This is a genomic window from Microcoleus sp. Pol10D4 (genome assembly GCF_036701555.1).
GTDB lineage: Bacteria > Cyanobacteriota > Cyanobacteriia > Cyanobacteriales > Microcoleaceae > Microcoleus.
Map to the genome: position 1 here is coordinate 119,400 of NZ_JAUBRA010000003.1, position 57,671 is coordinate 177,070.

Sequence of the window (57,671 nt, forward strand, 5' to 3'; positions counted from 1 at the left end):
AGCCCTGTCCTGAAATAGAAAATGATTTATAAAATTGACAGCAATCAGCAATACCTAATTACCCAATGATAATTTTTGTCAACCGCTATGGCGCTGAGATAATTCAGCGTGCCAGTGAACACTTATATTTAGTAACTGTGGCAATTTTTATCGCTATTATTGTGGGGATGCCCCTGGGGATTTTAGCCACGAGAAAGCCAAAATTGAAAAAGCCAATTTTGGGGTTTGCTAATATTATGCAAACAATTCCCAGTTTGGCTTTGTTTGGCTTGCTAATCCCGGTGCCTGTATTGGGTGGAATAGGCGATCGCACGGCAATTATCGCCCTCACTCTGTATTCTTTACTGCCAATTATCCGCAATACTTATACTGGTATTGTCGGTGTCGATCCAGCGATTACGGAAGCCGGAAGAGGCATGGGAATGACGGATATGCAACTGTTATGGCAAGTGGAAATTCCCCTGGCGCTGGGCGTGATTCTGGCGGGCGTGCGAGTTGCCGCAGTAATTGCGATCGGACTTGCTACAATCGCCGCTGCAATTGGTGCAGGGGGCTTGGGGGTGTTTATTTTTCGGGGCGTTGCTACCGTCAACAATCAGTTACTTTTGGCTGGGGCAATTCCGTCAGCTTTAATGGCCTTAGCTGCGGATTTTGGGCTGGGTTTGGTAGAAGCGCGCCTCTCGAAAAGTACCTTAAAAACTATTAATGAGGAGTAAAATCCTGACTACCTTCCGTCAGCGTTGTCACTCTCTACGAACCAGAAGCATTCGCAGGATTTGCTATCAGATTGCGGATTTCATTTGAGCGTTCAATGTACTCGCGATCGCTCAAAACAGCTTGGCTTCCCTCCAGCGAAATAGCATCGGCCAAATCGATCCAAGAACGACAACCGCCGTATTCAGGAATGTAGGGAATTTCGCGGCTTTCTGCAAGGCGATAAGCCCGCAGCAATAAAATATAAATTGGCTGAGTTTGTTTCCATTTCAGGCGATCGCTGACAAAAGTTTCATTCCAAATATGGTAAGGAAATAGCGCAGTAATTGCAGGTTCCCAAGCTACCAAAAAAACATCAGTAATCTCCGCCCAACTGCCAATTCTAATAACTTCAGGATGCCAACCAGATTCAACATTATTGACTTGATGTGCAAACTCCGGCTTTAATAAATCCGGTTGTTGGTGTTCAAACGTTGGATACAGCAAAACCTGTTTGTCAGTGACATTAAACTGTCCTGCTTGCTCGCGAATTCCCCCCTTCCGCAACAACACAATCGTTTGACCTTGTTCTAAAGCATTAACTGCTACATTCCATTCTTTCAGCGCCCTAGTAGTTGATTTCATAAGAATTGAGTTGGGTTTTAACCAAAATAACAAAAATCGGTAATTTCAAGCAAGTACAGCCACTTTTTCCTGTTAAAATTGGCGTAGTCCTGACTATGCAGGACTACCCTTTATTGCTAAATTCTCACTGCAAAAGATGCTGCTAATTCCCGTTCTGGTTCCATACCAACTGTAGGCGGCATGGAACGATTTGCTACTTGCTCGATCAGTTGTAGATGTTGCGGCAGCATTTTAGCTAAACTGTAGCGTTCTAGGGCGGTCTGACGGGCTTTGATGCGAATGTCTGCCATGCGGGTAGGATGGTCTAAAACTTCATCAATACGATCGGCTACTTGTTTCGGTGAGAAGTAATCGACCAGCAAACCGTTTTCTCCGTCGCGGATAACTTCTCTGACTGGCCCTGTGTCGGAACCGATTACTAAACATCCGGTTGATAGAGATTCAATCATGGACCAAGATAGCACAAAAGGTCTGGTCAAATAAACGTGTACGTCGGATGCTTGAATTACTTTTAAATACAGTCCGTAAGGTAGGGGCCCGACAAAGTGAACTCGCGACAAATCTAGGGGGACTTTTTTGAGCATATAGTCTTTGTAAGACTCGCCGTTGGGTAAAGAACGCCCATAACAAACTCTTTCGGAACCAACGATTACGACGTGACAATTGGGGCGACGTTCTTGCACATAGGCGATCGACTCAATGAATTCAGGAAAACCCCGGTAAGGTTCCATTCCCCGCGATACGTAGGTGACAATTTCATCAACGCCCGACAAGTCTAAGTTAGGTAAAACCAGTTTAGCACCGGGGTCTGGTTTGAAGTAATCGGTATCTACGCCGTCGTGGAGTGTGGATAATTTTTGTTGTAATTCTGGCGGAAATTGCGATCGCTGCCAATAAGTTGGTGATAAACCCCAATCGCAAGAATATAAATCGATCAAAATAGGCGCATTTTTGATTCTAATTCTGGCCATATCGTCAACTGTTAAAGGTTCCGCTGGGTCAAAATCGGCGTCGGAACCAATAGCATGATAAAACCACTCGAAATAACACAAAAGTGGCGTATTTGGAAAAGCTTCTTTGACAAATAATGTCGGCCCCCAACCGGAATGTCCGCAGATAATATCGGGTACGAAACCGTCTGCTTTGAGTTGTTCTGCCATTCTAAATACGGCTTGTCCGTAGATGACGGCACTTTCTAAAGGGCGGACGTATTGGTGAGTCTGCGCGTGGGGTTCCCGGCTGGGGGTAAATGCTGCTTTGCGAACGCCGGGAATGTTCCACTCTGGGCGCTCGTTTTTAGTACCGAAAACAATTTGATTTTTGGGATCTGCGCCTAAAGCCGTGATAATGTGGCGGTATTGGGCGGGGAAGTTGGGATGGAGAAATAATGCTTTCATTGTCAGTTGTCTGTTGACTGTTGACTGTTGACTGTTGTCTGTTGAGTGTTGTCTGTTGACTGTTGACTGTTGACTGTTGACTGTTGGAATAAAATATTTTGATTCTGCTAAAAAGCTTTGGTTTTATTCATTGGGGGTTGGTGCTTTGCAGATCCAGACGCAATCTCGCGGTACTGAAGATGTATTTTTCAGGATGATTTGATAGTTTAAATGATGGAGAAATTTTTCCATAATTGTATCAGTCATAACTGAAAATGCTGTGCCGTCTCGGTGCCCTAGCAAGTTTTTGTCCCACTCGCTGGCGAATTTTTGCCACCCTAATTCGGTGAAAATATTTGTGTGGTGAAACACGCAAATTCGATCGCCCCGCAGCAGTTTGGGAATTCGAGTCAGATAGTTGAATATATCTACCGGCTCTACGTGTACCATTGTATCGTAACAAAAGCAGACATCGGCTGAACCTGGGGCGATGCCGTCCAATGTTAAACCGTCGAGTTTGACGTAAGAAACACGATCGTCTCCCAAGCGCGATCGCGCCGCTTGCAGCATTTGACTGGAAATGTCGGCACAAATTAGTCGATCGCAATATTTCAGCAGCAGTGAACCGGTTTTTCCGCCTCCGATACCAATTTCTAAAACCGTATGTTCTTTTTTGATGTACGGTGCAATAAATTGCTGTTCTATTAGCGCTTCGTATTCGGCTAAGGAGTTGGCGGCACCGGCAGCTTTACCTATCCATTCGTCGCCAATATGGGCAAGTTCGGCATTAGTTTTTTGCCACTGTTGGGCGTAGCTGTCCCAAGCTTCTTCGTAGTCTATTTTAGGCCGTATTATTTCCATTGTTTTTGGTTTTTTTTGTCTCAGAACACATAAACAAAAATCGCTTGATAGTCCTCCGGGCACAGCCATTAAGATTTGTTCAATCTCAAGCAATAACTTGACGATCGTTTCACTCTTGGGTTCACCGTCGGAAAGTTGATAGTGATCTAACAAAGGGTAAAGTTCGTGAAGCAACCCCCCACCGGCTGGATTCAAGACTTCCACATCAAAGTAGAATTCTAAAAACGGAAGTATCAGCTTTGACCGAACTGCTTCTGAAGGGTCTTTCGCCAATACTCTCTCAATACTTGGACTAGCAAATATTTCAGTTGTTCCCGATCTTAGCGTGTAATGAAAACATTTGTAAATGCCATTAATCAAATTCACTTGATTTTGATTGTATATATTGTAGCAATCTCCTATGTATTCATTTACAATAAAATATCCATCGGGTTTTAAACATTTCCGAACACTTGATAAACATCGTTCTAGTTCTCTGACGTGATGCAGCGAACCTGAGCAAAAAACTAGATCGTATTTTTTATTATCATCAATCCTAAACAAATTAAAGTCATCTTGATAAAAATTTATCTCTACTCCCGCTGCTGCGGCATCTTTTCTAGCAATTTCTAAAGAACTTTCAGAAAAGTCAAAGGCATCAATTTGATTGACTAATCCTAATTTAGCCATCGCAATCTCGTGATTACCCACACCGCAACCAATTGACAACAGACGCTCGAACCGTCGATTTTTGAAATAATTTTTGACTAACCACTGTAGCCAGTAATCATTAGTCTGACCGCCTGACAACCGATGGTTTATAGCTTTTTCAATAATTGGATTAGACAACCAGTAACCTTGCTTCCCAATGGCGGCTGTTGGGTTAGCCTCCCAGTAATTTTTAGCTGTTAATTCATTGGATCTGTTCTCTTCCCTACGCTCAGAATTTGACTCCATACTTTTCCCCATTGAATCTTGAACGGTTACTTTTTAGTAAAATAAGCTTCTCGAAAAATTTGACCGTAAGTGTGAGTCATTTCTGCAAAAGTATTCAACGACTCTAACACATATTTAGCATTTTCTGCTAACCGCTGGCGCAAAGATTTATCGTCCAATAAAGTATGCAGTGATGCAGCTAGTTCTTCGGGACGATCGGGGGTATAAAACAAACCATTAATTCCCGGCCGCACTTGTTCTCTAATCCCAAAAACTGGCGATGTAACAATTGGCAAATCGCAGGCCATCGCCTCCAAAATCACTCTTGGAAAACTTTCGACGCGAGAAGTGCAAACAAAAATATCAGCCGCCTTGTAATATTTTCCCGTCTCCCCAGTTTCCGGGACTACTGTCACCCTTTGCCGCAAATCTGCTGGCAATTCCCCCACCAACTCGGCTAATTTATTGCTGTAAATACTAGGGCGATCGCCCACAATAAAACACCTAATTTTATTGTGCCATTTGTCAGGCAAAAGTGAAAGTGCCTTAACTAAATCCTGCTGGCCTTTGCGTTCGCATACCGTTCCCAGCAGCAAAAGTACCACATCTTCTGCTGCAACACCTAAAGTTTTTCTAGCCAATTCAGAGTTTTCCGAACTTTCCAGTTTGCTCAAATCTAAGCCGTTGTGAATCACGGTAAAATTGTGGTGGCTGTTGAGAGGTAAATACCTGTCCCGCGTTGCATCCGCCACAAAAATCACTTTGTAAGGAAATCGAAAACACTCTAAAGCTCTCGCCGCAATCTCCGAACCAAACCTGTTAAAATAAGTTTGCCAAGGTTCGCTTTCGTGCACGTTCCACACTGTAGGAATTCCGATTTGCCGCGCGGCATCAACTACAAAAAAGTTTTCTAAAGTATTGGCATAAATTGCATCTACTTTTAAACTTGCAATTTCTGTGCTAAAACTGCGGATAGCTTCATCGTAAGCATCGTGCTGGTAGATGTGTTCGAGAGGATTGTCGCGCACAATTACTTCAATTCCCTGCTGTTCGTAAGCTTGACGCAGGGGCCCGTCTGTTACGCAAAGTACGATCGGCTTAACCACACCCTCAGCCGCCAATTTCACTGCAATTTCGTACTGATGCAGCGGTGCACCCGTAAAATCTAGCGAATTGCTGCACATCAAAACTCTGATAGGATGAATCAAATTCTCTGCTTCTGCTACCAACAAACCCGAATTATTAAATTTTACTTCTTCATTATTGGTTACATCCGTTACATCCGTTACATCCGTTACAAAATCCGTTGCCGAACCTTCTTCTTTCATAAAAACCCGTCGAGGTTGAATATGAAAATACTCATCTTCTAAAGACAAATGAGGACTGTAAAAACTGTCATTTTTGCCCGCATACTTACGTCTAAAAGCCGCCACTTCTTGAGGATTGTCGGTAAAACCCCTAGAAGTTCCCTCTTTGTGCAACAACTCCGCATCAGGACAATATACGCACCGATAACCCCGTTCTAACAGTCGGTATCCATAATCTGCATCATTGTAAGCAACAGCAAAATTCTCCTCATCAAAACCGCCCAATTCTAAGAACAATTGACGCGGAGTAATCGTGCAAGCGGCTGTTACCGCAGAGTAATTTCGCGTTACCATCGCTTGAGACAGATAGCCTCGATTGTCGCTGTTCATCAGCTTAAAAGCATGACCAGCCAAGCCGTGATGCAGCCCGTGAATTATACCCGCGTGCTGAATTCTGCCGTCTGGATATAAAAGCCGCGCGCCGACTGCACCCACGCCTGCGATTTGAGCGTATCCCACCATTTGACTCAGCCAGCGCGGGTTAATTACTTCAGTATCGTTGTTCAAAAACAACACATATTCGCTGTCAACTTGTTCGGCAGCGCGGTTGTTAATTGCTGCAAAACTAAACTTGCCCCCAGGATTTTTTATCCGCAAAACTTGGCAATTTAATTCCTTTAAGTATTCCAGAGTTTTAGGGTCGTCGCTTTCGTTGTCGATAACGGCAACTTGATAATTTTTGTAGGTTGTAGTTTCTAGAGAATCCAAACAAGCTTTCAGCAACTTTAGCTGATTTTTAGTAGGAATAATCACCGTTACTGATGGGCCGTTATCAGGGAAATCCTGGGCAAATATGCCCAAATTTTCTTTAATCGCCCATGCGTGCTGAGCGACATTACCGTTAATTTGGCGGCGGTTTAGTGCGTCTTGAATGGCTTTTTGACCTGCGGAAAAACTGGCGGGTTTCGCGGCCCCAGATATGGCTGTAGAACCGGGTGCGGTTCGCCAGTGATACAGCACTAGCGGCAGGTGGGCGACGTGACGAGAAATTTCGGTGGCTCTCAAGGCAAAATCGTAATCTTGCGAGCCTTCAAAACCTATCCGTAAACCGCCTATTTGTTCAAAAATGTGTTTTCTCACGGCGCACAAATGACCGAGATACATATAGGAAAGCAGCAGTTCCGGCGACCATTGCGGTTTGAATTGCGGGGCGAATCGGCGACCTTTAGTGTCGATTTTGTCGTCGTCGGAGTAGAGAAAATCGGTGGCTGGATGCGCGGCAAAATATAGGGCAACTTCGCCTAATGCGTCGGGAGTGAGTTCGTCGTCGTTGTCTAAAAATAGGATGATGTCGCCTGTTGCGAGGGCGGCGGCGCTGTTGGTTGCTGCGCTGATGTTGCCGTTTTCTGTGCGAAATGTGATGCGGATACGATCGTCCTTTTGAACCCAGCTTTTCAAAGTGTCAGCGACAGTGAAATCGGTGCTGCAATCATCGGCAATGCAGAGTTCCCAGTTTGGATAAACTTGATTGATTACGCTGTCGATCGCACTTTCTAAAAAATCTATCTGTGGGTTGTAAACTGGCATTACTACCGAAATTTTTGGCAGCGGTTCCCGACAGGATTTTAACCGAGAAATTAAGTAATCGCGCGCGCGATAGTTCCACTGATTCACCTCCAGCCAAGCGTCATATCTATCAATTGGTTTAGGCACCACAAAACCCGCAGGTGGTAGTAAATCTCCCGGCGCAGTAAACTGTTTTTGCTGCCGATAAATCTTCCCCAACTGGCGGAGCACTTTCACAATTTCCCAGGGCAAGGGCACAATTCTACCAAGACGCTGTTTTCTTTCCCTCGCCCGCTGCTGAATTGCGGCTGTAAACCTTGATAACTCCTCAAACTTATCTGCACTTCGCTGCCAGATATGGTAGCGCCGCACTGTCAATATTTTAGGCGCTTGAAAAGACAAAATCTCCCCGGTTTCTAACTCAGCTTGCAGAGAAACGTGCCATTCCCCTGGCGGCAAATCCACAAGTACCTCAAAACCGCTTTCCGAACTGTTAACCCAGTCGGGAAAAACTTCGCCGACATCTTTTCGCCGTAAACCGTAGGCGCATTCTACAGAATAATCGCCGCACAATAAGCTTAATTTAGCAATTTTGTGATCGTGGTGGCAGCACCAACCTGCAAACAAAATTTGACCCTGACGCTGTTCCCACACCACCGGTACATCTAACGATGCTTGAATCGTTGAAACTAACAACGGATAAGCTGCCAACAAATGCCATTTACCTCGATCGTCTTGCGCTTCCAGTAGCACTTCGTGCCGTCCGGCAGGCGCTTCCAATTGAATTGTAAAACCTGATTTCTTCGCATTCGGAATATTAGAGTGTGCTAGCGCTATATCACTTCTATCTATGCCGTAAACGCCTGCGAAACTCTGGTCTTTAATTCTGGCGCGGACTGCTGTAGTCTCTCTTTTTTGGTTAAAAACCCAGCCGACAATTAGCAGGTTGGAATCACAAACTTGCCAAGTAGTGGGTTGATCTAACGAAAAAATAAATTTAGGGAACCAGTCGCGGATTTTGCGCTGAACTTCCCACAACTTTTCTCTCGCTTGCCACCATATTGAAGACTTGATTATAGCAAGTTCTGCACGAAAATTTTCATTTTCTTGGCGGGAGTGTTCTAATTTTTCCTGAGTTTGACTTTGTGATCTTTCTAACTGAATTAAATCAGCTAACTTTTGCTGCAATATAAATTCAGCTTCTTCAAATTGTACCTGAGTTTGCCCTAATTCTGCTTCTAATTCTAATACTTTTGCTAAAGCTATTTGAAATTGCGATTGTTTGCCTGCAAGCTGTACCTGAGTTTGTCCTAATTCTGTTTCTAATCCGAGGAGTTTCGCTAAAGCTTCTTGAAATTGCGATTCTTTGCCTGCAAGCTGTACCTGAGTTTGCCCTAATTCTGCTTCTAATTCTAAGACTTTTGTTAAAGCTTCTTGAAATTGCGATTCTTTGCCTGCAAGCTGTACCTGAGTTTGTCCTAATTCTGTTTCTAATCCGAGGAGTTTTGCTAAAGCTTCTTGAAAATTTGATTCTTTGCCTGCAAGCTGTACTTGAGTTGCTCCTAATTCTGTCTCTAAGCCCAACACTTTCGCCTGGGCCTGGTGAAATTGTTCTTGCCACTGTTTGAGTTCGGAAGAGCTAGTTTTTTGCTGTTTTTCCAGCAAGCGGATTTTTAGCCAATCTTCAAATGGCCAGACTGGAGATGCTGGGAAATGAATAACTTGATCGATCGCACCTTTCGATTCGCTGCTGAGATTCCCAGCTTGGGTTTCCAAAAGTTCATAGAGTTCTAATGCTTCGGGAAAATATTTTTCTATTAAACTTGGTCTGTGACTTTTGACAATATCGTTGACTAATAAAGATTCTTCAAAATTGTCGCCCGGTATCGCACCTAAGTTAACATTAAATTTTTCGTTGACTCGATCTAGGAAAAGTTCAGGAGTGTTGCCGATGGGGTAAACGTTGGCTAGGAGACAGCGATGGGGGAAACGTTCGTAAAGTTCTAAAACTTTTTGATTGTAGTGAATCCACATTTTTACTGCCATTTCGGGATTTTGCAGCAAGCTAACATCGGTTCCGCGGCGGTAAAGAGAATCGACTACTTCCCAGGGCGACCGATAAACACAGATAAAATTAGCTTCAGGGAGCAAATTCAGCCAAAAATCCCAAAAAAGGGCTGTTCGGGGGTCTTTCCAACCCCAATGTTTGTGAGGAAGTTGATTTTGGTCGATCGCCCTTTTGGCGATTTCGACGTATTCTGGTGCTACCGGAATCGTTTTTTCAAACGTACAGCCGAGTTCATCAATACCGTGCGATCGTAAAACACTTTTGTGGAACTCCACAAAATCAACATTCTCGAAATGACCTTTCACATTTCCGTCGGCCGGGCCCACTAACTTTTTGCCAATATCAACCCCGACTTTCTGAAACAAAGAAGCTGTTAAAGAGGTACCGGAACGGTGCATTCCGGTAACAATAAAAACCGACGGTTTGCTGTCATTTGTACTCACAATTTATCTCCCTCGCCCTAACTCCCACACCAAATTTACTCACTACTCTCCTGCTAAGCCCAAGGACCGCCTGACTTGAAACCACGCGCTTCTAATCTTCCAGAACTTGCTGCTTTCCATTGCCAAAACCCGAGACTTCGCTTGCTCTAGTTCTTGCTTGACATTAATTAGTTGATTTTCAGTTCTCTCCAACTGGATTTGCACAGATACTAACTGATTTTGAGCTTGCTCCAATTCCATTTGAGCTGCAACTAATTGAGTTTGAGATTCTTGCAAATTTGTTTGAGATTCTTCCAACTTTGTTTGAGTAATCATTAACTTACTTTGATTTTGCTCCCATTCCATCCTAGCCGACTCTAACTGAGTCTCGATTAATTTGAGTTTTGTCTGAGTAGAACCCAATAAAGACTGCGATTGTCTTTGGTTAACCAGCGATTTAACAGTGCAAGTTTCCAGAATCCATTCCAAACCATAGTTATTGATTGCTTTGACTATTAACACATCCTGCACCGCCACCGTTTTTTTTTGTAAATAACACCTCCAACCCGACTGCAAAGCCCCATCAGTTTCAAAATATCCAGCCACATCCGGGCGATCGTAAAAAGGCTCGCACCTCTGTACAACCTCGCCGTTTACCAGCACTTGCAGCTCCTCAATTCGACCGTTGAGATTCACATCAGCTACCCATCCTTCTAGATACAAATTCTCCTTATTAGTAAAAGCAGCAACATCAATATATCCTTCCGGGTGATGATTGAATTTCAACTCCGAAAAATCTCTAACTCGCTCATTTGTGACAACATACAAATCCTGAAATCTGCAGATGCCTTTTTTGATGCGGTGAACAAAAGCTTTCCCCCCGCTAACTTTCTCGACACATTCTCTCACAAACTTTTCAGTTACATAAGTTGTGCCGTATTCCTCCTTATCTAAAGACTGGCTTTCGCTTTGAGGACTAAACAAAATACCCTTGGTCGGCATTTCTGTATTAGCTGCACGCAAACACTCATCGTGAACGCTGAACATCAAAATGCCGTTAGGAGTCAACAAATCGTACAAATTTTGCAACCAACTTGTAAAAGTCCTTTCCGGCATATGGCTGAAAAAAGAATTAGCCAGAATGCAGTCAAACTTGCGGTCAATTAAATAATTTTCTGGTTTTCCAGTTGAGACAATACCGTTGACGCCCAAGTATTCAGTTTGAAACTTAACCGCGTTAGCATAAATATCAGAAACCCAAATTCGTTCCGGCGGCATTTCCTGAATCAAAAACCGGGTAAATCTACCGTAACCGCAGGCAAAATCTAGAAAAGAGGGAACATTTTCAAAACTGCCAAAATGCCATTCCACAACTTGTTTAACCGTATCCAAGATGCGATGCCCGATCGAATAATAGCGCACCAAAGCCCGATCGCGATCGTCTTTGACATTGCTCAAGCTGAACAAATACATTTCATCGTCTTCGCAGATATTCAGTTTAAAATTTTCAGGAAACTTAGTTTGATCTTGAATAAATGCTTTGATTACGGGATTTTCGACTAAATCTAAATTGATATCGTTCATTGTTTTTACAGAATTTTAGATAACCTCTGTTGACTGCTCTTTCACTAGAGTATCAGCATTAACAACAGTTAAACACGGTTCGATCAGCAAGTCAACGATGCCGTTACCGCAAGACTCTGTACAAGACTGAACTCTAAACATCGCCACATCAACGCAACGATCCAGATAAGTTAAATCTCCATCTACCGTTCCCACAACCCCAGCATTCAGAAAATAAACCCCGGGATTCAGCAAACATTTAAACTGAAACTTCACTACAATTGTCGTTCCCGCTTCCACATACCTAACTGACTGAGTAGAACCCTTCAAAGAAGCACCCGCCAATTCAAAGCCGCTAATTGTTTTAATCAACATTCCAAACCTAACTTTGGAAGTTGACCGGGAGAAAGTGACAGAGTAAGTATAAATATAATCTTGACGGCCGATCAAGTGATTTACCAGATTTCCCTTCAGCGTCTCGATGTGGGGGTTGATAATTTCCGCTCCACGAGACGGATACCTTACCGTATTCGACGGTATCATCCCCGGATCGTAAAATTCCTCGTAATATTCCTGGGGTTTGGAGAGATGTTGCTCCGGTTTAACTTCCCTCTTTGTGCTTTCTAAATTAGCATCCTGAAGGTGGTCTTGACTTTCCTGTTTTGTCAGTTGGTTCAGAGCTCGAATATCTGACTTCAACCCCAGAACCTGATCTGGATCGGCATAAATCAGCTTTTGATACTTAGAAATTACCACCTTCGGCGTGTGAGCGAGCAGCAATTCACCGCTATCCATTAAAATCGCCGACGTACAAAGTTGCACCACAGAAGTAGCAGCGTGAGAAACAAATAAAATTGTTCCGCCACCTTCCTGAATGCTTTGCAAGCGGGCAAAACACTTGCGTTGAAAAGCTTCGTCGCCCACCGAAAGCGCCTCGTCAACCACCAAAATATCTGGTTCGACGCTAGTCGCCACGGCAAAAGCTAGCCTGACAAACATACCGCTAGAATAAGTTTTGACTGGCTGTTCGATGAAATCGCCAATATCAGCAAAAGCAGCTATATCGTCAAATTTTTCTTCAGTTTCTTTTTGATTGAATCCCAGTAACTGAGCGTTAAAAAATACATTTTGCCGCCCGGTAAATTCCGGGTTAAACCCGCTTCCGAGTTCCAACAAAGCGGAGACTCTGCCTCTAACATCGACGCTTCCTGTGGTAGGAGTCAGCGTCCCTACAATTATTTGCAGGAGAGTGCTTTTCCCCGAACCGTTGCGGCCGACGATTCCCAGAGTTTGTCCTTGAGGGATTTCCAGATTGATGTCGTGTAGGGCCCAAAATTCGTCAGCAAGTTTTTTGCTGGGGTAAATAATTTCCTTTAAGCGGTCTCCTGGACGATCGTACCGCTTAAAGCATTTGGAAACATTTTTTAGTGAAATTACATTTTCTATCATCCGATTTTAGATTTTAGATTTTAGATTTTAGATTGATATTATGTTCGCTCGAACTAAAAATAGGTTTGTAGTGAGTACGACCGTCCTCTGATTTTTATGAGGACTTGCATTCCGCTGCTGCAAACACCTTTATGGGGATTTTAGATTGAAGAATTGACTTTATATCTCAAACATATTTACAGCACGTCAGCAAAAGCGGGACGCAAACGCCGATAAACCGCCAAACCTCCACAAAATATAGCAGCAGAAATTAGCGTGGCTACACCCCATTCGCCCCAATGCTTAACTTCTCCAACCAGTATGAGGTCTCGATAAACCTCCGAGATGGCGGCCATTGGATTTAGCCAAAATATCCACGCTCGCCACTCTTGGGGGATGATTGAGGCTGGATAGACGATCGGCGTCAAATAAAACCAAAAATTTAGAATAACACCTAATGTCTGAGGAATGTCTCGCAAAAATACAGTCAAGCCTGCTGTCAAATATCCCAAACCAGCAGTTATCAGCAACTGAGACACCCACACCAGCGGCAGCAAGCATAAAGTAGCGTTGAGCTTTTGCGACGACACTGCTACTATCACAATCAAAGCTGCTAAACCCAGAGAACTTTCAAGAAAAGCTGTAAAAATCGGCACCAATGGCAGCAAACCGAGAGGAAATACCACTTTTTTGACTAAATTAGGCTGCCCCACCACGGATACTCCCGACTTGATCAAACCGCTGGTGAAGGCAGTCCAAGGCAGCAAACCTGCAAACAACCAGACTCCAAATGTAATGTCGCTGTTTTCTGGGAATCCTGCAAGGCTGAGCTTTACCTTGAGGACGATCGAAAATACGTATGTGTAAATCACCAATTGCGATAGCTGATTTAGCAGCGGCCACAAATTGCCCAGAATCGAGCCTTTGTATTGAGCTTCCAAGTCCCGGCGCACCAATGTTGCCAGCAGATTCAGCTTCGCCCACCGCCGGGGCGTACTTGCCGGCCGCCGGCCGCGCACCCTTCGGGCCTTTTGGGCAACTCCTTTCACCGTTCTCAGCAATTTTTTCGCCCTCGTTCACTACCTTCACACCTAAATCAACTCAAGCTACAATTGTGCAGCTTTTGTTAAACCGCAATTATTCCACAGCCCCGCCGTTTTGATCAAGCATCTGCCACCCTGGCTTAGGCTTCTTCTTTCTTTCTTCTTTCCCCTTCCTTCGGAGGTTATTTTAGCCGATCGCCGATCGAACTGCCGAACCGATCGCCCGTTTTTGCTCGTCGTCGTAGCCCCACCGCCGGAAAAATTTTTCATACTCGCCGTTGGCACTGTGCAAACTTTCTAGCATTTGCGACGCTATAGTTTGACACGCTGCCATTTGCAGCATTTGAATTAAATTGAGCGATCGCTCCTGCACTCTAGCAGAATCGGTCGCCATTTCCTGCTTTTGCTGGCGCGAATGATGCACAACCATTGCCGCCGACATCGCCAAATTTTTCACCAGCAGTTCTGCTACGATCTCAGGAGCCGATCGCAGCGCCTCGACTACTCCGGGTGACGGGTGATCTGCCTCCTGTCCATCGTCCGTTAGATAGGTGACAAAAAACCCCCTAGCACCGTTCTGTGTTTTCACCAGAGATGTAACAGCTTGCTGGATGTCGGCTTGTAAAAGTCGATCGGCCTCCATGAACGACAGTAAAGATTGAGTCAGCTCGATCGCCCCCTCAAAAGTTATGCTTTCGGATGCTAATAAAGAAGATGGAATACTCATAACGAACTCAATAATTTTAAAGATTCTGCTAACAAGTGTAAACAATTCCCGCTGCCCGAACGCAGATAAATATGGCTATTATATCCTCCAAACAACAGCCCCCCGACCCAAATCTACCCGAAGACATAGCCCCGGCTCGTCGCAAAAAAGCCGCCAAACCCCAGGCGGAATCTTTGCTAGAATCGCAAGAACTACCCGACGAAATCAACAGCAAACAAGACGACAAAATCCGACCCCAACGCTTAGCTGAATACATCGGGCAAAAAGACTTGAGAGAAGTTTTGGCGATCGCAATTGCAGCAGCCAAATCTCGCGGCGAACCTATGGATCACCTGTTACTCTACGGGCCTCCAGGGTTGGGAAAAACCACAATGTCGCTAATTTTAGCAGCAGAAATGGAAGTTGAATGCAAAATCACCACCGCCCCTGCTTTAGAAAAACCGCGAGATATTGTCGGATTGCTGATCAACCTCAAAGCAGGCGACGTGCTGTTTATCGACGAAATTCACCGTTTATCTAAAGTTACAGAAGAAATCCTCTATCCGGCGATGGAAGACTGTCGGTTAGATATTACGATCGGTCAAGGAAAAAGCGCCAAAATCCGCAGCATTCCCCTGAAACCATTTACCTTAGTAGGAGCAACTACAAAAGTCGGATCGCTGACATCTCCATTGCGCGATCGTTTCGGCTTGATCCAAAGATTGCGGTACTACGAAATAGACGAACTTAGTCTAATTGTCCAAAGAACCGCCCAAGTTCTCGACACTCAAATCACCCCAGAAGGAGCCACAGAAATTGCCCGCCGAGCTCGCGGAACTCCCCGCATCGCTAACCGCTTGCTGCGACGAGTTAGAGACTACAGCGAAGTCAAAAATTTAAAGCCAATTGATGCCGAAGTTGCCTCACTAGCCCTGGAATTATTCAACGTCGATCCGCTAGGTTTAGATTGGACAGATCGGCGGATTTTGACAGCAATGATTGAGAACTTTAACGGTGGGCCAGTGGGATTAGAAACTCTCGCGGCTTCTACAGGAGAAGATACTCAAACCATTGAGGATGTATACGAACCTTATTTAATGCAAATCGGATTTTTGCAGCGGACAAATCGCGGGAGAATGGTAACGGTTGCTGCTAGAAAACACTTGGGTTTTATCGAAGATAAGGAGTAGAAAATGGTACAGATACCAACAAAAACACTAACTTTGTCAGAGTTTCTCAAACTGCCAGAAACAGAACCGGCTAGCGAATATATCAACGGTCAAATCATCCAAAAGCCTATGCCACAAGGAAAACATAGCCGGATTCAAGGTGAATTACTCCCCGCCATCAATGTCGTAGTTAAAAAGCCGAAAATTGCCTTAGCTTTTCCCGAATTGCGGTGTACTTTTGACGGTAGATCGATCGTGCCAGATGTCACAGTATTTACTTGGGACAGAATACCTGTTGATGAAAATGGGGATGTTGCTAATGTATTTGAAACTTACCCAGATTGGACAATTGAAATTCTCTCTCCCGGCCAGAGTCAAACTAAAGTAACAGGGAATATTTTACACTGTCTGAAAAACGGCACTAAAATGGGTTGGCTGATCGATCCGATGGTGCGATCTATATTAATTTATCCCCCTGGAAAGCAACCGGAAATTTTAGCAAAACCAGAAGAATTGTTGCCGGTTCCAGATTGGGCAGCAGAATTGCGGGTGACGGTAGGAGATTTGTTTGGATGGTTGAAACTATAGCAGAAGTCAGTTGACAGTTGACAGTTGACAGTTGTTATTGGAGACCAATAATTTTCCGGGCTGTGCCTCCAATTAAAAAGTAAAAATTAAAAAGTAAAAATTCCAATTACCAATTACCAATTAACAATTCCCTATTCCCCATTCCCCATGTTAATATCCCTCAGAATAGAAAACTTTGCCTTAATTGACTGCCTGGATCTAGAATTTGGCCCGAGTTTGAACGTATTTACAGGGGAAACCGGCGCTGGTAAATCGATTATCCTAGATGCGATCGATGCAGTGTTGGGCGGGAAAGTCGATCGCCGATCGATTCGCACCGGAGCAGCGCGGGCAATATTGGAAGCTACCTTTGAACTGGACAAAGCTGCAGCTTTGTGGCTGGGCGAGCAAGAAATCGAACCCATAGACGGAAATTTAGCCGTTTGCAGCCGGGAAATTAACGCATCGAGCGGTGCTCTACGCACCAGATCCCGCTTGAACGGAATTCTCGTCAACCGCCAGTTAATGGACCAACTGCGCGATCGGCTTGTCGAAATTACCGCCCAAGGCCAAACCGTCCACCTCGGACAAGAAACCCTCCAGCGAGAATGGCTCGATTTATACGGCGGCAAAAAGCTCACTGAAGCGCGATCGATCATCGCCTCCGCGTGGCTGGGAGCCAACAGCGCCAAAACAGCCCTCAAACGTAGGCGTCAGTCGGAACAGCAGCGACTGCAAAGACTTGATTTGTTAGAATACCAAGTCCGAGAACTCGGCGAAGCCCATATCGAAGACGCCGACGAACTTGAACACCTAGAACACGAATCAATCCGGCTAGGCCACGTCGTCGAATTGCAGCAGCAGAGTTACCAAGTCCACCAAGCCCTGTACCAAAACGATGGCGACAGCGCATCAGCCGCCGACTTGTTGAGCAAAGCCGAAGTAATTTTAAGCGACATGGCGGTTTACGATGTGCAGTTGCAACCAATCTTAGAAATGGTCAGCGATGCTTTAGCTCAAGCCACAGAAGCCAGCCGGCAAATTAGCAGCTACGGCGAACAATTAGAAGCAGATCCCGAAAGACTCGAAGAAGTAGAAGATCGGATTCGCGAACTCAAACAAATTTGTCGCAAATACGGGCCGCTCAAAGAAGCGATCGCCTACTACCAAAGCATTCAAAACGAACTAAATGAACTTTTAGAAGGAGGCGACTCAATGGAAGCCTTAGAACTCGCATATCAGAACGCTTTAGAGCAATTAAAAGACGCTTGCAGCCACCTCACTACCCTGCGACGCGAAGCAGCCCTCAAACTAGAAACGCACCTCGTAGGAGAACTTAAGCCGTTAGCAATGGAAAAAGTGCAATTTCAAGTCGAGATCTCGCCTTGTACCCCAACCGCTACCGGTGCCGACCAAATTGCCTTTTGTTTCAGCCCCAATCCGGGCGAACCTTTGCAACCCCTGGGGGCGATCGCCTCCGGGGGAGAAATGAGCCGCTTTCTACTCGCCATCAAAGCCTGTTTTTCCCAAATAGAAAGTGCCGGTACGCTGATTTTTGACGAAATCGACGCCGGAGTCTCCGGGAGAGTCGCCGGGGCGATCGCCAAAAAACTCTACCAACTTTCCGACAAACACCAAGTTCTCTGCGTCACCCACCAGCCGCTGATCGCCGCGATGGCTGATTTTCATTTTCGCGTCAACAAACAGACGATCGAAGCAGAACCAAGTATCGAGGAACCCGCAGCCAACTCCGAACCTGTCGAACGTACAGTAGTCAGAGTTGCCGCCCTCAACAGTGAGCAGCGGCGGGAAGAACTCGCCCAACTCGCCAGTGGCCGCTCAGCAACAGAAGCAATCGCCTTCGCCGAATCCCTGCTTGTCGAAGCCGCCGGATTGCGCCAAACTCAGTCGGCCCAACCCTGATCGCACCCTCAAGCCGATCGGGGGGCCAAAAGGCGGAGTTTTTTCCGAGTCGGAGGTTACACTAAAAATGTCAACCGCAAATTTTACAAAAAAAAGCTGAAAACCCCGTGAATTTAGTGGGATGAAAGCTAACAGCAGCAAAATAGAGAGAAATTCTAGTTAAAAACCACAATTGTGTAGAGAAGGGCACACATCACTAGCAACTGGTAGTGTCACAATTGCGGCTAGTCCCACAAGGCCACCCCTCTTTCAGCAGTCTTCCCGCCAGTACCCATTCTTCTGCGGGCGATCGGATCTTAGATCGGTAGAACCTACTTAAACCAGGCACGCACAATGTCAAAATCACTTAATAAACCCTTTAAACAGGATTCGCATTCTCTAAAAAGAGTGCAGCAATGCTACAGCAGCGTTATCGTCGCACCCACAGTTCACCAGCCATGCAAACTGAATTTACCTTCCCCTGTGGCCGGAGTTCTGTAAACTGGGAAATACTTTCACACATAATTGAGTTTTGTGCGACAAGTGACTAACTAATGAACTTGCCCGCTATCCTAGCTTAGAGACTAACCCTTACGCTTAAGATTCTGTAAAGGTCTATGAAATCTGCATCTCCCAATCGGCCAGCTATGGAAAACAACATGACAATGACAGTAGAGGCCACTGTTGTCAGTGAAAAGGATGATTTTACTGTTGTTACTGAAAAACATCAGGAAGAATATTCTCAGCATTCCTCTAGCAGTAGTCAAATCGTCACAACCCAAGGAAACTTCTCCAGTTACCTCGCACCCTTAAATAAGGACAGTTTTACAGGAGTAGTTAAGGAAGTAGAAGAGAAACTTAAGGTTGTCAATCAAACCCTGGGAATGCTCGACAATATTCTTGAGAGTGAGGGATTTGACGCCATTCTCAACGAGATGTTGGAATCTATTACCCTCAAAACAGGGGAATTGCTGAATGCAGATCGCAGCACGATATTTTTATTAGATGACGAAAAAAATGAACTCTGGGCGATCGTCGCTAAAGACGAAAATGGCAGAAACCTAGAGCTCCGAGTTCCCGCCCATGTGGGCATTGCCGGAGAAGTAGCCACGGAAAAAAAAGTGGTGAACATTCCTTATGATTTTTATAACGACCCCCGCTCGGCTAACGCCAAAAAATTTGACGAGAAAAATGGATATCGCACCTATACAATGTTGGCGATGCCTCTGGTTAATGACGAAACCGACGAATTAGTAGCGGTCGTTCAACTGATTAATAAACTAAGACCCAACCCCGAAAATTACCATACTTTAGACGAAAAAATCGACAGACACGGTTTTACTCAAGAAGACGAACAAGTTTTTCGAGAATTCGCCCCTTCGATTCGTCTAATTCTAGAATCGTCCAAATCTTTCTACGCAGCAACTCAGAGACAGCGAGCCGCCACGGCGCTGATCAATGCCATCACCGCTCTTTCTAAGAGCAGTCTAGACTTAGAAGATACCCTAAAAAGGGTAATGGATCAGGCCCAACAACTCATGAACGCCGATCGCAGCACCCTGTGGCTAATCGATGAAGATAAAAACGAACTCTGGACGAAAATCCTGATCGCAACAGGTCAACTTCAAGAAATTCGCATGCCCAGAACAGCAGGTTTTGCAGGCATCGTCGCCCAATCCGGCGAACCGCTGTTGATTCCCTTTGATGTATACGACGACCCCCGCGCAGAAAATGCAAAAAAAATAGACCAACAAACTGGCTACCGCACTTGCAGTATGCTTTGTATGCCAGTGTTTAACTCAGACCAAAAATTGATAGGCGTCACCCAATTAGTTAATAAAAAACGACAACAAGGAGAATACCCCCCCTACAACCCGGAAGAGTGGCCTCACGCCCCCGAGCAGTGGAAAGCCAGTTTCAATCGCAACGACCTGGAATTTATGGAGGCGTTTAACATCCAAGCAGGAGTGGCGCTGCAAAACGCCAAACTGTTTGCCGAAGTCAAACAGCAAGAACAAAGACAAAAAGATATGCTGCACGCCTTGACTAACGGCGTGATTTCTACAGATAAAAAAGGCAATATAGTAGCGACAAATCCCAGTGCCAAAAACTTACTGGGTGTCAGCGATGCAGAATTAGCCGAAGGTCAATCTTTGCGAGAGTTAATTAAGTTAGAAAAAGGCGATTTTGCCAAGTGGTTTGATGCGTCTTTGTCTCCCGAAGACGAGAAGGACCGCCAGCAGTATTACCCCGATCAAGTTTTGCTTACCTTGGAAGGAGAAGGGCAGAGTATCAATCTCTCGATTAATTCAATGACGGACGCTACCGACCCCAACAAGGTCAACGGGGCGTTAGTCGTCATGGAAGATATTAGCAGCGCCAAGCAAATCAAAAACTTGATGTACCGTTACATGACGCCAGAAGTAGCCGAAGCTTTGTTAGCTTCAGGGGATACTGGATTGGGCGGTAAGCGCAAAAACGTTTCGGTGCTGTTCTCAGACATTCGCAGCTATACCACACTTACGGAAAAATTGCAAGCCGAAGAAGTGGTAGTGATGCTGAATAAATATTTTGAAGTGATGGTAGATGTCGTATTCGAGTACGGAGGGACTCTCGACAAATACATCGGCGACGCTCTGATGGCAGTTTTTGGCTCTCCCGCGCCCCTAGAGGATCATGCCTGGTGCGCCATGCAAACGGCGGTGAAAATGCGGGAAAAACTGGCCCAGTTCAATCAAGAGCGTAAGGCAAATGGGGAATTGGAGATCGGCATTGGTATGGGCGTGCATTCCGATGAAGTTGTCAGCGGCAATATCGGTAGTAGCAAACGCATGGAATTGACTTCGATCGGAGACGGCGTAAACCTCGCCTCTCGCTTAGAAGGCGCTAGCAAGCAGTACGGCACCGACTTGATCATCAGCGACAATACTTACAGAGATTATGCCGATCGGCTGTACGTGCGAGAACTCGACTTTATTACTGTCAAAGGCAAAAGCGAACCCGTAATCGTTTACGAACTCGTCGGCATCCGCGAGGGATACTCGCCAGTTGGCAAGTCACTAACCGAAACACAGCAAAAAATTATAGAACATTACACGAAGGGGCGCGAACATTACAAAGCTCCAGTCCACCAAAGACTTTCTGAGAGTGAGGTGAAAAATATCTTAAAGGATGTCGCCGAAATGCCGGAGGCAGAGACTAAGAAACTGCTCTACAATGTAGATCAACAGTTGGAACACGAACTCAAGAACCTGTTATATCAACTGAAAAAGCTGTCAGAGTACGACCCGAAAACCCTGTCCGAAGCAGACCAACTCATCGTACTGTTGCAGACAGAAATCCAACTGCTGAAATTGGAAGGCATCAAAAACCTCTCGGAAGACGAAGCCAAAATGCTGCTGCAAGCAAAAATCAAGCCCCTATCAGCAGACGATATTAAATACTTGCAAGAAGGCGAAGTCAAAAAGCTGTTAGAAGCAGACATCTTAGAACCATCAAATCCCCAAATCAAGCGGCTGAAACCTGCAGAGATCAGGCAGCTATTGCAGGCGAAAATTAAAAGTCGGGCCTCCGAGACAGTTGCAGAAATGTTAGATGAGGAATTTGAAAACCTGGGACTTGATCGGGTGAAAAAACTGCTGAGCGAGTTTAAGAAAGCCTTAGAACCAAAAGCCAAGCAAGCTTTCACAGACGCCAAACGCGAATTTAACGCCGTTCTGGAAGTTGACCCGAAAAACAAGGCAGCTAAATTGCACGTCGATCGCTGTATGTTATTTCAGCATAGTTTTTCAGATGTACTCAACTGGGATGGTGTGTGGAATCTCACAGAAAAATAGCAGTAGCCCACAGCAAATCCTCGCGGTGGTGCCAGGGTTCCGGGTGGGGGCGATCGCGATCGGGGGTGCGCCTCCCATCCCACCAGCAATTAACCTGAATATCCTATTGAGGTAATTGTAAATAAGCTCCAACAGGTATTATGGTTATATAACCGGATTTGAATTTGCAAGCGAGATGCCACGGGTTTCGCCCTACGTGTTTCGTTAGCACTACCTACCGCAACAAACTTAGCACTTCTATTATTTGAAGCGCTTAAAAATAGTTAGGACGGGCGGCAGCGTTACCCGGTTTCTGAGAAAAATCTTGGAGAAAGGCGGCAAAACATCCGCTCAAAAACCGGGTTGATCACCCCGCCCGCGTAAGTCTTAATAGCGTTAGCGGCTCATAAAAAGAGCTGACTTCGCAGATAGTCAATGTTCTAGTCTTAGATATAGAAAACCACTAGCGTCAGTTATGAATAATTGGAATTCGCAATCGGGAGATGTTGAGTGGGTAGATCAGGTTTACCAACTATTGCTGGAGATTGCTCGGAGCTCCCTGTCAGATATCCCCAGAATCCCGGAAAACATCACTGTTAAGGCTATCCCTCTGATCCAGAAGGTACAAAGCATTCAGCAAAGACCTGACGGGCAAGTGTTCAAATCCGGTTCCTTTTCAGTAAACGATCACGAATGGGTCGATCGAGTCTGCCAACTATTGGTAGAACTAACCAGCGCGTCTTTGTCCGAACAGCCCAAAATGCCGGAAAACCTTGCAGGCAGATCTTTAGCCCTCGCCGATCGAGCACAAAAAATTAAAGAAGACATCGAAGAAAATGCAGCCCAAACCCCGGCAGATGAAGATGACAATTCTTTAGAGTCTCCAGACGCGCTGCTTTCCCTTTTGCACCACAGTTTGAAAGCTCAGCGCGCCAAAAGCTACAACCCCGATGCCCCCGAATGGCAGCAAGTCTTGAGCCTGCTCGACGTAGTGCAGTCAATTTACAAGCAAATCCAAAATTAAATTCCAGCTTTATTCAGGGGCGTCTTTAGGGTGCTTGATCGCTGGCTCTTAAAGGCAGTTGCTCTTTGACATAAAATTTTTTTTGCCGTATCCCGAACCTTTCCGATTATTGCACTTTTGTCAACTACACTAGGTTTAATCGGTTCTAGGGCAAGAGAACATGAGCGGACAAAAAATCGGCGATTTGTCAAAAGAAATATTAGCCGATCGCTATCAGTGCGATCGGCGGCTCGGCAAGCAAGCAGGAAGGCAAACCTTACTCGCCCGCGACTTAAAAACCCAACAGCAAGTAGTAGTCAAACTCCTCTCATTCAGCAGCGACTTTAACTGGGAAGACTTAAAACTGTTCGAGCGAGAAGTCGAAACCTTAAAATCCCTATCCCATCCCGCAATTCCCCGATATCTAGACTCCTTTGAAATCGACACCCCCAGCCGCAAAGGATTCGCCCTAGTTCAGAGTTACATCGAAGCAAAATCCCTACAAGAACATCTTTCAGACGGCCGCACTTTCAGCGAAAGCGAAGTCAAACAATTAGCAACAGCATTATTAGACATCCTCGCCTACCTGCACCAGCGACAGCCCCCCGTCATTCACCGCGACATTAAACCCAGCAATATTTTACTCAAAAATCGATCGGGTAACAGCGTCGGCGAAGTCTACCTAGTCGATTTCGGTGCAGTTCAAACCCTAGCCACTCAACAAGGAAAAACAGTCACCGTTGTCGGAACTTATGGCTATATGCCGCCCGAACAATTTGGCGGGAGGGCGGTTCCCGCTTCCGACTTGTACGGCTTGGGAGCAACATTAATCGCCTTAATTACCAAGCAGCATCCTGCGGACTTGCCGCAGAAAGATTTGCAGCTAGAATTCGAGCAATTGACCAAACTCAGTCCCGGTTTTACCAATTGGCTGAAGTGGCTGACGCATCCCAGTTTAGAGCGCCGTCCCACCTCAGCCCAGAGTGCAAAAGAAGTTCTAGAAAAACCGCAGCAAATAAATAAATATTCCCAGACATTGAGACTGGGAAAAATGCTAGATACCTCTAGGTTGTTCAAGAATGCGATCGGGCGCAGCACTTGGATGGGAACTCTAGCTGTAGGAGCTTGTGCAGCAATTTACAGCACCTTTATTTTTCCGGGACTGGGGACAATTATCGGAGCATTCATCGGTATTTTTCTTGGCTTGCTGCTGGGTTTGGGGAACGGAATAATCGTAGGAATCGTCACACGCTTGTGGTTTTTTCCCCTAACTAATCCCAAACTTCACCGACAGGTTTTAACTGTAATTAGTATCTTACTCTGTACCTCGATAAGCATCGTCTTCTTTTGGATGACGGGTTGGAATCAGCCAGATGATTTCATTAGTGAGATTCTCTTCGTGCTTGCACCGTCGCTAATTGCAGGACTGTCAATGGGGACAAGTAGCAAGTCTATTGCCCGGTGGTATCAAAAAGAAAGCGGACTGTAATCTAAAATTTAGATAGCGCTGGACTCACTCCGAGCAAATAAACCGGGTTTTTTTGCGAATCTGGGGGTTGCAACGAAGTATTTTCGTAAAAACCCGGTTTTTGGACTCCAATGAGAACCTCAAATTAAAATTAATGTAAAAAAACATGAGCAGCAAAATATTAGCAGAACGCTACGAAGTGCACCGACAACTGGGAAAACAAACTGGCCGGCAAACTTTGCTGGCTCGTGACTTACAAACTCAAGAATTAGTTGTCATCAAACAGCTATTCCTCGGCAGCGATTTTGAATGGCAAGACCTCAAGCTATTTGAACGGGAAGCAGAAACTTTAAAAGCACTCGATCGCCCAGCAATTCCGCGCTACCTCGACTACCTGGAAATTGACGAACCAGACAGCAAAGGATTTGCCCTGGTACAGACTTATGTAGAGGGTAAAAATTTGGAAGACCATGTGCGATCGGGGCGTACTTTTAGCGAAAGCGAGGTGAAAGAATTAGCTAAATCGCTGTTAGAAATTTTGATTTATTTGCACCAGCAAGATCCGCCTGTTATTCACCGCGATATTAAACCCAGCAATATCTTACTGCACAGCAGATCCGGTCACTCGGTGGGACAAGTTTATTTAGTTGATTTCGGTTCGGTGCAGAACCAAGCGGCAAAATTTGGCGGCACAATTACAGTAGTGGGAACTTACGGATATATGGCACCAGAACAATTTGGCGGGCGATCGGTTCCGGCTTCTGACCTCTACGGTTTAGGTGCAACTTTAATTTATTTGGTAACGGGTTTGCATCCCACCGAACTGTCACAGCAGGATTTGAAAATTCAATTTTGCGATCGGGTAACGTATCTCAATTCTAATTTAATTTATTGGCTAGAGTGGATGACAGAACCGAGTTTAGAAAAACGGTTATCTTCGGCTGGAGAAGCATTGCTGTCGCTAAAAAATCCCCGCCCTATCCACAAAAGTCCTATGGTGGTGCAGCCGCCACCAGGCAGCGATATTAAACTAACAAAAAATTCGGAGTTTATAGAAATTGTAATTCCGCCAAAAGGCATCGATTTTGGTTTAATGGCTCAGCTTTCGGCGGCGGTAGCTGCGAGTAATATCTCATTTATAGAGAGAAATTTTTTCACCGCTACGTTAAAGATAGATGACCAATTCTTTATAATAATATCAGCAAGTTTCTTATGTGTGGTAGGAATAAAGTTTATATTTGCAGTATTTCGGGAAAGGCGTCTCAGAATCGATCGCCAGCAAATATCCTATAGCAGCCATCTGCTCGGGTTGAGATGGAATAATTCCAAGGCAGCCCCCAGACCGGACATTTGCCAGTTGGAAATTGAAGAAATTAAATCTCTTATGCCCGATAAGCGACCAGAATTATACAAAGTTTCTCAGATGATTATTCAAACCGGCAACCAAAAATATCGATTAGGAGTGAAGCAGGGACTAAGTGAATCAGAAATCGAGTGGTTAGCGACAGAACTAAGCCAGTGGTTGGGAGTAAAAATTAAAAGAACTTGGACAGAGTAAAAAGAATATATGGTTCTGAAAATATCTCCCTCGCCCAAACAAAGCATTCCCCTCTCAAACTGTGGGATGGGCGTCCCGCCCGTCCGCTCTCTCTTTTGTGGGATGGGCGTCTCGCCCGTCCAGTGTATTCCCCCAGCCGGCGACACACTCCCCCGCTTTCGGTCAATCTCATGCAGCCGAAAGGCCCGATCGCCCGTAAAATGCTATCAAAGGGATTTGGCAAGTAGCACTCATCCCAATCATCTGTTAACTTGGAGATATTGTTGTGGACTTATCGCTAATTCCGGCACAGCCGAAACCAGGACTGCTCAACGTCCTCATCGAAATTACCGCCGGTAGCAAAAACAAGTACGAATTTGATAAAGACTTGCAAGCCTTTGCTCTCGATCGGGTGCTTTCTTCCTCAGTCCAATATCCGTGCGACTACGGCTTCATACCCAATACCTTAGCCGATGATGGCGACCCCCTCGACGGCATGGTGATGATGGATGAGCCCACATTTCCAGGGTGCATAATCGCAGCCCGTCCGATCGGAATGCTGGAAATGATCGACGGAGGCGACAGGGACGAGAAACTTTTGTGCGTTCCCGACAAAGACCCCCGCTATGCTCACTATAAGTCCCTCAAAGACGTAGCCCCCCACCGCTTGGACGAAATAGCCGAATTTTTTAGAACCTACAAAAATTTGGAGAAAAAAGTCACCGAAATTCTGGGTTGGCAAGATGTTGATCAAGTCATGCCCTTAGTGGAAAAGTGCATCGCAGCCGATCGCAAATAAGCCCCTAGCCCGCACTCCTCGACTGCAACCCGACTAAAAACTCAGGAGGCCGAACTTAAGGCAATCGCTGCACGTCTAGGGATGCAGTCGAGGAACGGGTAGGTAGAAGATCAAATCTGTTGTGAATGCCGAGTCACCGGAACGGCATTCCTCAAAACCGCGCCCCGGCCCCAATCTTGAAAAAAATACTACTCATAGAGTAAGATGAAGCGCAAATTCTACCTCTGGAGAATGAGTTATACAGTGGAGGAAGTTTTACCCGAACACTCTTATTCGGCGCTATCTTAATCTCAGAACACATAACACGGCGGGCAGCCCGCATGATGCAAAAAATAATCTCTTAAGCGTGACATCTCCTACACGAATCGGTAAGGTTGAGAATTCTAACAGCCCAAGTATTAGGCACTCGAATAGTTTCCCGATCAAGGGCTTTATTATAGTACAGATTGCTAAAAACTAAAAAGTAAAAACTAAGATTTCCACTCCCAAGTTCCAGCCCCCAAAACTAAAAAAAATGCCAGATTCCGCACCCTCTCTACCCAATCCACAGCCTTCCGATCGCAAAGCCAGTATGGAAAATAGTCCTTTGACCGAGTTTGTCGTTCAGTTTTGGGGCGTGCGGGGCAGCATCGCCACCCCCGGCACCAAAACACTTCGCTACGGAGGTAACACCTCCTGTGTAGAAATGCGCTTGGGCAAAAAACGCCTGATATTTGACGGCGGTACCGGTCTGCGAGTTCTGGGCCTAAACTTGCTGCGGCAAATGCCGGTGGAAGCCCATATGTTTTTCAGTCATACTCACTGGGATCACATTCAAGGCTTTCCGTTCTTTACTCCCGCCTTTATCCCAGGGAACTGCTTTCACATTTATGGTGCGATCGCCCCCAACGGCACTACCATCAAACACCGTCTTGCTGACCAAATGGTGCACCCCAATTTTCCCGTCCCCATCCAAGTCATGCAGTCCGACCTCAAATTCAACGATTTGACGCCTGGGGATATTCTCGAACTCGACGATGTGAAAATAGAAACGGCACTGCTGAACCATCCCAACACCGCGATCGGATATCGAGTCACCTGGGAGGGACACACAGCCGTCTACTGCACCGATACAGAGCACTTTCCCGATCGCCTGGACGACAACGTGGTACACCTAGCTCGCAACGCCGACGTGCTGATTTACGACGCCAACTACACCAACGAAGAGTATTACAACTTCAAAACCCCAAAAGTCGGGTGGGGACACTCGACTTGGCAAGCAGGAGTAGAAATAGCGAAAGCTGCTGGAGTCAAAAAAATCGTGATGTTTCACCACGATCCGGGCCACGACGACAATTTTCTCGATCGTACAGAAGCAGAGGTGCAGGCAGCGTTCGCCAATAGCTGCTTAGCCCGCGAAGGCATGAGCATACCAGTAATTTAACCAAAAATAAATTCAGAATTATGAAACAGGAAAAACCCCGCAAACGTCGCAGAGTAGGCTTGCGGGGGCTTTACTCAACGTTGCTAGTGTTGATAATTATCTGCTGTACCTGCGGCGGATGGGTTGCAGCTCAAACTGCCTACTCTCGCACTCCCGCGCGACTTGCTCAGGTTTCTTCGATCGAGGATACTGGAACTGTCGATCGCATTCCCGAACGCTACCAACTCGGACAGCAACTGTACCTAGAAAACTGCGCCACCTGTCACATCGCTTTACCGCCACAAGTATTACCTACAGAAACTTGGCGCAGATTGCTGCAAGATTCCCAACACTACGGACAAACCATCAAACTGCTAGTAGACCCACCCCGCATCCTAGTGTGGAACTACCTGCAAACTTTTTCCCGTCCCCAAGCCAAAGACGAAGAAATCGCCTACCGAGTCGCCAGTTCTCGCTATTTCAAAGCACTGCACCCCAAAGTAAAACTGCCACAACCCGCAAATATCAGCAGTTGCGTTACTTGTCACCCCGGCGCGTCTCAATACAATTTCCGCAAGCTTACCGCCGAGTGGGAAAACTCTCCGTAGCGAAGATTAAGTTCGTAATTATATCCGAGTGCGAGCGAGACGATCGCACTAACCAAAAAACGGCGATCGCATTCTGAACTAGAGACTTATTCCAAGTGTGGGTGCGATCTTTCAATTCATGCTTGCTGGGCATCGCACCTTACAAATAACCTCTCGCTTTACCCTCATCAATAACTCTGACGGCTAACGCTGAAGTTGTGCGACTGCCGATAACGTCTGTTGCAAAACCGACCAAACTTGCTAGTCCGCCCCGACCGAGTGGTTAGCTGCAGCTTGATTGGCATATAAGTAAAAAATCTGTGCCTTTAACTACTTTTTGACCAATTGTTATGATATCTTAACTTTAGCGGAGGCTAGTTCAGACAATTTAAGAAACCTGGTTATCAAGTAACCTGATTTATGATAGACCCTAAAAAAATTCAACTGAAATGGGAAAGTTATTGGTTTAAAACCTTTGGGAGATGGCGATCGTGTGCATTGACCTGCCCAGTAGACAGACCTCATCCTCGGCATATTGTTTGGAGTTGGATTGGTAGTTTTTTGGCAATTACTGCAACGTCCTATCTTGCTATAAAAACGAATTCTCCTTTACTAATGGCTCCGTTTGGCGCTACAAGCGTTCTGATCTTTGGTGTCCCTGACAGCCCCTTGGCTCAACCCCGGAATGTCATTGGGGGGAATTTCTTAGCTGCTCTCACCAGTTTAATCATTCTGCATTTTGTCGGTTCTTCTCCCTGGGCGATGGGAATGGCTGTTTCTAGTGCGATCGGAATTATGCAGATTACCAGAACTCTACATCCGCCTTCGGGAGCAGTGGCGTTAGTCGTCATGATGACCAAACCAGACTGGCAATTTTTGCTAACACCTGCTTTTGAGGGCTCAATAATCTTGGTCTTGTGCGCCGTCATCTTTAATAATTTAGCGGCAGAAAGGACGTATCCCCAGCACTGGTTATAGGAAATAAGCTGAAAACCCTGTGACTTCAGTCCAGGGAAGGGCGATCGCGGGAGACTTTAGTCTCCCAGTCAAATCCTTGCTTCATCAGCAATACGAGTTATTCTCTCATCCTTCCCTCGGGAGCACTACCCAAAATCGAGATGCTCCCTCGATTTCGACTTCCATCGGACTTCTTTCTTCCATCCGTTACATCCCGTAAAGTGCAACGGAAGCCGAACTTCCTTCTGCTAGATCAATCAAAAAAAACGGACGGATCGGCGGAAGGTCGAGATCCCTTTTGAAAGCGTTCCCAGGACTCCTTTAACTGAGCCGGCGCTGGATATTCGCGATCGTAAACCACCAGGACATTCGTCAAATTCCGTCCCGGCGGCAATAAAATCTGCCCTTGATGAGCCAAACCCACCGAAGCGCCCCCGTCCAAATTCATCGCTTCAAAACAGCCGATCCTCTGCATAACCTTAGCTTCTGCTTCCAAAGACAAACTATCAAGAAAAGTCACCAAAAATAACTTATCTCTCGAAGCCGGAAAGCCGATCGCCGTTCTCGAACCCACCCCCAAAACATGAGAATCTTTAAAACCTTCCGATAAAGGAGACAGCCAAACTTTCCCCCCTTTAACCAATCTCGGCCCGCAAGTCAGAGAAAACCAATGTTGACTCCAATCCGGCTTACCTTCGATTCTAGCCGTCACCATTTCCAATTGATTCCCGGCTTTAATCCCCAAAGTCGTGCCGTAATTTTCCCATCGGCTGTATTTCAGAAACTTACCCGCCGACACCATATTTCCCAGCACAGATTTCTGCTCATCTTTACCAAAAAAAGTCCCGTTAGCAACAACAGCAGCCCGGTAACGCGACACCATATTTTCAAAAGGCTCGTCGCCCCGCGTTACTTTAGAAGTATTTGCAAAATCTGCATTATTAGCTAACCCAATTGTGATATAAATTTCTGGGTCTGCGAGGTCAATAGTTGTAAGATAAAAACTTGCGCCAGCTACATTTTGGCGGTCTAGTTGTACGGGTTTTGCTTGCTTAGCGGAACGTCTGATAATTTTAGGTTGAGACGGCGGCGCAGCAGGAGAATTTTCTGACGATTTTACAATAGGATTACTCGGCAGAGGTTGATTGGTTTTTCCCGATTTTACAATGGGATTGCTAGGGAGAGATTGAGGAGTTTGATTTGATTGTATACTTGATAGAAAAGCGAGTGACTTTTGCCACAGTTGAGCCGCCAGAGTCAAGAAACTATCTCGGTTTTTGGCGATCGTAAAATAGTCAGCCGCAACCCGCGCCAAAGCTATGCCCGTTAAAAATAAAAAAGTGCGCCGCAGCATCGGGCGACAACCTTCAGACTGTTTGCGTTTAGACATAAAAAAATCTCAGCTAGGATAGCGAACAGTTTCCTATGGCTGTGACTACAATGGGCGATCGCGCGAATTCTGAAACTACCAGTAGTAAGGTGCTCCATCGCGCACCTTACCACTAATTCAAAACTCAAAACTATTTGCCTAGCCGGTATTCCGCATCCCCGCAGCAATACCATTAATCGTCAGCAGAGCTCCCCGCAACAATTCACCCTTGCTGTAACGGGAGTGAATCACCCCCGGAACCCCGCCACTACCGTGCTGCCGCAAGCGTTTCAGCAGCGAAACCTGCAACAACCCCAAAGGCACAATCGTCGCATTTCGCAACTGCACCGATCGCTGCAGCGATGGATCTCCGTCCAACAAACGTTGGTGTCCGGTAATCGTTAAAACCAAATCGCGAATCAAGTGAAATTCGGCAGCAATTTGATCGAATAAAGCCTTAAAACGCTCCTTATCAGCAGGCAAAGCTAACTCCTGGACGTAGTGTTCTGCAATCTGCAAATCCACCTTAGATAAAGTCATTTCCACCTTAGAAATTACCATTCTAAAAAATGGCCATTTCAAGTAGAAATACTGCAAAAGTTTCATGTGTTCTTCCGGTTCCTCCAGCAAAAACTCTTGCAAAGCTGTGCCGACACCGTACCAAGAAGGCAGCAAAAAGCGGCTTTGAGTCCAGCTAAACACCCACGGAATTGCTCGCAAACCGCTGATGTCTTTCTTGCCACCGCGACGGGCGGGGCGAGAACTAATTTGCAACTGGCTGATTTCTTGAATCGGGGTAACTTGGTGGAAGAAATCGACTAAATCCGGCTGTTCGTAGATTAAATGGCGGTAGTGCGATCGCGATTTCACCGACAACTCCTCCATAATCTCATTCCAAGGGTCGATGCCATCAAAACCCGTGTGCAGCAAACTAGCTTGAATTACCGCAGCCGCCACAGTTTCCAAATTGTAAAGCGCCAACTCCGGCAAAGAATATTTAGAAGCCAAAACCTCGCCTTGTTCGGTAATCTTAATTCGCCCGCTAATACTCTTTCCAGGCTGAGCCAAAATTGCCTTGTAAGCAGGCCCGCCGCCGCGCCCTACAGAACCGCCTCGGCCGTGAAAAATTCGCAACTCCACACCGTGTTTTTCCGCAACCATTTGCAAAGCCTTTTGAGCTTTGTGTATTTCCCAATTGCTGCTGAGAAAACCAGAATCTTTATTGCTGTCCGAATAGCCTAGCATCACCTCTTGCAATTTGAGAGTTTCGATTGGACATTGGATATTTTCTTTGCTTTTTCCCGCTATTTCCTGCGCGTATCCTCCTGCTAGCAAAGCGCGATAAAGCGGCAGATCAAAGATTTTTTGCATTACTTCCGGCGCTTTTTTCAAATCTTCCACCGTTTCAAACAGGGGAACTACTTGAATACTGCTAACTCCGGTCGCCGGATCGTAAAGTCCCGCTTCTTTTGCTAACAGCAAAACCGCCAGCAAATCGCTGACATCGTGGCTCATGCTGATGATGTAAGTTTCGCAAATTTCCCGACCAAACTCCTGCTGCATTTGCCGCAATATTCGGAAGGTATTGATCGTCTCGCAAGTTTTGGGAGAAAATGGCAATTCTGCTGGAATTAAAGGGCGACGAGTTTGCAGTTCCGTTGCCAGCCAAATAATTCGATCGCATTCCGACATTTGATTGTAAGGCTTTGGCAAAATTTGCAAGTATTCAGCAATTTCGCTCAAAGCATCCGAGTGTACTGTTGACTCTTGGCGGATATCTAGGTAAGCCAAATTAAACCCGTAAATTTCTACTTGGCAGAGCAGATTTTCCAAGTCTCGACAGCTCAAACCTGTTTCCACTAAATTGTGATCGATGAGCTGCAGCTCGGCTAAAAACTCAGCGCCCGATCGATAAAGGCCGGTCATTCCGGGATGTTCTGACAAAGCTTCGCGTTCCCGCTGCAACTCGTCTCCTTTGTAGAGCCGCCAATTACGATCGCGCGTATTTTCTAGCCGCTGGAGCACGTAGGCCAGCTTCAACCGATAAGGTTCTTGGCGGTAGCGGATTGCCCACTGCTCGTAAACCTCTGGGAATTCCGATTTATCGCGATCGAGAGATTCCAGCAATTCCGGCAGTACGTCGCTCCAGTGCAGCGACAAACTCAAAAGTTCGTTCAGCCGCTTCACCGCGCTGATGTACTTTTCTAGCACTAAGTGGCGCTGATAGCAAGCCGTTTGCCAAGTAACTTTCGGAGTCACAGAAGGATTGCCGTCCCTGTCCGATCCCACCCAAGAACCGAACTTGCAAAAATTGTAACTCGGCGGTTTCAGATAAGGATAAGAAGCGTGCAGAGCTTGCTTTAATCGGTGGTAGAGTTCGGGAATAGCATCAAACAGAACTTCATCGAAGTAGTGGAGAGTGTACTCCACCTCGTCAAGTACAGTCGGCTTGAACTGGTGCAGTTCGTCAGTGCGCCACCAGAGGCGAATTTCTTCCATCAGTTGCTCTTGGAGAGCCGCCGCTTCCCAGCAAGACACCGGGTAGGGGCTTTGAGAGTCGGTTCCGAGCACCTGAAATTTCTCGTCAACTTGGTCTAGCTGTTGGAGAATCTTCGCCATTCGCCGCTGCTTGGTGCGGATCGTATGGCGGACAATTTCTGTCGGGTGAGCGGTGAATACCAAGCGGATGTCTAACTGATCGATCAACCGCTGGATTTGCTGGCTTGGCACGTTCAAGCGCAGCAGCATCGGGAAGAGTTGGTGAAAAGTGCCGGCATCTCGGGCGATCGTCTCACTGCTGTCTGCATTGCTCAAAGCTGTTTGGGTGGGGCTTGGGCCTTCCCTATGCCGGGGGCGATCGGGGGCATCCGTTGCTTGTCCTGGCAGCTTAGAAAACATCCGCCCCCCAGCGTCGTTGCTGCTAGCGTAAGCTAGCTGTTGGTCTCGCTGTTCGTAGTGCTGTTCGACAATGTTGATCAACTGAAAATACAGTGCAAAAGCCCTAGCGGCGCGGATGGCAGCGTTGAGATCGAGCTTTTCGATTAGCTGTACGACATTCGACTCGCGAAAGTGAGTGGCTTGTCCCTCGGCGGAATTGACCGATCGCATTTGTTGGAGCAAATCCACCAATTCCTGCCCGCACTCCTGTCGCAGCACCGATTCCCACAAGTCCTCTACTACTTTGAGGCGATTTCGCAGAAACAGGTCTGATTTTGAGTAAGCGGGAAAAGGGGAAATAGATGTTGCATCAATAGCCTGTTCTGAAGACTGGAGGACTGAACTCATCGGGCTGTTCCTCAATAGCTGCGGGTGTCTAGAAAATTGTATGGTTTAGTTTCGCCTAAAACACTTTTGTTTGCAGTCAAATTTGAGACAACTTCTTGCAACGTAGAAAGTAGAAGGCACTTATGTACAAAGTATAAGGAGAGATTAATTCTTAGAGCACAGATTGTACGTATTGTCAAGCTTTCATATCACTTGACTTGCGATTTTAGATTTTAGACGATCGGCGTGAGACGATCGGCCAGCGGTCAGTTGAGTCGCGCTAAGTCGAACAATTTGAGATTTCCTCCAAAGATAAATCTGGGATGTTGAACTAGGGTCGAAAATTTTTATCTTTCCCTGACAGGAGTACGTGGCACCGTATCCGTTTTTGGGCGGGGTCAAAAAATTTAACTTCTAGCTGCAGCATCCTTCCTTGAGCTTTCTAATCCTGTGATTGAGGAAAGTTGAGTACGGGAAGGCGCGAACCCCGAAAGACTTCTTCGCTTTCAACGCCGATCGACGCAACAAACTCAGCAGCAGCTTTAGCCACCACCAACCCGCCCAGCATTGGTAAGGCGACGAAGCTCAATAAAATGTCTGAGGGAACTGGCAACTTTGGACTGTTAGATGTTTGAGTTTTGAGCAAGTCTTGGTTTTCCGACGGCATAAATTCCTCCTGTGTCAATCCGTAATCCTCAGTTTACAAGGCAAATAATCATCTTGACAGCAGCCTTCGGACTAATGAGTTCTGATATCAAATCAGGTGACATCCGAAGGATATCCTGCAAGCGATCGTCCTCGTGTAGCCAAGCCTATACATATCTTCTCGCGAGATATTAAGCTGGCGCTCGGAAAAAACGTTTTGTATAAAATCGAGATAATCCCGGTTTACGGATGCGATCGATCGTGCGACTCTCTCCGCGTAGGCCAACGAAACCCCAGCACTACAGTCGGAAAATAATAGACATTTCCAGAAAAGCCAGTCTGGAACAGGCATCCTGCCTGTTCCACAAGAATTATGAGATAGGTCTAATTATTATTCGGATGCAAACGGAAACGATATGACTAATAACGAATAACTTCTTGGTAGGCTTAATTTGAACCTATCTGTGCCAAAATGTCGAGGTATTATCAAAAAAATATTCCCCAACGGCTCGAAGGCGAGGGGATACAAGGCAAGACACTAAGTCCAGCATGGCTTAAACCAGACAAAACGGTTAGGCTCGGCAAATCAAATAATTGTCTGTAAAATCTGTAACTGTGCTATTTCTAGAAAACAAAACCAGCTTTGGCAAAATTTAGAGTTTCATGTTGAATGCGAACGGGAGCATATTGGCAGACAATCGATCGAGCGCGTCGCAGTGGGCCGGGGAAGCTTTAGGGCTTCCCGAAGTTCAAGTACAAGCGCGTTTGCGGGGAAATCACCTGCACATTTTGTGCGAAGCAGCGCAGTGTCCGTCTCAAGAATTGGTGACGGCGAGATTCACCAACGCCCTAGAACACACTGATTTAACGCGACTGCTGCCCGATCGACCTAAAATTTACCAGTTGTTTCTGTGCGGCCGCAAAATCGGTTCCCGACAAAATGACTGGACAGTCCGGCTCGATTGTAGCAGTCCCAAGCGACAGCAACAGCCACAGCAACCGGAACCAAAAGTTGCCGAAGAGTCGCCGCCAGCGACTTCCCCCGACGAACCGCCAGCAAGCCCTAAAAGAGGCGGATTTTTCGGCAAATTTAAGAATGACAACCAGAAACTCAAACAGACACCAAAACCGATAGAAACAGCAGCCCACCCGCCGCAAGTACGGGAAGAACTGGATTTTGACGCCGAAAGTCTGCCCATCGCCTCCCGCATTCAATACCCAGAATCTTTTGAAACTTCCCCCGTGACGATCGACACTTCGGCTGCTGCGATGCGGGAAGTTGTCGGTTCCGCCGTTCCCCCGCAGCAGAAAGCGAACCGTGGCGCAGTGGCTTTGATTCAATCCCCGGAAGCTGACTCAGGCGAGGGCGATCCTGATGGAACATTGACGGTTTCGCCGGAAACGTTGGCGCGCCGGGGCTATCCAGATGCGATCGCCAGCTATCTCAGCGAAATCCTCGGGCCGATGGGAGTTTCGGTGAAAGTCAGCATTCGCGAAAAAGAACTCAAAAGCAGCCCAGAAACCCTGCCGGTGAATGGGCCGGAAAATATCAAGCCCAAGGAACGCCGACTGCTAGTGCTGTGCGAGTCAGCTTACAGCCCCGACCCCTCCTTGCTGGCAGAACCCATCGCCGGCAGGCTGCGGAAACTGCAACTAGAGGATTTCCGGGAAGCCGTGATCGCCAGCCAAGTCAGCGGCGAAGCGAAACCGGACTGGCTGCTGCGGGTGGATTTGACTTCGCCGGACAAAATTCTCAAGGAATGGGCCAGATGGGGAGACGTACAGTCGATCGCCAAACTGCTAAATCAACACTTGGCTGCATCGAGAGTCGAAGTGCGGGCTACCCTCAAAGAAGCAACCCTCCACCTGTTTTGCAGCAAAACTGCCAAAAAAGGACAAAAGCCTAAACGGCAAGAATACCCCGACAAGCAGCAAACCACCGACGCGATCGCCCCTTTGTTAGCCTCATTTGCGCCCCAAGGCATCCGCGCAGCTACAATCTACGGCGTAGAACCAGCCAAGGACTCTCAGGCGGCGCCGGAGTCCCCGGTGTGGATAGACTGGGTGGACTTGCCTGCCGCCCACCACCCCGACTTAGCTGCGAACGCTAGAACGCTGGCGATCGAGGGCGACCAATTGGCTTTGACTTTTTTATTGAACAGGTTGCTCAACCCCAATCTCAGACGCAAGCTGGAAACAGGAGGGATTCGGGCTGTCGTGCTGCAAAAAGCCGACGTGCTGCACGTCATGACTGAAGCTCTGACTTGCCCTTCTCAGTCGAAGGTAGGCCCGCCGGTGGCGAAGTTTTTGCGACACTTACAAATTCCGGGAGTGGTAGGGGTGCGAGTCTACGGACGGCGCGCAGGCCAGAAACTTCCCCTGTGGCGCTACGCAATCGACCTCAGAACGGCTGTTGACGAAGAATCAGCGACGGCACCCGCACCGGCTCCCTCCCAAGTGGCTGTGTTGGAAAAGGAACCGGTGCCGGAGTTTGCGGCGGCGGAGGATGGGAGTTTTTCGGGCTTGGGCGACAATTTGGTGTTCGATGCTCCGGCGCCGAACTCCTGGCGCCCCCGCTTCAAAATCAGACTACCCGGATACAATCTGGGCGAGCAGTTAGTTCAAGCTGCGGTGCACCCGCTTGTGGCTTCGGGTTTTTTTGTTCCCAACGATGGTTTGTCAACGAATGCTGCTGCGCCGGGGGGCGTGAGAGCCGATCGCGCCGCCGGCATGGCTTTGATTTGGGCGATCGCCGGCTGTCTGCTGACTTTCAATACCGATTGGCTCCTCGGTCAATTTCTGCAATCTGCGACGGTCAGTCAAGCTCCTAGCGCCTCCGAAGTTTGCAGCGGCGCAAATTGTCAAAATTCATCCCCCAAGGCTGTGGACGACGTTACAGCCCCACTTCCGAAGGCAACGCCGAAACCAGTTCCCCCTGCTGAGGAGGTGAATTTGCCTCAAATTCCCTTGCAGCCGTCGCCGTCCGCCAACCAGCAAGAGGCTTTCAATGGCTCTGGGTTTACGAAACCGGGAAATACTAGCGTTCCTGTAGCTGATGTTTCTGCTCCTCCGGTGTTCCCAACTTTGAGGAGCGAGCAGCTTGACGAGCAGATAGCGCGCTATCAAGAGTACATCCACCTGCACAAGAAACCGCCGGATATTTTAATTGTCGGTAGTTCGAGGGCGCTGCGGGGCATCGACCCGGCGGTTTTGGAAACAGCTTTGGCAGCTTCGGGCTATCCGGGGCTGAGGGCTTACAATTTTGGGGTTAATGGAGCTACTCTCCAGGTTGTAGATTCGATCGTCCGCCGGATTTTGCCGCCGCAACAACTGCCGAAATTGTTGGTGTTGGCTGACGGGGCGAGGGCTCTCAACAGCGGGCGGCCGGATTTGACTTTTAGTGCGATCGCTTCTTCTGAAGGTTACAGGCAATTGAGCCGGGGTAGTTTTCTGATCCGCACCAATCAATTAGAATCCGAAACATCGAAGGAAAGCGCCAACAATCCGGTGGCGACTGCGACTGAATTGGTGCAGAATTTGGGAGAAGCTCAAGCTAATGTTCAGCAATTGGTGAGTCAAAAGTTGGTGGAGGGTTCTGCAACTTACAAAAAGCGCGATCGACTTAAAGGGTTTTTGCGATCGATCGTTAATCCCTCAGCCCCTGTTGCAACCGACAGCCCCCAAACCGCAGCCCTGGGTGAACAAACAACTGAAAACGTTCAGCCCACTGCTGCGAGTAAACCAGTCAGCGAGTATCAACCAAATGGCTTTTTGCCGATCGATATACGCTTCAATCCCGAAACTTACTTTCAGAAACACCCGAAAGTATCTGGTTATTACGACTCCGACTATCAAAATTTTAAATTGGTAGGCGAACAAGCTCTAGCACTCAAAAATCTGATCGAATTTACCAAAGTTCGCAACATTAATCTGGTGTTTGTTAATATGCCTCTGACTGAAGATTATTTAGACCCGGTGCGGACAGGCTACGAACAAGAATTCCGGCAATATATGCAAGAATTAGCAGCTCAAAGCGGACTAATTTTCCTAGATAAGAGTTTATTGTGGCCCCAGGCGCGGGAATCTTTTTCCGACCCCAGCCACCTCAACCGTTACGGTGCTGTTGCAGTTTCTAAGCGGTTGGCTCAAGATCCCATGATTCCCTGGCCAGCGCAACAATAGTTCTAATTTTTGAGCTTTGAGTTATTTTAGATGTTAAATGCTCCTTAGATGTTGCACCATTGTCAAGAACCGGCTCTTCGACCCGTTCCACAAAGAGTGAGTTTTCTTCTTGTGGAACAGGCCGGAAAGCCTGTTCCTAAACAAGTAATATCAGGTTCGGTTAAATAGATATAATTCCTGTAGGGGCGGGTTCACCAATAATAATTGCCTAAAATTGACAATCTCATAAACCCGCCCGGTCGGTTCTTATAAGCAATTAACCGAACTTGATATAATTGAGAATGGTGCAAGATGTTAAATGCTCCCAACATTGCGAGTGCGGCGCGACTATCTCAAAACTATTCTTTCCTGCGGCTAAATTACTGAAAATGAAAAGATTGATATTTCCTGAAAATAGCAAAAATACACAGATAAAAAATCCTAGAAAAAATCTGCCTTTGATATTTTTTATATTATCTTTAGCATTTTTCTGTTTCAGTTTGTATAAAGGTTTCTTTTTACCTGTAGCTTTATCATCTGGGCCGCCCAGCAACGAACCAAGTAGCGAACAGCAAACTCTCGCACCCTTTGAAGAGGTTGTCAAAGACGCGAAAAAGTTAGAGGGATTATTTACCCTTTACCGCAATCAAGCAACTGATAAAGTATATCTGGAAATTAAACCGGAACAATTCAACAAAAAGTTTCTGTGCTTTGTGACATTGGCATCGGGTTTGGGGGAAGCGGGCATTTTGAGCGGAATGCCGATCGGCGATTTCTTGTTTCAACTGCGGCGCGTCCAAAATAACGTGCAGTTTGTGATACCAAATATAAATTTTCGCACCAGTCCGGGCGACCCGCAAGCAGGTTCGGTAGCACGGGGATTTAGCGACTCGATTCTCTATTCTTTGCCTCTCAAAAGCATTCATCCGCAAAGACAAACTCTGCTAATCGATTTAGGCGATTTGCTGATGAGCGACAAACGCGATTTGCCAGGGGTAAAAGCGATTTTGCCGATGCTTTTGGGCGCTTCTTACTCGATCGATGCAGACAAGTCTTCTTTTAAAGATGTTAAAGCGTTTCCGCTGAATGTGGAGATTGCTTCTGTCTATGGTTTTTCTAGCGATAATGACAGTGAAGTTAACTATTTACCTTCGGTTCCTGACAGTCGGGCTTTTAACCTCCGCATTCACTATAGTTTCTCGGAAGTGCCGCTAAATAACGGCTATCGCCCCAGACTTGCAGACGAGCGAGTGGGCTATTTCCTCACAGCATATAAGGACTTTTCTGACAAGAATAGCCGGGAGCCTTTTGTGCGCTATATCAATCGCTGGCATTTGCAAAAGCAAATCCCGACAGCGCCGATGTCGCCTCCGGTTCAGCCGATCGTCTTTTGGATTGAAAATAATGTGCCTACCGAATACCGAAACGCAATCCGCGAGGGCGTTTTGGTGTGGAACAAAGCTTTTGAAAAAGCAGGTTTTACTGAGGCAATTCAGGTCAAACAAATGCCGGACAATGCTAAATGGGACCCGGCTGATGTTCGCTACAATACTATCCGCTGGTCGAGTTCTTTTGAGCCTCAGTTTGCCGGCATCGGGCCGTCTCGCACTAACCCGCTGACTGGGGAAATTTTGGATGCTGACATTCTGTTGGATGCTAATGTTGTCCGGGAAATCAAACAGGGCTATCGGTCTTTGGTGGAACAAAATCGATCGCTTTCTAAGAGTTTTCAAGGGCGAAACGGTTCTAATACTAATCCCTGTCAGTTTGGGATGTATTCTCGCTATTTGAATGTGCTAGAAAATGGGGATTTAGGAAAAAGCAGCAGGGAAAATGCTCAAGGTGGAATTGCTGATGATTTGCCGACTTTGGTAGAAAGATACCAAGAGCAAAAGCGATCGTCTTTATCGCGGTTGATGTCGAGTTCGGATATGTGTTTTGGGTTGGAATCGAACCGCCAGTTTGCGATGGGGGCAATGTCGATCGATTTGTTGGAAAATGCAGCGCCTAGCAGTGGGACGATTGACAATTATGTGAATGAATATATCCGATTTTTGACAGCCCACGAAGTCGGTCATACTCTCGGTTTGAGGCACAATTTTCACGGAAGTACGATGCTGCAACCGGAGGATTTGCACAATACTCAGGTAACTCGCACGCAAGGTTTGGTAGCGTCGGTGATGGATTATGTGCCGATTAATTTGGCACCTCCGGGAACTGTGCAGGGCGACTATTTTCCAACGATTGTAGGGCCTTACGACGATTGGGCGATCGAGTATGGTTACAAGGTGATTGGCGGCGTAAACCCCAACAGCGACTTACCAGCGCTGCAACAAATTGCCAGCCGCGGGGCCCAAGCCCAATTAGCTTACGCGCCGGATGAGGATTCTGTCGATCTCGATCCCGCTGCAAATACCTTTGATCTCAGCGCCAATATGCTGAGGTATTCGCAATGGCAATTGGATAATGCTAGGGCGATGTGGAAGCGTTTGGAAAAGCGAATTCCGGTTGGGGAAGACGGTTATAACGAACTGCGGGTGATGTTTGATTCGGTGTTCGGGTATTATGTCAACCAAGTGATGAATGCTACTTTGTATGTGGGGGGACAGTCGTTTAGTCGGATTCGCCCTGGAGATACTAATGCGAAGTTGCCGTTTGTGCCGATCGAACTTTCTCAGCAGCGAGAAGCTTTAGCAACATTAGAGAAGTACGTTTTTGCGCCGGATGCGTTTAGTTTTGCCCCGGAATTGCTGAATAAATTGGCGCCTTCGCGCTGGGAACACTGGGGAAGTCCGGCTTTGGTGTTTCCTCTAGATTACCCGATCGGCGATCGAATTACTTTTTTGCAGCGGTTTGTGTTGCGGGTTTTGCTATCGCCGGTGCGCTTGGCGCGACTGCGGGATGCGGAGTTAAAATCGGCGCCAGAAACTGCTTTGAGGTTGCCGGAAGTGTTGGATACTGTGCAAAAGGATATTTGGCAAGAGGTTTTGCAGCCGGAAAAGAAGATGCAAATTTCAACTTTTCGGCGTTCTTTGCAGCGGGAACATTTAGCAATTTTGATCGGAATGGTGCTGCGAAAAACGAATGTTCCAGAGGATGCGCGGAGTTTGGCGTGGTACGAGTTGCGGCAGTTGCGGGAGGGTTTGAGCAAGAGTATTCGGAATTTGGATCGGAATGCGGATGCTTATACGCGGGCTCATTTGGAGGAAACGCGCGATCGGATTTCTAAGGTTTTGAATTCGCAAATTCAGTCGAATTAATTTGGTCTAAACTCCCTTTTACAGCTTTAATTGTTCATTGTCGTTGGCGAACTACCATAGGCTTAATCTAATGGCGACTTTACCCTACTCAAGTACAAGCGTTACCGATCCACCATTACGGTCTGGAACGCTTCGGATAGTCTCTGCGATTTCGTCGAACATTGTTTGATCGCCCGCGAGAACCTCCCTTCTTCTTTGTTCGCGCAAGCCTATGTCGTCTGCGAAACGCTCAAAGGGCCAGTCGCAGGAACATTCGTCGTCAAGGTATTTCAGCAGGGCTAGCACATCGAGAACGCACTGGGAACGCTGGGACTCCCTCCAAACGATGGTGTACGGGTATTCCAGTCCGAAGCCTCTGAAGAGACAGTCATCGAAAGCCATCATCGAATTACCGAAGTAGCCACCCGGCCCGTTCACGGCTTCCCCGATCGCACAATAGAAGCCAAGAAGTGTATCGAAAAGGCTTCCATCGAGGACGATTACGCGACCAGGAGCTTTTGACACTAACACACCGCCGATGTCGAAAAAACGTTGCGAGGCATAGGTGAGCCACGATCGGCGGCCCGCCTCGTCGAGAGGGCACCACTCATTGAGAGATTGCGGGGGAAATGGAAATGATGCCATTGTCTGAAACCTTTTTCAGTAGGTTGGGTGGTTGGAAGTCTAGGTTGGTGGCGTTCTTGCAGGGCGTTGAGGATGTAGCGATCAAACTTTCAATAGTTTTTGACTCAAACACGGAGGAGATTATTCAATGGCAACCGCAAATCAACCCGTAGACGAATGGCGTGAGACTTTGGAGAAAATTCTCCAATACTATGCGGATCTTCCTTATACTTATGGGGATGTGATTACCTATGTGGTGGTCAGCCGCGATCGCAACCATTTTATGCTGATACATGAAGGTTGGGAAAATCATCTGCGAGTTCATGGCTATGTGGTTCATGCCGAAATTCGCAATGACAAAATCTGGATTCATTATGATGGTATTGAAGACGGCATCACTGATGAACTCGTCGCCTCTGGCGTACCCAAAGATCGGATTGTTCTGGCTTTTCATCCACCGGAAGTCCGAGAGTACACTGGATATGCGATCGCGTAACCTCTGCGGAACTTATGTGGTATATGATAGATAAACATAACAGCCCCTATGCCTGCCAAAGACTTTTATCACGATACTGTCTGCACCGCCCTCATCAAAGACGGTTGGACAATTACTAACGATCCTTTCAAGCTCAGAGTTGGCGGACGTTCAGTCTACGTTGATTTGGGCGCAAAAAAGCTCTTCGCAGCCGAGAAGCAAGGGCGCAAAATTGCCGTAGAAATCAAAAGCTTTCTCGATCCATCACTTGTAAGCGAGTTAGAAAAGGCACTCGGTCAATACGATTTGTATTATCTGATTATGGAGGATGAAGATCCAGAACGAGTCCTTTACCTAGCGATAGCCCAAACCGTATTTGCAGGTTTTTTCTCAGAAGAGATATGTCAAATGGTACTTCGTAAAAAAAGCATTAACCTGATTATTTTTGATTCAGAAACAGAGGAGATTGTTCAATGGATAGACTAAAATTTTATCAAGATACAATTGAGAAAATTCTTAAAGATCATGCTGCTATCTCTTATAGTCATGGCGACATTCAGCAATATGTCATCATTGATGCCGATCGAGCTCATTTTCTACTCTTCAATGAAGGTTGGGATCGTAAAAAGCGCGTTCACGGTTGCGTCACCCATGTCCAAATTATAGGAGAAAAAATTTGGATTCACTATGACGGCATCGAAGACGGCATCACCGTTGAACTCGTCGCGGCTGGTGTGCCCAAAGACCACATTGTTCTGGCTTTTCATCCACCGGAAGTCCGAGAGTACACTGGATATGCGATCGCATAGCTTCTCGTCTTGACCGAGATTTTAGATAATATCAGCTTGGTAGCGTATATCGCACCTTAATAATTTTTTGGGCAATACAGAGTACCCTACAAATAATTTGCAAACGCTAAACTTCTGTCATCGCAACGATTTGAGCGGTGGTTAATACCAACTGAGGGAACGTTGGAGAAACAATAATGGCTTCTCCTTGATATCGCTGTGCCTGATATTCACCATCGATTAAGCGGTTGATGGTCACGGTAGACTGTTTTGGAGAACCAATATACTGAACGCCTCCCAACCCTGCATAATCAACGATCCAATACTCCAGGATTCCTAAAGTTTCATACTCATTCAATTTGATGCGGTAATCATCCCGCCAATTCGTACTGACAACTTCGATCGCCAAGGGAGGTGGAATATAAGCAGCAGCAGAGGCAGAACTTTGACGCATTCTGACCCATTCTTCCTTGGCAAACACCACAATGTCGGCTTTACGACTCGATTCACTTTCGCCCGGGCCAGCGTTCAATCTGACTTGTTTACTTTGTCGAGGAACGTAGGGAAGGTTCAAGGATTGGCAATGATCTACCAAGAGACGACATAAACCATCGACGACATCCTCATGTTTGGCTGTGGGTTCACTCAAGGGCATGGCAACTCCATTGACTAGCTCGAATGACATACCGGAGTCGTCATCCCAGTTGAGAAATTCCTCGAAGGAAAGGGTTTTTTGGGCGATCGCAACCATTGATATTAACCTTGTGCGTAGGTTGGCTCTCTGTTGTCTGTTTCTAGCTTAACGTGAGGTAGAGAGATAAATCGCTGCTCTTGTAGGGTGCGTTAACGAAGTATACCGTAAACTTTGACACCTCTTCTCGGTTTTACTGCCCGCGTCCTGGTTTGCAATCTACAAAACCTAATGCTTCTGTGTCGAGAAAACTAGCGATCGAAATGGCGATCGAAATGGCGATCGGATATTCAATTTTTGCAGCACCCGCGATCGGAGCCGCTTGAATTCGTTCTGGCAAGCCTCTCAAAATGACTTCGGCATCAGCAGGAGAAAGTTGTTGTTGAAGTTTAGCTTGCATGACATTCATCTTTGGGTTGGAATTTGAACGTTGTACGGAAGTTCAGTTTGCCCGTTGTTAATTTAAAAACAACAGTCTGGTTCAATGCCGCTTTCTTCTGTAGTGTGCTTTGACATACGACCCATTGCTTCGTTGGTGTGCTTTAACATACACATAATCACTTTTATTAACTATTTTCTGATATTCTTCTATTGTGATACTTGATTTGGTTTTTTGAACAGGCTGTTGCGATTTTGACCTGCTATAAGTAGAAGATTGCGATCGATTAACTTGAGATGAATCATTTATATTTTCTTTCAACTTTACAATCTCATCCTGTTGTTGTTTATAGTGATCGTATAGATTCTGGTATTTCCAACGGAAATCCGATGTTTGAGAGTCTAATTGAGCCTGCTTCTCTTGAACTAATTCTGTTAAGTTTTGGATGTGGCTTTGCAAGGCTACTATATCTGCATTACGATTTGATATATCTCTCTGAAGTTCAGAAATAATTTTTGTCAGGTTGGAAATTTCTCTTAGGCGTCTGTTTAAATCATTTGTGTCTTCTTGTTTGGCTATAAGTAAATTGTTAAACTCTTTGGATAAAAGACTGACACGATTACGTAACTCGTCAACCAGTGATTGATAGTTACTATCCGTAGAAGAGCCATCAGAAACTAAAATTATTTTTGCTGATAAAACCTTCATTAATTCATCTATTTTATAAGCAAGACGAAGACGATAAGGACTAATTTTATTAGTATTTTGTACTATTTCTGAAGCTAATTTAGTAATTGCTTCCGAAATAATAATTTGCGACGGTTGCCTACTTCTCGTGAAAAGAACCAGATTAGTTAAAATTTTCTGTAGCTGTTCATAATCTTTCTCCGCCTGACTAGCCAAAAGAACACGAGCCGAATCTTGTATTTCGGCTAAAACACGATAACTTCGAGGTCTTCGAGGCTCTAGTTCTTGTAGAATTTCGCTTCTTTTATACTCTAACGCCTCAAGTGTTCTTGCAATCCTTTCATGATTTGCAGAAGGATCTGTACCAAGACGTTCTAAAATGCCTTCATATAACCATGCTTGAGACTCTAAGTTATTCAGTTTTTGAACTTGCTTCTTATTATTTGGTTGGGTAACTACATCTGTTCTTTGCAATTGCTGCTGTAGGCTATTAATTTTTGATGAAATAGTACCTTTAAAACAAGCAAGCATTAAATCTAGAGCTTGACCAAAGGGAAAAGAATAGTCAGCTAACCAACCAGACAAAAACCAGAAAAATAGAGCGCACATCAAAAACATAACTACTTTGATGTAGTTAAAAAACCTTTTAAGGAAGTTCCTGTTTGGTTCTAAATCAGAATTTTGAAGGTCAAAGAAAAGTTGGTTAACGAAAAAATTGCTGTCCTATTTGTTGCCCAATAACTGTACCTGGATTGCTACTAACATTAACGTTTACACCTGATTCGGTACTCTGAGAAACATTGGAGGTACTTTGTATCTGCTGATACTTCTTTATCAGCCTTTCTAGATCTTCTTGAAACTTTTTGTCCCACTCTGCTTCACTTAAGATCGCGGCTTCCAAAAGCTTGGGTTCAGATCCCTTGATTTGAAGTTTGCCTTGAAATCTTATTTTTAAGAAATCTAAGACATCTGCTCCAGCTTTCTCCAAAACTCCACCGGAAACTTTATCAATTGCCCAAAGTGCAATACTTGCTGCTTCTAAAGCTAGTACAGATAATTCCATGTTGGTAGCGATCCTGTGAAAACTGATTTTTTCTATATATCTACAATATCATACCAGACAGAAGCGCAGCTTTGAGATCGTCAACTTCCAAGTCTGGCAATTCATGGAGAAACTCAAAAATTCGAGCGCCCGCAGCCAGCAACTCTAGGATATGGATGACTCGAATCCGCATTCCCCGGATGCAGGGACGACCGCCACATTGTCTTGGGTTCACTGTAATTCAGTCAAACAGATAAGCAACGGATGCTGGCAGGGGTTAAAATTGTTTAAAATCTTTGTCTATAGCTTACTTCATTTATCGCCCCAAACTCACACCGCGATATAATTCCTCGATCGCCACTTCCAGCTCAATACTCTGTAAAGTATGATTTGCAGGCTAGGCATAGGCAGGAAGTGGCTCATAAACGAGTTGCATGAGTTTTTCGGAGGGAATGGTTTCCATTGCATAGGTATTACCTTGAGCATCGGCAAAATCTACTAGATAAGCGCGATCTTCAAAGCTCATGAGAATAGTGCCAACTTGTCCCGGTCGGAGCAAAATTGGCTGAGAGGTTGCTTTATGGATTGCGTGAATTTCTTCGGTCAAGGCAACAACATCATACTCGTGTAACGTCATCACAGTATCCTCACTTATTGACAGGATAGGTATTAGTTAGCCGGGGAAAGTCTTCATCGGTGCGAATCATCCAACATGACAGCACCCAAGAGCTTCCGGTTTCCGTAGTCATGAAAAATTTGATATCATACTGGGTTCCATAGTTGTCTGTTTTATAAATTTCTGCCTCCTGATTGACCGCACATTCTAATAAAGCGACTTCTAAAATAGCTTTGTTTTCTAGTGTAATTCCCAATCGATTTCTAAATAGGATGGCTTTATCTTTTCCTTTGGGATGCTGCATATTAAGTGAGTATCGCTCAAGCTTGTCGCCCAGCAGTGCCTTGTCTCCGTTGGGTAGTTTCATCTGTCCAAATGGTTAAATCACTGGGTGGAAAGTTTTCATTTGCTAGAAACCCCATTAACTTGCCTCAGCAAAGAGTAAAGGTGTGTAAAATACGTCTTCTTTGAGGCACTCAGCCGCGAAAGCAAACACAGCTTGTAGAGATTCAGCATTAAGCGTTGGGTAGTTTTCTAGAATTTGTTGCTGCGTCCAACCTTCTGAAAATAGCCCTAGAACGAACTCCACTGATATTCGTGTCCCCTTAATTATAGGCTTGCCAAGCAGAATTTTAGGATTTGAGTGAATGTGTGCTTTCCAGTTCATAGCCAGTGCGCCTCTATAGGGTTTTCATCTATTATCAGCATAGTTAAAATTATAAAATTTATGACCACAGCAGTATCTATTGACATTGGTACGCTCATTACACGCACTCCCGGACTGCATGGTGGATGTCCCCACCTCGTCGGTAAAGGCGTTACCGTTCGCCGCATCGTAACCTGATACAAGCGAGGATCGAATGCTGAAGAGATTTGCGATCGCATCGGACATCTCACCCTCGCCGAAGTCTACGCCGCACTCACCTACTATCATGCCAACACCCAAGAAATTGAAACTTATTTGCTCCATCAAGCAGCAGAAGCCAAGCGTCTTGAAGCTTGGCACAGCAACTTTGGTAAATATGAAATGCTAAAATAATAAATAATACATCGCCCACCGAAAAATCTACAAGATAAGCACTATCCTCAAACTGGGAAAGAGAAACTGATTTTTACCGGATAAATTTAGGGGGTGTAGGAGGAATATCGGCAATGAAGTAAAGTTTGGTAACAAAATTCAACACTTGTGCTTCTTGAGTAAACTGTAAAGTTCGAGCTCTTCAAGCTGCCCTCGGTGAAAAATACGCTGTTTTTGGCTACCTTCCTGCGTCATTCCCAGCTTTTGTAGCACCTTAGCCGAGGCTATATTCCGCCTGAGACAAGTTGCATAAATGCGATCGAGCTTTAATGTTTCAAATATTCAAGACTGATTTAGTGTAATTGATTCGTTTTTTTCTCAAAAATTATGTCTGCTAACACTGCAAAAAATCATTACTTCCGATTGGCATTGTTCTGGGCGTTTCTGGGTAGTTTGGGAAGCTTGGCGGTGTTCCCTTATGCGCTGTCTCTCAATCCGGCAGTAAGTCAATTGCCTGCACCGCTACCTGTTTTGGCGATCGCCTCCGCCCTGCAAACCGGAATTTTTCTAATTCTCCTTTGTTGGATTGGACTTCGCCTCGGTAACTCGATCGGACTTGATACGCCCATAGCTCGTGCTTTGGTATATCGACAGCCTTTCGCGCCAATATCTAAATCTGCCCTTAACACGGCGCTAATTGTAGGCTGCATCGGTGGAATCGTCCTGATTGGATTGAGTTTAGCTTTCCAACCTTGGATGCCGCCAATGGCAACTCCAACAACGCTCGAAATTGACCTCTGGAAACGCATATTAGCTTCCTTCTACGGAGGCATCACCGAAGAACTCTTGCTGCGACTGTTCGGTATGACATTGATGGCGTGGCTACTTTGGAAGATTTTTGAGCGAGACAAACCGCAACCCTCTACATGGATTTTTTGGCTGGCAATTGTGGCGGCGGCGATTCTGTTTGGTGTGGGTCATTTGCCTGCGGCTGCCAATGTCTGGGCATTAACCCCGATCGTCATTCTTCGCACCATTACACTCAATGCCCTCTTAGGAATTCCTTTTGGTTTTCTTTACTGGCGTTGGGGATTAGAATACGCTATGTTATCTCATTTTTTGGCTGATTTGGTACTGCACGGAATTGGAGGCAGTTAGCAGGAGATGCAAACAATGCAATGGTACAACGAACCTTTACAATGGCATGAGGATAACGATGTTATCCACATTACCGCCGGCGCAAAGACTGACTTTTGGCGGCAAACTCATTACGGATTTATTCGCGATAACGGCAACTTTTACTACCGTCAACTGTCAGGCGACTTTACAGCCGAAGTCAAAATTACTGGTAGCTATCGATCGCTCTACGATCAAGCAGGATTGATGATTCGAGAGAGCGAAAATATCTGGCTCAAGTGCGGCATTGAGTTTGTTGAGGGAGTGCAAAACGTGAGTGCGGTTGTGACACGAGACTATTCCGATTGGTCTGTTATGCCGCTTGAAGTGCCGCCTGTTTCCCTGTGGCTGCGGGTCAAGCGCCGAGCTGAAACGGTGGAAGTGCAATACTCGTTGAATGGGTCAGACTATTCAATGATGCGACTGGCATATCTAACTGAGTCACCAATCGTTCAACTTGGGTTAATGTGTGCGGCTCCCCAAGGTGAAGGCTTTGCAGTAGAATTTGAAGGGTTTAAGCATAGTAAGCTGATCTAATGTGGATGGTAAAAAAACCGATTTCTACGCCATTCCATATATAAAATTAAAATTAGGGGTGAGTGCTTTTCACTTACCCCTGCCATTTTTTTTCCACCTATTAACAAACCAATTGCAGCAAGAAATCGCCACAAAAGAGGCTCAATTGCTACTAGATAGCCTTGTCGATACTCAGCCCCAAAATCGCGAATACTCCCAGCAAGTGACCGGCGCTCATGCAAGCCAGAAATGCCGGTACGCTAACATTGTTGAACAAAGACGGGAAGGGCAAAGGCATTTTCGGCCCGACGTGGGGATACCAAATTCGGCGGCTGAGAACTAGCAATGCTAAGATATTGCAAACAAACATCACCAGAGGCTTTTGCCAATTTCCTGATGCTGTGTCAGTCACTGTCGATGCTACTACTGCCAGTAAATTTGAGTTAATCATTGTTGATGCTCCTATTTTTCATAAACTATTCAGAAATGCTCGATGAGATTTCTTGCCAAAAATACAGCAGGGGCGATCGCCTTTACGTAATAAATATCTGTCGGTATCAATATTCACCGCGCCAGCGACAGCGCCCCCACCCATAATCATCGAATCACAGCAAAAAATCTTTTAATGCCATTCAAAAGTAACGGAAGATACAAAGGGACACAACCATACTCGCTGCCATTTGTAACTTTTAGCCTGTCTGGCACTGGCGGCATTTAGTCACGCTGCCAGACAGGAAAGAGTGCTGCTCATTAGTGAGCAATGTAGGTAGGCAGAAAGTGGAGAATGTCACGTAGAACGCTATATCCAGCAGCATCCCAGAGCAAATAAGCTAAGAAACCGATCATCGCTAAGCGACCGTTCCAAAGTTCTGCTTGCGGGTTGAAGCCAAACAAAAAGGCATTCCGATCTTTGCCGTTGTAAGCATTAGCCGTAGGAGGCAGGTTAGTAGGACGAGTTTCCATGTTTTTACATTCCTTAACAATGTTTCGCTTCTCATGGTAGCGACCTAATTTCTGCTTTGCTATCTGTCTCTAGGCTCAAGATACACACAAGTCTAAAGGAGGATTTTGAAACAAAAAATAAAGTGTTAAGTTTTGTTGCGCGAGATTTTTCAGCCATCGCCTGTATCTGTAAATACTAAATACAACTGCAAGTTGAGGTGGCCGCTGTGAAAGGCTCGATCGCCCCGTAGTGACAAACAACGGCGCTGGTGACTCGACAATACTGAATCCGCGCTCCGCTAGAAGCAAGAAAATTTAGTAAATTTCAACTGAAAAGCCGAACACGATCGCCCTTGAGTTAACTAAAATAAGAGATAAATAGATCGATCGGGAGAAACAGTTATCGAAACCATCTACGGCAATCTTCAAGGTTTAAAGTCCAGCCAGCTCAAGCAACTCGAAAAGCTTTACCACCAGCGACTACCGGGCGATCGCATCACCACTGCAGAATTCGCCCAGCGCGTCGCAGCCATCAGCACGGAAATAGACAAACCAATCTGCACCTATATCAACCGCCGCGGACAAGTAATTCGTGTCGGCGTGGGTACACCCCGCCAAACGCAGATTGCGCCCCTAGAATTGCCCCGCTACGGGGGAGGTCGCCTCAGCGGCATTCGCTGCATCGCCACTCACCTGAAGCCAGAAACCCCAAGCGAAGCAGCCCTCACAGCAATGGCAATTCAGCGCCTGGATGCCCTGGTTTGGCTGACACTGACCGGCGGAGGATTTCAGCGCCGGGGGGGCGGTGCGACTGGTTACATCCAAGAAACTTATCTCGCTCACTTGATACCCCAGGGAGACCAGCCAAATTTTGAGTTTTCTGTTTTGAGCGCTCAGTTAGAACCAGATTCAACTGATAAAATAGAAGAGCCTTCTATTCAAAAGTCACTAATTCAAACACCACACTTTCCCTGGAAAATATCAGAACCGCTGAATTTAGACGAACTCGCCGACCAAGACTTTCTGGATTTGGTGGAAGGGCTCGAAGCAGAGTTTCAAGCAGAGTTTGTCGCTAAGCAGGTCGATGCAGACCAAGACAAAGTGCTGTTGGTAGGTATCATGACTCAGCACATGACTCAGTTGGAGTTTGAGGACGGGCTCGCAGAAATCACCCGACTGGTTGAAAGCGCCGGGGGTCAGGTACTGCAAACAGTGCGCCAAAAACGATCGCGCCCCCATCCGCAGACAGTCGTCGGCGAAGGCAAAGTTCAGGAAATTTCCCTCACCGCTCAGACGATTAGCGCTAACCTCGTGGTATTCGATCGCGACCTGGCCCCCGCACAAATACGGAACTTGGAAACTCAGATAGGTCTTCGCGTTGTCGATCGAACAGAGGTAATTCTCGACATCTTTGCCCAAAGAGCTCGAACGAGCGAGGGTAAATTGCAAGTCGAACTCGCTCAGCTAGAGTACGCCCTGCCCCGGCTCAGAGGTCGCGGTCAGGCAATGTCGAGACAGGGTGGCGGCATCGGTACCAGAGGCCCTGGGGAAACCAAGCTAGAAACCGAACGGCGGACGATCGCCAAACGCATTTCTCGATTGCAGCAAGAAGTAAATCAACTGCTGGCCCACCGCTTCCGGCTGCGACAGAACCGCCATCATCACGATGTACCCTCAGTGGCGATCGTCGGCTACACCAACGCGGGTAAATCGACTCTGCTCAACCTGCTCACAAATTCCGAAGTCTATGCCGCCGACCAGTTATTTGCCACCCTCGACCCCACAACTCGACGGTTGACCATTCCCGGCGTCACCGGGGAACCCCTGTCGATCGTCCTCACAGATACAGTGGGCTTTATTCGCGAACTGCCTCCCGCCTTGATCGACGCTTTTCGGGCGACCCTCGAAGAAGTCACTGACGCCGATGCTTTGCTGCATCTCGTCGATCTCTCCCATCCGGCGTGGCAGAGCCAAATTCGATCGGTCATGAATATTTTGACCGATATGCCCGTAACTCCCGGCCCAGCCCTTGTAGTTTTTAACAAAATCGATGCCGTAGATGGAGAGACTCTCGCCATCGCCCGAGAAGAATTTCCTCAAGCAGTATTTATTTCGGCGGCCAAAGGTTTGGGGATGGAAACTCTCCGCGACAGACTTGCTCAGCTCATTCAATACGTCCTCTACCCTCGGTAAATACTTAAATATTCCTTTTGAGTAGTTGACATCGGGGAATATACGTACATATACTGAGGACAGATATAGTCGAACTATGAGATTATAAAAGAGTAGTCAGATTGTGCATTGCAAAGTACAATACAGCAACTCTATTTTGCGATCGGTTAAATAAATAATTTCCGGAGGCCGCGGTCAAGGTAAAAAGACTCTTTGTTAATGGCTGTAAAGGCTGTTGGTTCAGAGGTGGCAAAAAGATGTTGCTTCACGCTGTGCAAACAACCTGTGCAAACAACCTGTGCAAACAACCTGTGCAAAACACGGTACGGGATGTCAAGGTAAAAGAATAATATTATTAAAGTGTTTGGGCACTCACCTCAAGCGCTATACTATCTTTTACAGGCGTCCGCGAGAAAATACATCCATTTATTGTTAGAACTCTAAAATCCTTGCCCGTCGTACAGCGCTAATCTCTAGGACTATTTCTATTTTTTGATTTTACCACTGTTTAACTAAATAGTTATGTGTACGCCACTGGCAAAACTAGCAATTGGACTCTCTGCCATAATGGCAACAGCGTTTTACTATCTAGCTGCCGCCCCTCCGGCAGCAGCAGTAGATGTGTGTGGGCCAGGAAATTATTCTAGTGCCTGTGCCCCCAGCCCGCCATCACCAACCCCCAGCCCGGAACCCGAATCGCCGGCGACCCAGTCGAGTTTGTCCCAAATATACACAGGCACACCTTCGAGAAACTCAACTGCTATTCCTGAACCGGGTACTGCGATCGCAGTCCTACTGACAGGTGCAGGAATGATCTGTTCGTGCAGAAAGCGAAAAAAGCAGGTTGGTCCGCAGCGCTAGGCAGGCTGATGACCAATCTGTTTGCCTTTACAATGTCTCCGTTTTTTTGAGCGTGGGTATTTGTTTACTTAAAATTATATAAACAATAAAAAATTGTATAAAAAATAACTTGACACCTCGCTTGTGCGCTGCAAATAGAGCCGGATGTTGAAGGAAGAAAGCGATAGCGACTTCAGTCAGGGTAAAAAAAAGGAACAAGGCAAATGCACTTGCCGGCAAGGGTTTCAGCAATGAATAACCTCCAGTGCAAAAGATAAGGTTGCTATATATAATAAAAATTAAAATATAAAAATTAAAATAAGATTGGTTAAGATCAATCCTTCGGACAGTTTTGTATAGGCAACCGTAGAATAAGGGTTTCAAGGCTCCAAGGCAAGTTTGCTACCAACGCAAAATCGAGGGTTTCAGCCTAGGAACTAAAAACAGTCCGCACTAGGGTTAAGATTACAATTAAAAAATATTGTTATTGCTTGAGCGTCCATGACCCCTAAAGTAGAAATTTACACTTGGAGAACCTGCCCGTTTTGCGTTCGTGCCAAAGCACTGCTAAAGCGAAAAGGGATTGATTTTATAGAGTACGCGATCGACGGAGATGAAGCAGCACGCGCTCAAATGAGCGATCGAGCCAACGGAGGTCGCAGCCTGCCACAAATATTCATTAACGACGAACACATAGGTGGCTGCGACGAAATGCACAAACTCGATGCTCTAGGCCAGCTAGACCCGCTGCTAGCAGCAAAATGAGGCATTCCCTGTCGAATTTTCCGTTAGCCCCAATTTTCCTGCGACCAGTTCTTAATTTTAATTGACAATGAAATTTGCATTCATCATCGATCCCCTCGCGCGACTAATTCCAGGACACGATACCAGCGTAGCGCTGATGGAGGCAGCTCAAGAGTTGGGTCACGAAGTCTGGGCGACTCAAGCCAACGAATTAAGCGTCATCGGCGGCAAAACCTGGGCAACGCTCAGTCGGGTAGCCCTCACCCCAGTAAAAGTGGTAGAGGGACGCTGGGAGGCGGCTGAGGCTTGGTACCAGGTAGAACATCCTACTTTGCAGCCTCTGGAAGCAATGGACGCAGTATTTATGCGGACAGACCCCCCAGTCAACGTTCCTTACCTCTACGCTACTTACCTTTTAGATGGCATCGATCCCACTAAAACTTTGGTAGTTAACAGTCCCAAAGGATTGCGGGCGGCGAATGAAAAGATGTATGCTTTGCAATTTGAGGGAGCGATCCCCGAGACCATTGTTTCTCAAAACAAACAGGTAATTCGGCAATTTGTTGAGAAAAAAGGAGCAGCAGTTCTTAAACCCTTGGGCGGCAAAGCTGGCGAGGGGATTTTGTTCTTGGAAGCGGGCGATCGCAATCTCAACTCCCTGGTCGAAATTAGCACTCAACAAGGGCAAGTTCCAGTGATGGTTCAGACTTATCTGCCGGAAGCAAAAGAGGGAGATAAACGGATTATCTTGTTAAACGGCAAGCCCATCGGTGCTATCAACCGTATTCCCACGGGCAATGAATTTCGCGGCAATATGGCCGTCGGCGGCAGAGTCGCAAAAACCGAAATTACCGATCGCGAACTGGAAATTTGCACTCAGTTAGAACCCGTGCTGCAACGGGACGGACTGTACTTTGTCGGCATTGATATCATTGGCGGTTATCTGACAGAAGTTAATGTCACCAGCCCTACAGGGATCAGAGAAATTGACTTGTTTGACGGGGTTAGTTTGGGCAAACAAGTAATTGAATGGGTAGTGAGTCAGTAGTCAGTAGTCAGTAGTCATTAGTCATTAGTCATTAGTCATTAGTTATGAGTTATGAGTTATGAGTTATGAGTTATTGGTCATTAGTTATTGGTCGCAGCTAAAAAATAACAAATAACAACTAACAACTACCAACTACCAACTACCAAAAGCCAACTATCAACAGCCAACAGCCAACAGTCAACAGTCAACAGTCAACAGTTAACAATTAACAATTATTAAATTATGTCAAAAATTGGCGTTGCAGTAGTCGGTACCGGTTTCGGTCAAAAAGTACATCTTCCCGGATTCCAGGCCCATCACCGGACAGAGGTTGTGGCTGTTTACCACCGGAATTTAGACAAAGCAAAGGCGATCGCCTCTACCCACAATATCCCCTACGCTTGCGACTCGATCGCCGATATAGTAGCTATCCCAGAAGTGGCGGGCGTCAGCATTTCCACGCCGCCATTTTTGCATTATGAAATGGCAAAAACCGTCTTGGAAGCAGGCAAGCATTTATTATTAGAAAAACCCACAGCCCTGACAGCAAATGAAGCCAGGGAACTTTACCGATTGGCAAACAACGAATCTCCAACCGATTTTAAAAATGGTGGTTCCAGAGCAATTGCCACAATGGACTTTGAGTTTCGCTTCATCCCCGCATGGCAAATGCTAGCAGAATTATTGGCAGCAGAATATGTGGGAGAAAAGCGTTTAATTAAGATTGATTGGCTGGTTTCGAGCCGCGCTGATGCGAGTCGCCCTTGGAATTGGTACGCGCAAAAAGATCGAGGGGGCGGAGTTTTGGGCGCGACTGGTTCTCACGTTTTTGATTATATTAGCTGGCTGTTCGGCCCGCCCCAAAGGCTCTCTGGGCAATTGATTACAGGAATTTCGCGGCGGCCCGATCCGAATGATTCGGGAAAATTAAAATTAGTTGATGCAGATGATTCGTGCACGTTGATGTTGGAATTAGCCGGGGGAACGCCTTGTCAAGTTTGTTTGAGTTCTGTTACTTATCAAGGGCGGGGACACTGGGTGGAAATATACGGGAGTAAGGGTACGTTGGTGTTAGGAAGCGACAACCAGCAAGATTACGTCCACGGCTTTCGCTTGTGGGGTTCCCAAGGTGGAGAACCTTTAGCTGAAATCAAAATTCCTCAAAGATTGGAGTTTCCTCAAGTATATCCAGACGGGAGGATTGCAGCGTTTATTCGAGTAGTAGATAGGTGGGTAGAGGCAATAGATGCGGGCGAATCGTTGATACCGTCGCTGAGGGAAGGGGTTTACTCGCAGTTGTTGATGGATTTGACCCAGGAGTCGAATGCTACGGGAACTTGGGTAGATTTACCTAATATAGATAATTTTTTGGGCACTAAGTAAAAGTAAAAACTGCCAAAGCAATCTCACGCACTCGATCGCACCCCAAACCCGATAAACTACAAATAGAGAAACTC

The 57,671-nt window shown here is 46.3% G+C and carries 51 protein-coding genes (1 of these 51 only partly in view); 27 read left to right on the top strand and 24 right to left on the bottom strand.

Features of this window, described 5'->3' with window-relative positions; translation table 11 throughout:
• On the top strand, positions 1-32 hold the end of the coding sequence (locus QUA36_RS03120; protein ID WP_333455469.1) for a DUF29 domain-containing protein. It extends 430 nt beyond the left edge of the window; 32 of the gene's 462 nt are visible here — the last part of the coding sequence; its start codon lies off the left edge, out of view; it ends in the stop codon at positions 30-32.
• Positions 33-65: 33 nt separating this feature from the next.
• The gene (locus QUA36_RS03125; RefSeq protein ID WP_333455471.1) at positions 66-716 is read left to right on the top strand and encodes an ABC transporter permease; all 651 of its coding nucleotides are present in this window, start codon (positions 66-68) and stop codon (positions 714-716) included.
• A 34-nt stretch (positions 717-750) separates the two neighbouring features.
• Here QUA36_RS03125 and QUA36_RS03130 read toward each other — a convergent pair whose 3' ends face one another.
• From QUA36_RS03130 to QUA36_RS03165, 8 genes are all read right to left on the bottom strand, one after another.
• A complete protein-coding gene (locus QUA36_RS03130; protein ID WP_333455473.1) occupies positions 751-1,338 on the bottom strand; it encodes a DUF1802 family protein in 588 nt (195 codons plus the stop codon).
• Positions 1,339-1,454: 116 nt separating this feature from the next.
• The gene (locus tag QUA36_RS03135) at positions 1,455-2,735 is read right to left on the bottom strand and encodes a glycosyltransferase family 4 protein (protein WP_333053633.1); all 1,281 of its coding nucleotides are present in this window, start codon (positions 2,733-2,735) and stop codon (positions 1,455-1,457) included.
• A gap of 123 nt (positions 2,736-2,858) precedes the next feature.
• Complete coding sequence (locus tag QUA36_RS03140; protein ID WP_333455474.1) at positions 2,859-4,511, bottom strand: class I SAM-dependent methyltransferase; 1,653 nt, start codon at positions 4,509-4,511, stop codon at positions 2,859-2,861.
• 26 nt (positions 4,512-4,537) lie between these two features.
• The gene (locus QUA36_RS03145) at positions 4,538-9,874 is read right to left on the bottom strand and encodes a glycosyltransferase (protein ID WP_333455475.1); all 5,337 of its coding nucleotides are present in this window, start codon (positions 9,872-9,874) and stop codon (positions 4,538-4,540) included.
• A 42-nt stretch (positions 9,875-9,916) separates the two neighbouring features.
• Complete coding sequence (locus tag QUA36_RS03150; protein ID WP_333455477.1) at positions 9,917-11,437, bottom strand: methyltransferase; 1,521 nt, start codon at positions 11,435-11,437, stop codon at positions 9,917-9,919.
• 15 nt (positions 11,438-11,452) lie between these two features.
• Positions 11,453-12,865, bottom strand: a complete 1,413-nt coding sequence (locus QUA36_RS03155; protein ID WP_333453118.1) for an ABC transporter ATP-binding protein — start codon at positions 12,863-12,865, stop codon at positions 11,453-11,455.
• 176 nt (positions 12,866-13,041) lie between these two features.
• The gene (locus QUA36_RS03160) at positions 13,042-13,893 is read right to left on the bottom strand and encodes an ABC transporter permease (RefSeq protein WP_445301413.1); all 852 of its coding nucleotides are present in this window, start codon (positions 13,891-13,893) and stop codon (positions 13,042-13,044) included.
• Positions 13,894-14,074: 181 nt separating this feature from the next.
• Positions 14,075-14,614, bottom strand: coding sequence for a hypothetical protein (locus QUA36_RS03165; protein WP_333453116.1), 540 nt, complete (start codon positions 14,612-14,614; stop codon positions 14,075-14,077).
• Between the two features lie 71 nt (positions 14,615-14,685).
• On the opposite strand from QUA36_RS03165, the gene ruvB reads away from it, so the two are divergent.
• The 11 genes from ruvB (at position 14,686) to QUA36_RS03220 (ending at position 28,863) form a co-directional block, all read left to right on the top strand.
• On the top strand, positions 14,686-15,783 hold the full coding sequence (gene ruvB / locus QUA36_RS03170) for a Holliday junction branch migration DNA helicase RuvB (protein WP_333165439.1): 1,098 nt from the start codon (positions 14,686-14,688) through the stop codon (positions 15,781-15,783).
• 3 nt (positions 15,784-15,786) lie between these two features.
• Positions 15,787-16,350 (top strand): Uma2 family endonuclease, encoded by a 564-nt coding sequence (locus QUA36_RS03175; protein WP_333455480.1) that lies wholly within the window; start codon positions 15,787-15,789, stop codon positions 16,348-16,350.
• Between the two features lie 147 nt (positions 16,351-16,497).
• Entirely contained in the window at positions 16,498-18,252 is a 1,755-nt protein-coding gene (gene recN, locus QUA36_RS03180; protein WP_333453111.1) for a DNA repair protein RecN, read from the top strand.
• A 596-nt stretch (positions 18,253-18,848) separates the two neighbouring features.
• Positions 18,849-22,067, top strand: coding sequence for a GAF domain-containing protein (locus QUA36_RS03185; RefSeq protein WP_333455482.1), 3,219 nt, complete (start codon positions 18,849-18,851; stop codon positions 22,065-22,067).
• 454 nt (positions 22,068-22,521) lie between these two features.
• Positions 22,522-23,070, top strand: coding sequence for an inorganic pyrophosphatase (locus QUA36_RS03190; RefSeq protein ID WP_333165431.1), 549 nt, complete (start codon positions 22,522-22,524; stop codon positions 23,068-23,070).
• 160 nt (positions 23,071-23,230) lie between these two features.
• Positions 23,231-24,538, top strand: coding sequence for a serine/threonine-protein kinase (locus QUA36_RS03195; protein WP_333455484.1), 1,308 nt, complete (start codon positions 23,231-23,233; stop codon positions 24,536-24,538).
• Between the two features lie 145 nt (positions 24,539-24,683).
• Positions 24,684-26,075 (top strand): serine/threonine-protein kinase, encoded by a 1,392-nt coding sequence (locus QUA36_RS03200; RefSeq protein WP_333455486.1) that lies wholly within the window; start codon positions 24,684-24,686, stop codon positions 26,073-26,075.
• Positions 26,063-26,302 (top strand): hypothetical protein, encoded by a 240-nt coding sequence (locus QUA36_RS03205; protein ID WP_333455488.1) that lies wholly within the window; start codon positions 26,063-26,065, stop codon positions 26,300-26,302. The genes QUA36_RS03200 and QUA36_RS03205 overlap by 13 nt, the downstream gene beginning before the upstream one ends.
• 38 nt (positions 26,303-26,340) lie before the next feature.
• Positions 26,341-26,853, top strand: a complete 513-nt coding sequence (locus tag QUA36_RS03210) for an inorganic diphosphatase (protein ID WP_006634582.1) — start codon at positions 26,341-26,343, stop codon at positions 26,851-26,853.
• Between the two features lie 514 nt (positions 26,854-27,367).
• Positions 27,368-28,276 carry an MBL fold metallo-hydrolase gene (locus QUA36_RS03215; RefSeq protein WP_333455490.1) on the top strand — a complete coding sequence of 303 codons (909 nt, stop codon included), beginning with the start codon at positions 27,368-27,370 and terminating at the stop codon, positions 28,274-28,276.
• Between the two features lie 20 nt (positions 28,277-28,296).
• On the top strand, positions 28,297-28,863 hold the full coding sequence (locus tag QUA36_RS03220) for a diheme cytochrome C (protein ID WP_333369553.1): 567 nt from the start codon (positions 28,297-28,299) through the stop codon (positions 28,861-28,863).
• Here the strand turns inward: QUA36_RS03220 and QUA36_RS03225 are convergent.
• On the bottom strand, positions 28,835-28,996 hold the full coding sequence (locus QUA36_RS03225) for a hypothetical protein (protein ID WP_333455493.1): 162 nt from the start codon (positions 28,994-28,996) through the stop codon (positions 28,835-28,837). The two genes, QUA36_RS03220 and QUA36_RS03225, sit on opposite strands and share 29 nt — an antisense overlap.
• 266 nt (positions 28,997-29,262) lie before the next feature.
• Here QUA36_RS03225 and QUA36_RS03230 point away from each other — a divergent pair, with 266 nt between their 5' ends.
• A complete protein-coding gene (locus QUA36_RS03230; protein ID WP_333455495.1) occupies positions 29,263-29,820 on the top strand; it encodes an HPP family protein in 558 nt (185 codons plus the stop codon).
• Between the two features lie 232 nt (positions 29,821-30,052).
• Here the strand turns inward: QUA36_RS03230 and QUA36_RS03235 are convergent, their stop codons facing one another.
• The 3 genes from QUA36_RS03235 to QUA36_RS03245 all read right to left on the bottom strand — a co-directional run bounded on the left by QUA36_RS03235 (position 30,053) and on the right by QUA36_RS03245 (position 35,099).
• On the bottom strand, positions 30,053-31,189 hold the full coding sequence (locus QUA36_RS03235) for a phosphodiester glycosidase family protein (protein WP_333455497.1): 1,137 nt from the start codon (positions 31,187-31,189) through the stop codon (positions 30,053-30,055).
• Positions 31,190-31,327: 138 nt separating this feature from the next.
• A complete protein-coding gene (gene ppc / locus QUA36_RS03240) occupies positions 31,328-34,453 on the bottom strand; it encodes a phosphoenolpyruvate carboxylase (RefSeq protein WP_333161545.1) in 3,126 nt (1,041 codons plus the stop codon).
• A gap of 421 nt (positions 34,454-34,874) precedes the next feature.
• A complete protein-coding gene (locus QUA36_RS03245; protein ID WP_333161547.1) occupies positions 34,875-35,099 on the bottom strand; it encodes a hypothetical protein in 225 nt (74 codons plus the stop codon).
• Between the two features lie 641 nt (positions 35,100-35,740).
• Here QUA36_RS03245 and QUA36_RS03250 point away from each other — a divergent pair.
• Both QUA36_RS03250 and QUA36_RS03255 read left to right on the top strand, forming a co-directional pair.
• Positions 35,741-39,259 carry a hypothetical protein gene (locus QUA36_RS03250; protein ID WP_333455499.1) on the top strand — a complete coding sequence of 1,173 codons (3,519 nt, stop codon included), beginning with the start codon at positions 35,741-35,743 and terminating at the stop codon, positions 39,257-39,259.
• A 368-nt stretch (positions 39,260-39,627) separates the two neighbouring features.
• Positions 39,628-42,498, top strand: a complete 2,871-nt coding sequence (locus QUA36_RS03255) for a zinc-dependent metalloprotease (RefSeq protein WP_333455501.1) — start codon at positions 39,628-39,630, stop codon at positions 42,496-42,498.
• Between the two features lie 84 nt (positions 42,499-42,582).
• Here QUA36_RS03255 and QUA36_RS03260 read toward each other — a convergent pair whose 3' ends face one another.
• Positions 42,583-43,122 carry a barstar family protein gene (locus QUA36_RS03260; RefSeq protein ID WP_333161553.1) on the bottom strand — a complete coding sequence of 180 codons (540 nt, stop codon included), beginning with the start codon at positions 43,120-43,122 and terminating at the stop codon, positions 42,583-42,585.
• Between QUA36_RS03260 and QUA36_RS03265 the strand changes: the two genes are divergently transcribed.
• From QUA36_RS03265 to QUA36_RS03280, 4 genes are read left to right on the top strand one after another with little or no spacing between them, the layout of a single operon-like run.
• Complete coding sequence (locus QUA36_RS03265; protein WP_333455503.1) at positions 43,113-43,274, top strand: hypothetical protein; 162 nt, start codon at positions 43,113-43,115, stop codon at positions 43,272-43,274. The genes QUA36_RS03260 and QUA36_RS03265 overlap by 10 nt on opposite strands.
• A complete protein-coding gene (locus QUA36_RS03270; protein ID WP_333455505.1) occupies positions 43,250-43,597 on the top strand; it encodes a XisI protein in 348 nt (115 codons plus the stop codon). The genes QUA36_RS03265 and QUA36_RS03270 overlap by 25 nt, the downstream gene beginning before the upstream one ends.
• A 48-nt stretch (positions 43,598-43,645) precedes the next feature.
• Positions 43,646-44,062, top strand: a complete 417-nt coding sequence (locus QUA36_RS03275) for an element excision factor XisH family protein (RefSeq protein WP_333227949.1) — start codon at positions 43,646-43,648, stop codon at positions 44,060-44,062.
• Positions 44,050-44,385 carry a XisI protein gene (locus QUA36_RS03280; protein ID WP_333227951.1) on the top strand — a complete coding sequence of 112 codons (336 nt, stop codon included), beginning with the start codon at positions 44,050-44,052 and terminating at the stop codon, positions 44,383-44,385. The genes QUA36_RS03275 and QUA36_RS03280 overlap by 13 nt, the downstream gene beginning before the upstream one ends.
• Before the next feature lie 106 nt (positions 44,386-44,491).
• Here QUA36_RS03280 and QUA36_RS03285 read toward each other — a convergent pair whose 3' ends face one another.
• The 9 genes from QUA36_RS03285 to QUA36_RS31255 all read right to left on the bottom strand — a co-directional run bounded on the left by QUA36_RS03285 (position 44,492) and on the right by QUA36_RS31255 (position 49,139).
• Positions 44,492-45,115, bottom strand: a complete 624-nt coding sequence (locus QUA36_RS03285) for a Uma2 family endonuclease (protein WP_333455507.1) — start codon at positions 45,113-45,115, stop codon at positions 44,492-44,494.
• Positions 45,116-45,248: 133 nt separating this feature from the next.
• Entirely contained in the window at positions 45,249-45,455 is a 207-nt protein-coding gene (locus QUA36_RS03290) for a hypothetical protein (protein ID WP_333455509.1), read from the bottom strand.
• Between the two features lie 81 nt (positions 45,456-45,536).
• Positions 45,537-46,739 (bottom strand): hypothetical protein, encoded by a 1,203-nt coding sequence (locus QUA36_RS03295; protein ID WP_333455511.1) that lies wholly within the window; start codon positions 46,737-46,739, stop codon positions 45,537-45,539.
• Between the two features lie 85 nt (positions 46,740-46,824).
• Positions 46,825-47,184, bottom strand: coding sequence for a hypothetical protein (locus QUA36_RS03300; RefSeq protein WP_333455513.1), 360 nt, complete (start codon positions 47,182-47,184; stop codon positions 46,825-46,827).
• A gap of 40 nt (positions 47,185-47,224) precedes the next feature.
• Complete coding sequence (locus tag QUA36_RS03305; protein ID WP_333455576.1) at positions 47,225-47,404, bottom strand: DUF433 domain-containing protein; 180 nt, start codon at positions 47,402-47,404, stop codon at positions 47,225-47,227.
• A 156-nt stretch (positions 47,405-47,560) separates the two neighbouring features.
• Positions 47,561-47,800, bottom strand: a complete 240-nt coding sequence (locus QUA36_RS03310) for a DUF4926 domain-containing protein (RefSeq protein WP_333161570.1) — start codon at positions 47,798-47,800, stop codon at positions 47,561-47,563.
• Between the two features lie 10 nt (positions 47,801-47,810).
• A complete protein-coding gene (locus QUA36_RS03315; RefSeq protein ID WP_333161572.1) occupies positions 47,811-48,146 on the bottom strand; it encodes a DUF6883 domain-containing protein in 336 nt (111 codons plus the stop codon).
• Positions 48,147-48,200: 54 nt separating this feature from the next.
• Positions 48,201-48,446: a DUF433 domain-containing protein gene (locus tag QUA36_RS03320; RefSeq protein WP_333455515.1), complete on the bottom strand. Its 246-nt coding sequence runs from the start codon at positions 48,444-48,446 to the stop codon at positions 48,201-48,203.
• A 510-nt stretch (positions 48,447-48,956) separates the two neighbouring features.
• A complete protein-coding gene (locus QUA36_RS31255) occupies positions 48,957-49,139 on the bottom strand; it encodes a GNAT family N-acetyltransferase (RefSeq protein ID WP_445301414.1) in 183 nt (60 codons plus the stop codon).
• A gap of 45 nt (positions 49,140-49,184) precedes the next feature.
• On the opposite strand from QUA36_RS31255, the gene QUA36_RS03325 reads away from it, so the two are divergent.
• Positions 49,185-49,955, top strand: a complete 771-nt coding sequence (locus tag QUA36_RS03325; protein ID WP_333452876.1) for a CPBP family intramembrane glutamic endopeptidase — start codon at positions 49,185-49,187, stop codon at positions 49,953-49,955.
• A 15-nt stretch (positions 49,956-49,970) separates the two neighbouring features.
• A complete protein-coding gene (locus QUA36_RS03330) occupies positions 49,971-50,510 on the top strand; it encodes a DUF1349 domain-containing protein (RefSeq protein WP_333452878.1) in 540 nt (179 codons plus the stop codon).
• 151 nt (positions 50,511-50,661) lie between these two features.
• Here QUA36_RS03330 and psaK read toward each other — a convergent pair whose 3' ends face one another.
• Complete coding sequence (gene psaK / locus QUA36_RS03335; protein WP_190742373.1) at positions 50,662-50,940, bottom strand: photosystem I reaction center subunit PsaK; 279 nt, start codon at positions 50,938-50,940, stop codon at positions 50,662-50,664.
• 299 nt (positions 50,941-51,239) lie between these two features.
• Positions 51,240-51,452, bottom strand: coding sequence for a chlorophyll a/b-binding protein (locus QUA36_RS03340; RefSeq protein WP_006634547.1), 213 nt, complete (start codon positions 51,450-51,452; stop codon positions 51,240-51,242).
• Positions 51,453-52,031: 579 nt separating this feature from the next.
• Here QUA36_RS03340 and hflX point away from each other — a divergent pair.
• From hflX to QUA36_RS03365, 5 genes are all read left to right on the top strand, one after another.
• Entirely contained in the window at positions 52,032-53,624 is a 1,593-nt protein-coding gene (hflX, locus tag QUA36_RS03345; protein WP_333455518.1) for a GTPase HflX, read from the top strand.
• 501 nt (positions 53,625-54,125) lie between these two features.
• Positions 54,126-54,464 (top strand): PEP-CTERM sorting domain-containing protein, encoded by a 339-nt coding sequence (locus QUA36_RS03350; RefSeq protein WP_333161582.1) that lies wholly within the window; start codon positions 54,126-54,128, stop codon positions 54,462-54,464.
• A gap of 480 nt (positions 54,465-54,944) precedes the next feature.
• Positions 54,945-55,208: a glutaredoxin 3 gene (grxC, locus tag QUA36_RS03355; RefSeq protein WP_333161584.1), complete on the top strand. Its 264-nt coding sequence runs from the start codon at positions 54,945-54,947 to the stop codon at positions 55,206-55,208.
• Positions 55,209-55,275: 67 nt separating this feature from the next.
• On the top strand, positions 55,276-56,235 hold the full coding sequence (gshB, locus tag QUA36_RS03360) for a glutathione synthase (RefSeq protein ID WP_333455520.1): 960 nt from the start codon (positions 55,276-55,278) through the stop codon (positions 56,233-56,235).
• Positions 56,236-56,457: 222 nt separating this feature from the next.
• A complete protein-coding gene (locus QUA36_RS03365; protein ID WP_333212384.1) occupies positions 56,458-57,597 on the top strand; it encodes a Gfo/Idh/MocA family oxidoreductase in 1,140 nt (379 codons plus the stop codon).
• Positions 57,598-57,671 lie beyond the last annotated feature (74 nt).

Excerpts from the sequence above, each read along its gene's own strand:
- QUA36_RS03235 (WP_333455497.1), bottom strand. The coding sequence starts at position 31,189 with ATGTCTAAACGCAAACAGTCTGAAGGTTGTCGCCCGATGCTGCGGCGC.
- QUA36_RS03165 (WP_333453116.1), bottom strand. The coding sequence starts at position 14,614 with ATGAGTATTCCATCTTCTTTATTAGCATCCGAAAGCATAACTTTTGAG.
- ruvB (WP_333165439.1), top strand. The coding sequence starts at position 14,686 with ATGGCTATTATATCCTCCAAACAACAGCCCCCCGACCCAAATCTACCC.
- QUA36_RS03330 (WP_333452878.1), top strand. The coding sequence starts at position 49,971 with ATGCAATGGTACAACGAACCTTTACAATGGCATGAGGATAACGATGTT.
- QUA36_RS03290 (WP_333455509.1), bottom strand. The coding sequence starts at position 45,455 with ATGCAAGCTAAACTTCAACAACAACTTTCTCCTGCTGATGCCGAAGTC.
- QUA36_RS03280 (WP_333227951.1), top strand. The coding sequence starts at position 44,050 with ATGGATAGACTAAAATTTTATCAAGATACAATTGAGAAAATTCTTAAA.
- QUA36_RS03185 (WP_333455482.1), top strand. The coding sequence starts at position 18,849 with ATGAAATCTGCATCTCCCAATCGGCCAGCTATGGAAAACAACATGACA.
- QUA36_RS03220 (WP_333369553.1), top strand. The coding sequence starts at position 28,297 with ATGAAACAGGAAAAACCCCGCAAACGTCGCAGAGTAGGCTTGCGGGGG.
- QUA36_RS03270 (WP_333455505.1), top strand. The coding sequence starts at position 43,250 with ATGGCAACCGCAAATCAACCCGTAGACGAATGGCGTGAGACTTTGGAG.
- QUA36_RS03125 (WP_333455471.1), top strand. The coding sequence starts at position 66 with ATGATAATTTTTGTCAACCGCTATGGCGCTGAGATAATTCAGCGTGCC.
- QUA36_RS03325 (WP_333452876.1), top strand. The coding sequence starts at position 49,185 with ATGTCTGCTAACACTGCAAAAAATCATTACTTCCGATTGGCATTGTTC.
- grxC (WP_333161584.1), top strand. The coding sequence starts at position 54,945 with ATGACCCCTAAAGTAGAAATTTACACTTGGAGAACCTGCCCGTTTTGC.
- QUA36_RS03130 (WP_333455473.1), bottom strand. The coding sequence starts at position 1,338 with ATGAAATCAACTACTAGGGCGCTGAAAGAATGGAATGTAGCAGTTAAT.
- QUA36_RS03320 (WP_333455515.1), bottom strand. The coding sequence starts at position 48,446 with ATGAACTGGAAAGCACACATTCACTCAAATCCTAAAATTCTGCTTGGC.
- QUA36_RS03275 (WP_333227949.1), top strand. The coding sequence starts at position 43,646 with ATGCCTGCCAAAGACTTTTATCACGATACTGTCTGCACCGCCCTCATC.
- QUA36_RS03135 (WP_333053633.1), bottom strand. The coding sequence starts at position 2,735 with ATGAAAGCATTATTTCTCCATCCCAACTTCCCCGCCCAATACCGCCAC.
- psaK (WP_190742373.1), bottom strand. The coding sequence starts at position 50,940 with ATGATTAACTCAAATTTACTGGCAGTAGTAGCATCGACAGTGACTGAC.
- gshB (WP_333455520.1), top strand. The coding sequence starts at position 55,276 with ATGAAATTTGCATTCATCATCGATCCCCTCGCGCGACTAATTCCAGGA.
- QUA36_RS03195 (WP_333455484.1), top strand. The coding sequence starts at position 23,231 with ATGAGCGGACAAAAAATCGGCGATTTGTCAAAAGAAATATTAGCCGAT.
- QUA36_RS03285 (WP_333455507.1), bottom strand. The coding sequence starts at position 45,115 with ATGGTTGCGATCGCCCAAAAAACCCTTTCCTTCGAGGAATTTCTCAAC.
- QUA36_RS03155 (WP_333453118.1), bottom strand. The coding sequence starts at position 12,865 with ATGATAGAAAATGTAATTTCACTAAAAAATGTTTCCAAATGCTTTAAG.
- QUA36_RS03225 (WP_333455493.1), bottom strand. The coding sequence starts at position 28,996 with ATGCCCAGCAAGCATGAATTGAAAGATCGCACCCACACTTGGAATAAG.
- QUA36_RS03295 (WP_333455511.1), bottom strand. The coding sequence starts at position 46,739 with ATGTTTTTGATGTGCGCTCTATTTTTCTGGTTTTTGTCTGGTTGGTTA.
- QUA36_RS03245 (WP_333161547.1), bottom strand. The coding sequence starts at position 35,099 with ATGCCGTCGGAAAACCAAGACTTGCTCAAAACTCAAACATCTAACAGT.
- recN (WP_333453111.1), top strand. The coding sequence starts at position 16,498 with ATGTTAATATCCCTCAGAATAGAAAACTTTGCCTTAATTGACTGCCTG.
- QUA36_RS03300 (WP_333455513.1), bottom strand. The coding sequence starts at position 47,184 with ATGGAATTATCTGTACTAGCTTTAGAAGCAGCAAGTATTGCACTTTGG.
- QUA36_RS03365 (WP_333212384.1), top strand. The coding sequence starts at position 56,458 with ATGTCAAAAATTGGCGTTGCAGTAGTCGGTACCGGTTTCGGTCAAAAA.
- QUA36_RS03150 (WP_333455477.1), bottom strand. The coding sequence starts at position 11,437 with ATGAACGATATCAATTTAGATTTAGTCGAAAATCCCGTAATCAAAGCA.
- QUA36_RS03250 (WP_333455499.1), top strand. The coding sequence starts at position 35,741 with ATGTTGAATGCGAACGGGAGCATATTGGCAGACAATCGATCGAGCGCG.
- QUA36_RS03140 (WP_333455474.1), bottom strand. The coding sequence starts at position 4,511 with ATGGAGTCAAATTCTGAGCGTAGGGAAGAGAACAGATCCAATGAATTA.
- ppc (WP_333161545.1), bottom strand. The coding sequence starts at position 34,453 with ATGAGTTCAGTCCTCCAGTCTTCAGAACAGGCTATTGATGCAACATCT.
- QUA36_RS03230 (WP_333455495.1), top strand. The coding sequence starts at position 29,263 with ATGATAGACCCTAAAAAAATTCAACTGAAATGGGAAAGTTATTGGTTT.
- QUA36_RS03340 (WP_006634547.1), bottom strand. The coding sequence starts at position 51,452 with ATGGAAACTCGTCCTACTAACCTGCCTCCTACGGCTAATGCTTACAAC.
- QUA36_RS03350 (WP_333161582.1), top strand. The coding sequence starts at position 54,126 with ATGTGTACGCCACTGGCAAAACTAGCAATTGGACTCTCTGCCATAATG.
- QUA36_RS03260 (WP_333161553.1), bottom strand. The coding sequence starts at position 43,122 with ATGGCATCATTTCCATTTCCCCCGCAATCTCTCAATGAGTGGTGCCCT.
- QUA36_RS03315 (WP_333161572.1), bottom strand. The coding sequence starts at position 48,146 with ATGAAACTACCCAACGGAGACAAGGCACTGCTGGGCGACAAGCTTGAG.
- QUA36_RS03200 (WP_333455486.1), top strand. The coding sequence starts at position 24,684 with ATGAGCAGCAAAATATTAGCAGAACGCTACGAAGTGCACCGACAACTG.
- QUA36_RS03310 (WP_333161570.1), bottom strand. The coding sequence starts at position 47,800 with ATGACGTTACACGAGTATGATGTTGTTGCCTTGACCGAAGAAATTCAC.
- QUA36_RS03265 (WP_333455503.1), top strand. The coding sequence starts at position 43,113 with ATGATGCCATTGTCTGAAACCTTTTTCAGTAGGTTGGGTGGTTGGAAG.
- QUA36_RS03175 (WP_333455480.1), top strand. The coding sequence starts at position 15,787 with ATGGTACAGATACCAACAAAAACACTAACTTTGTCAGAGTTTCTCAAA.
- QUA36_RS03215 (WP_333455490.1), top strand. The coding sequence starts at position 27,368 with ATGCCAGATTCCGCACCCTCTCTACCCAATCCACAGCCTTCCGATCGC.
- QUA36_RS03190 (WP_333165431.1), top strand. The coding sequence starts at position 22,522 with ATGAATAATTGGAATTCGCAATCGGGAGATGTTGAGTGGGTAGATCAG.
- QUA36_RS03255 (WP_333455501.1), top strand. The coding sequence starts at position 39,628 with ATGAAAAGATTGATATTTCCTGAAAATAGCAAAAATACACAGATAAAA.